The 57671-nt window shown below is 40.2% G+C and carries 39 protein-coding genes, 1 tRNA gene and 3 pseudogenes (2 of these 43 running past the window's edge); 13 read left to right on the top strand and 30 right to left on the bottom strand.

Features of this window, described 5'->3' with window-relative positions:
* Positions 1–593, bottom strand: partial view of an ATP phosphoribosyltransferase gene (gene hisG, locus ACX27_RS12380; RefSeq protein WP_062292662.1) — the 5' portion only. The gene continues 52 nt to the left of window position 1, outside the view; only the first 593 of its 645 coding nucleotides appear in the window; the start codon lies at positions 591–593; the stop codon falls past the left edge of the window.
* 76 nt (positions 594–669) lie between these two features.
* On the opposite strand from hisG, the gene rppA reads away from it, so the two are divergent.
* Complete coding sequence (gene rppA / locus ACX27_RS12375; RefSeq protein WP_062292659.1) at positions 670–1362, top strand: two-component system response regulator RppA; 693 nt, start codon at positions 670–672, stop codon at positions 1360–1362.
* A 216-nt stretch (positions 1363–1578) separates the two neighbouring features.
* Here the strand turns inward: rppA and xth are convergent, their stop codons facing one another.
* Complete coding sequence (xth, locus tag ACX27_RS12370) at positions 1579–2364, bottom strand: exodeoxyribonuclease III (RefSeq protein WP_062292656.1); 786 nt, start codon at positions 2362–2364, stop codon at positions 1579–1581.
* A gap of 460 nt (positions 2365–2824) precedes the next feature.
* On the opposite strand from xth, the pseudogene ACX27_RS12365 reads away from it, so the two are divergent.
* From ACX27_RS12365 to ACX27_RS12360, 3 genes and pseudogenes are all read left to right on the top strand, one after another.
* A pseudogene (locus ACX27_RS12365) lies at positions 2825–3323 on the top strand (glycosyltransferase family protein); the annotation flags it as partial.
* 167 nt (positions 3324–3490) lie between these two features.
* Positions 3491–3676 carry a hypothetical protein gene (locus ACX27_RS30875; protein ID WP_083468729.1) on the top strand — a complete coding sequence of 62 codons (186 nt, stop codon included), beginning with the start codon at positions 3491–3493 and terminating at the stop codon, positions 3674–3676.
* A gap of 434 nt (positions 3677–4110) precedes the next feature.
* The gene (locus ACX27_RS12360) at positions 4111–4701 is read left to right on the top strand and encodes a chromophore lyase CpcT/CpeT (protein ID WP_062292651.1); all 591 of its coding nucleotides are present in this window, start codon (positions 4111–4113) and stop codon (positions 4699–4701) included.
* A 56-nt stretch (positions 4702–4757) separates the two neighbouring features.
* Here ACX27_RS12360 and cpdA read toward each other — a convergent pair whose 3' ends face one another.
* The 4 genes from cpdA to tyrS form a co-directional block, all read right to left on the bottom strand.
* The gene (gene cpdA / locus ACX27_RS12355; RefSeq protein WP_062298310.1) at positions 4758–5555 is read right to left on the bottom strand and encodes a 3',5'-cyclic-AMP phosphodiesterase; all 798 of its coding nucleotides are present in this window, start codon (positions 5553–5555) and stop codon (positions 4758–4760) included.
* A gap of 473 nt (positions 5556–6028) precedes the next feature.
* On the bottom strand, positions 6029–6463 hold the full coding sequence (locus tag ACX27_RS12350; protein ID WP_235526608.1) for a hypothetical protein: 435 nt from the start codon (positions 6461–6463) through the stop codon (positions 6029–6031).
* 341 nt (positions 6464–6804) lie between these two features.
* On the bottom strand, positions 6805–7512 hold the full coding sequence (gene pyrF / locus ACX27_RS12345; RefSeq protein WP_200929969.1) for an orotidine-5'-phosphate decarboxylase: 708 nt from the start codon (positions 7510–7512) through the stop codon (positions 6805–6807).
* A 59-nt stretch (positions 7513–7571) separates the two neighbouring features.
* Positions 7572–8768, bottom strand: coding sequence for a tyrosine--tRNA ligase (tyrS, locus tag ACX27_RS12340; protein WP_062298308.1), 1197 nt, complete (start codon positions 8766–8768; stop codon positions 7572–7574).
* A gap of 174 nt (positions 8769–8942) precedes the next feature.
* Between tyrS and ACX27_RS12335 the strand changes: the two genes are divergently transcribed.
* Positions 8943–10865, top strand: coding sequence for a transglycosylase domain-containing protein (locus tag ACX27_RS12335; RefSeq protein ID WP_062292645.1), 1923 nt, complete (start codon positions 8943–8945; stop codon positions 10863–10865).
* A gap of 202 nt (positions 10866–11067) precedes the next feature.
* On the opposite strand, the gene ACX27_RS12330 is transcribed toward ACX27_RS12335, so the two are convergent.
* Positions 11068–11391 carry a DUF1825 family protein gene (locus tag ACX27_RS12330; RefSeq protein ID WP_062292641.1) on the bottom strand — a complete coding sequence of 108 codons (324 nt, stop codon included), beginning with the start codon at positions 11389–11391 and terminating at the stop codon, positions 11068–11070.
* Positions 11392–11575: 184 nt separating this feature from the next.
* Positions 11576–12424, bottom strand: a complete 849-nt coding sequence (gene ypfJ, locus ACX27_RS12325) for a KPN_02809 family neutral zinc metallopeptidase (protein WP_062298306.1) — start codon at positions 12422–12424, stop codon at positions 11576–11578.
* A 223-nt stretch (positions 12425–12647) separates the two neighbouring features.
* Here ypfJ and ACX27_RS12320 point away from each other — a divergent pair, with 223 nt between their 5' ends.
* Positions 12648–13163: a DUF937 domain-containing protein gene (locus ACX27_RS12320; protein ID WP_062292637.1), complete on the top strand. Its 516-nt coding sequence runs from the start codon at positions 12648–12650 to the stop codon at positions 13161–13163.
* 157 nt (positions 13164–13320) lie between these two features.
* Here the strand turns inward: ACX27_RS12320 and ACX27_RS12315 are convergent, their stop codons facing one another.
* From ACX27_RS12315 to ACX27_RS12295, 5 genes and pseudogenes are all read right to left on the bottom strand, one after another.
* The gene (locus tag ACX27_RS12315; protein ID WP_062292632.1) at positions 13321–14526 is read right to left on the bottom strand and encodes an aminotransferase class V-fold PLP-dependent enzyme; all 1206 of its coding nucleotides are present in this window, start codon (positions 14524–14526) and stop codon (positions 13321–13323) included.
* A 24-nt stretch (positions 14527–14550) separates the two neighbouring features.
* A tRNA-Asn gene (locus tag ACX27_RS12310) sits at positions 14551–14622 on the bottom strand.
* A gap of 145 nt (positions 14623–14767) precedes the next feature.
* Positions 14768–15318, bottom strand: a pseudogene (locus tag ACX27_RS12305) (NYN domain-containing protein).
* 320 nt (positions 15319–15638) lie between these two features.
* The gene (locus ACX27_RS12300; protein WP_062292629.1) at positions 15639–16316 is read right to left on the bottom strand and encodes an ABC transporter ATP-binding protein; all 678 of its coding nucleotides are present in this window, start codon (positions 16314–16316) and stop codon (positions 15639–15641) included.
* Positions 16317–16325: 9 nt separating this feature from the next.
* Positions 16326–16598: a UPF0367 protein family gene (locus ACX27_RS12295; RefSeq protein ID WP_062292626.1), complete on the bottom strand. Its 273-nt coding sequence runs from the start codon at positions 16596–16598 to the stop codon at positions 16326–16328.
* 320 nt (positions 16599–16918) lie between these two features.
* Between ACX27_RS12295 and ACX27_RS12290 the strand changes: the two genes are divergently transcribed.
* Both ACX27_RS12290 and ACX27_RS12285 read left to right on the top strand, forming a co-directional pair.
* Positions 16919–17287, top strand: coding sequence for a pentapeptide repeat-containing protein (locus ACX27_RS12290; RefSeq protein ID WP_062292622.1), 369 nt, complete (start codon positions 16919–16921; stop codon positions 17285–17287).
* Positions 17288–17837: 550 nt separating this feature from the next.
* Positions 17838–18071 carry a type II toxin-antitoxin system Phd/YefM family antitoxin gene (locus ACX27_RS12285; protein WP_062292618.1) on the top strand — a complete coding sequence of 78 codons (234 nt, stop codon included), beginning with the start codon at positions 17838–17840 and terminating at the stop codon, positions 18069–18071.
* Between the two features lie 257 nt (positions 18072–18328).
* On the opposite strand, the gene ACX27_RS12280 is transcribed toward ACX27_RS12285, so the two are convergent.
* The 3 genes from ACX27_RS12280 to ACX27_RS12270 form a co-directional block, all read right to left on the bottom strand.
* Positions 18329–19669: an NAD(P)/FAD-dependent oxidoreductase gene (locus ACX27_RS12280; RefSeq protein ID WP_062292615.1), complete on the bottom strand. Its 1341-nt coding sequence runs from the start codon at positions 19667–19669 to the stop codon at positions 18329–18331.
* A 240-nt stretch (positions 19670–19909) separates the two neighbouring features.
* A complete protein-coding gene (locus tag ACX27_RS12275; protein WP_062292612.1) occupies positions 19910–20563 on the bottom strand; it encodes a hypothetical protein in 654 nt (217 codons plus the stop codon).
* Positions 20564–20692: 129 nt separating this feature from the next.
* A complete protein-coding gene (locus ACX27_RS12270; RefSeq protein WP_083468727.1) occupies positions 20693–21568 on the bottom strand; it encodes a GNAT family N-acetyltransferase in 876 nt (291 codons plus the stop codon).
* 194 nt (positions 21569–21762) lie between these two features.
* Here ACX27_RS12270 and ACX27_RS12265 point away from each other — a divergent pair, with 194 nt between their 5' ends.
* On the top strand, positions 21763–22347 hold the full coding sequence (locus ACX27_RS12265) for an LURP-one-related family protein (protein ID WP_062292610.1): 585 nt from the start codon (positions 21763–21765) through the stop codon (positions 22345–22347).
* 135 nt (positions 22348–22482) lie between these two features.
* Here the strand turns inward: ACX27_RS12265 and ACX27_RS12260 are convergent, their stop codons facing one another.
* The gene (locus ACX27_RS12260; protein WP_062292607.1) at positions 22483–23427 is read right to left on the bottom strand and encodes an N-acetylmuramoyl-L-alanine amidase; all 945 of its coding nucleotides are present in this window, start codon (positions 23425–23427) and stop codon (positions 22483–22485) included.
* A gap of 561 nt (positions 23428–23988) precedes the next feature.
* Here ACX27_RS12260 and ACX27_RS12255 point away from each other — a divergent pair.
* Positions 23989–24282 (top strand): hypothetical protein, encoded by a 294-nt coding sequence (locus tag ACX27_RS12255; protein WP_062292603.1) that lies wholly within the window; start codon positions 23989–23991, stop codon positions 24280–24282.
* Between the two features lie 1277 nt (positions 24283–25559).
* On the opposite strand, the gene ACX27_RS31675 is transcribed toward ACX27_RS12255, so the two are convergent.
* Positions 25560–25892: a hypothetical protein gene (locus tag ACX27_RS31675; protein ID WP_144427448.1), complete on the bottom strand. Its 333-nt coding sequence runs from the start codon at positions 25890–25892 to the stop codon at positions 25560–25562.
* A 195-nt stretch (positions 25893–26087) separates the two neighbouring features.
* Between ACX27_RS31675 and nifB the strand changes: the two genes are divergently transcribed.
* Complete coding sequence (gene nifB / locus ACX27_RS12245) at positions 26088–27536, top strand: nitrogenase cofactor biosynthesis protein NifB (RefSeq protein WP_062292597.1); 1449 nt, start codon at positions 26088–26090, stop codon at positions 27534–27536.
* Between the two features lie 116 nt (positions 27537–27652).
* Positions 27653–28015 carry a DUF362 domain-containing protein gene (locus tag ACX27_RS12240; protein ID WP_062292593.1) on the top strand — a complete coding sequence of 121 codons (363 nt, stop codon included), beginning with the start codon at positions 27653–27655 and terminating at the stop codon, positions 28013–28015.
* 53 nt (positions 28016–28068) lie between these two features.
* On the opposite strand, the pseudogene ACX27_RS12235 reads toward ACX27_RS12240, so the two are convergent.
* The 6 genes and pseudogenes from ACX27_RS12235 to ACX27_RS12220 all read right to left on the bottom strand — a co-directional run bounded on the left by ACX27_RS12235 (position 28069) and on the right by ACX27_RS12220 (position 47840).
* Positions 28069–30098: pseudogene (locus tag ACX27_RS12235) on the bottom strand (ABC transporter ATP-binding protein/permease).
* Positions 30099–30255: 157 nt separating this feature from the next.
* A complete protein-coding gene (locus ACX27_RS30870) occupies positions 30256–30381 on the bottom strand; it encodes a type II toxin-antitoxin system PemK/MazF family toxin (protein ID WP_235526662.1) in 126 nt (41 codons plus the stop codon).
* A 76-nt stretch (positions 30382–30457) separates the two neighbouring features.
* On the bottom strand, positions 30458–31072 hold the full coding sequence (locus ACX27_RS33725) for an acyltransferase (RefSeq protein WP_062292590.1): 615 nt from the start codon (positions 31070–31072) through the stop codon (positions 30458–30460).
* A gap of 116 nt (positions 31073–31188) precedes the next feature.
* Entirely contained in the window at positions 31189–32571 is a 1383-nt protein-coding gene (locus ACX27_RS33720) for an SDR family oxidoreductase (RefSeq protein ID WP_235526607.1), read from the bottom strand.
* Between the two features lies 1 nt (position 32572).
* Complete coding sequence (locus tag ACX27_RS12225; RefSeq protein ID WP_235526606.1) at positions 32573–43630, bottom strand: non-ribosomal peptide synthetase; 11058 nt, start codon at positions 43628–43630, stop codon at positions 32573–32575.
* Between the two features lies 1 nt (position 43631).
* Positions 43632–47840 carry an SDR family NAD(P)-dependent oxidoreductase gene (locus ACX27_RS12220; RefSeq protein ID WP_062292587.1) on the bottom strand — a complete coding sequence of 1403 codons (4209 nt, stop codon included), beginning with the start codon at positions 47838–47840 and terminating at the stop codon, positions 43632–43634.
* 651 nt (positions 47841–48491) lie between these two features.
* On the opposite strand from ACX27_RS12220, the gene ACX27_RS12215 reads away from it, so the two are divergent.
* Positions 48492–49217 (top strand): alanine--tRNA ligase-related protein, encoded by a 726-nt coding sequence (locus ACX27_RS12215; RefSeq protein ID WP_062292584.1) that lies wholly within the window; start codon positions 48492–48494, stop codon positions 49215–49217.
* 124 nt (positions 49218–49341) lie between these two features.
* On the opposite strand, the gene ACX27_RS12210 is transcribed toward ACX27_RS12215, so the two are convergent.
* From ACX27_RS12210 to ACX27_RS12185, 6 genes are all read right to left on the bottom strand, one after another.
* Positions 49342–50121 carry a 2OG-Fe(II)-dependent halogenase WelO5 family protein gene (locus ACX27_RS12210; protein WP_062292581.1) on the bottom strand — a complete coding sequence of 260 codons (780 nt, stop codon included), beginning with the start codon at positions 50119–50121 and terminating at the stop codon, positions 49342–49344.
* Positions 50122–50346: 225 nt separating this feature from the next.
* Positions 50347–52356, bottom strand: coding sequence for an ABC transporter ATP-binding protein/permease (locus ACX27_RS12205; RefSeq protein WP_062298302.1), 2010 nt, complete (start codon positions 52354–52356; stop codon positions 50347–50349).
* A gap of 104 nt (positions 52357–52460) precedes the next feature.
* Positions 52461–53282: a pyrroline-5-carboxylate reductase gene (gene proC / locus ACX27_RS12200; RefSeq protein WP_062292577.1), complete on the bottom strand. Its 822-nt coding sequence runs from the start codon at positions 53280–53282 to the stop codon at positions 52461–52463.
* A gap of 35 nt (positions 53283–53317) precedes the next feature.
* The gene (locus ACX27_RS12195) at positions 53318–54424 is read right to left on the bottom strand and encodes a zinc-binding dehydrogenase (protein WP_062292574.1); all 1107 of its coding nucleotides are present in this window, start codon (positions 54422–54424) and stop codon (positions 53318–53320) included.
* Between the two features lie 74 nt (positions 54425–54498).
* A complete protein-coding gene (locus ACX27_RS12190) occupies positions 54499–55293 on the bottom strand; it encodes a 2OG-Fe(II)-dependent halogenase WelO5 family protein (RefSeq protein ID WP_062292570.1) in 795 nt (264 codons plus the stop codon).
* Positions 55294–55317: 24 nt separating this feature from the next.
* Positions 55318–57671: the end of a non-ribosomal peptide synthetase gene (locus ACX27_RS12185; RefSeq protein ID WP_083468899.1), read on the bottom strand. Its footprint extends 5050 nt past the window's final position; the window shows 2354 of its 7404 coding nt (coding positions 5051–7404); its start codon lies beyond the right edge, outside the window — the gene reads right to left on this strand; its stop codon occupies positions 55318–55320.

Below are 57671 nucleotides of genomic sequence, written 5' to 3'. Positions count from 1 at the left end.
TTACCTGTATTGATTCGGTAACTTAACGGATGTCCAATTAACCGCGCCGTACTGTGATACAAAGTCTCCAATTCAATTAAGCCATTTTCGCGCAAAGTCCGCCCTGTAGAAACCAAATCCACAATAGCTTCTGACATCCCTGTAATTGGGCCAAGTTCCACAGAACCAGACAACGGTACTATTTCCACTGGTAAATCTAAACTTTGAAAATATTCCCTAGCACAATTGACATACTTAGAGGCAATTCGGCTGTGCGGCGGAAAATCTAAAGGTGATTTGTAAGGACTAGCTGCTTTAACTGCCACCGACATGCGACAATAGCCAAATTGTAAATCAACCAAATGGGCTACCTGTGGCTGTTTTTCTCGCAATACATCATAACCAACAATCCCCAACTGTGCCTGACCATATTCTACATAGACAGGTACATCCTGTGCGCGTACCAACAAACCCTTAGCTTGTCCACTCGCATCAAGAATCTGAAGTTGGCGATTTCCAGAATCTAAAAAAGCACTAAAATCTAATCCCACAGATTGTAACAGGCGGATGCTATTTTTTAGTAGTTCCCCTTTCGGTAGTGCGACAGTCAACATTCTTTTTCTTGATATCCTTAGCGTGTAGACAGTTCATTTATTATTGAGAATATCTCGATTGCTTACCATAAGCAGCATGAGAATTTTATTAGTTGATGATGAAGCCGAATTAACAGACCCCTTAAGTCGCGTGTTAACTCGTGAAGGTTACACCGTAGATGCGGCTTATGATGGGGCTAATGGTAGTCATCTGGCCGCAGCCAGTCATTATGACTTACTAATTTTAGATTGGATGTTGCCAGGAAAAACTGGATTAGAAATTTGCCAAGAATTGCGACGACAAGGCAAAAATACACCTGTGTTGTTTCTTACCGCTAAAGACACCTTAGACGATCGCGTGCAAGGTTTAGACGCTGGTGCAGATGATTATTTAGTTAAACCCTTTGAATTACGGGAATTGTTAGCCAGAGTCCGGGCTTTACTGCGTCGTGGAAGTTCCCAAACCTATGAAACCACTCCCGGAAGATTAGTTGTTGCTGATTTAGAACTTGATTGCGACAACCAAGTAGCTTACCGCCAAGGGCGCATTATTGAACTATCCCAAAAAGAAAGTCAACTGTTGCAATACTTTATGGAACACACAGGACAGTTGCTAACTCACGCCCAAATTATGGAGCATCTCTGGCAAGATGAAGAACAGCCAAGTAGCAACGTCATCGCAGCATTAATTCGCCTGTTGCGCCGCAAGATTGAGGTAGGTAAAGAAACCACTTTGATTCATACAGTGTATGGTAAAGGCTATCGCTTTGGTAGTGCTTTTGTCGAGTAAAAGCGATCGCACTTTAATGATTAGTTTAGGCGATCATAAAATCAATAAATTTTCCCACCCACCTACTTTAGGAGTAAAAGATCCTCATCTATAGCTCATAGTACAACAAAGCAAAAGTAAAAAGGCAAAAGTAAACAGCAATAATAGTTATACTACAAGCCTTTTAGCAATTTCTTATGGTCTGTTTATTTACGCCGCACTGTACTAGCCCCTTTTTTACTCAAGTTCCACAATCACTGGTGTATGATCGCTGGGTTGGGGTAATGTTCTGGGATTCACGTCAATAATGCAACTTTTGGCACGCTCATACAACACTGGTGTGAGATAGTGATGATCAATCCGCCAGCCTAAGTTGCGGCGAAAGGCGGCTGTGCGATAATCCCACCAACTATAATGTCCGCCTTCCGTAGTAAACTTGCGGAAAGCATCAGCAAAGCCTAATTCCAGAATATCTCTCAAGGCTTGGCGTTCTGCTGGTGACGACATAATATGGTTATCTGCATTTACCTTGTCATGAATATCTATCGATTCCAGCGCAATATTAAAGTCACCGCAAATGCAAATGGCTGATTGTGACTTGAGCAGAAATTGTAAATACTCTCGTAACACAGTTAACCAGCGTAACTTAAATTCATATTTTTCACTGCCAATGGCAGAACCATTAGGTACATATAAATTCACAATCCGAATATCATCAATCACACCTGTAATTACGCGTTTCTGCTCATCCCATTCTGGTTCTAGGTGAGGCAATATAGCGGTGAATCCGGCAGAAACATCTTTGAGTGGTTGACGGGAGATGAGGGCAACACCGTTATAAGCTTTTTGTCCTGAGATGTAGAGATGATAGCCTAATTCGACAAAAGGCGATCGCGGGAAATCGGCATCTATGACTTTTGTTTCTTGCAAACAAAGCACATCCACAGGATTCTCACGTAACCAATAGATCACCTGTTCTAGACGAGTGCGAATTGAATTAACATTCCAAGTTACAATTTTCATTTAGTTATTTATCTAAATTAATGCCTAAGATTCCCAGATAACAAAATTTTAGTATTATTTAATCTTTATGTTAATGATCCTCGTAACTGCCGATTTTTAAACAGATTATTCTTCTAAGAAAATTGATCCCGGATGGGATTTTTAGTATTTATGGCTACAAAATCTAGCTTTTTGTAAGTTCTGCTACAAAATATTCAGACTAATTCTGATTCTCAAGGTAGATGAAAATCAAGGAAGGTGAGCTATATTTTAAAGGTGTAGACACTTAGTGGCTACAACCTGTAAATGGTCTTAAATTTAGCGGTAGACAAAGACGTTAGTGTTAACTAATGTTGCACTCTTGCAAGTCAGTTAAGTTAATTGAAATCTTAAAAGAGTCAGTAAAAATGCTTTGTCTTCGAGAAAAGATTTTAATAATCTTTATAGCAAGACTTTCTGACAGTCCGAACCAAAACAACTTATGACAATCGCTCAGGTAGCCCCCTTTATGGGAACGAGTTCCGCCTTCAAATTATGGAGGAATTGAACTGTTAATGAGTTGCTTGACCGATGAATTAATGCGCCTTGTCCATGAAGTAACTTTGTTTGCTTCTGGTGATTCACAAACTCTGGCTCGTTTAGTAGCAATTCATCCACAGGCATTACCCTTAGATAGTAATTTCCAAGAGTATGCAGTGTGTGAAATGTTGGAAAAGAGCCAAACTGATCAACAAGCTGCGGAATTCGGCATCATTCATTCTCATGTAGAAATTGGGGCATTACCTTTAGCGAGTTTGGTTACAACTCCCAGTGTGCAGAGTATGCACAGCAATTTTACAAAAGATAATGTTAACGTCTACAGTCACCACCAAAAGCAAGCTTACATCAGCATTAGTCACACTCAAAGGCAAATTAATTTAAATTATCTTGCCATAGTTGGTAACGGAATTTTGCTTGCAGATTATCCGTTAATGCCACAAAATTGAGCGTTACTCAAATGGTTGACAGCTACGAAACAGCCTAGAAAAAAATTATAAAAAATCGCATCAACCTCAATGGTTACATCCATACCGCTCAAGGGCGGCAATAATTTACAACCTTTTTACCTGCATTTAACATCAATCTTATTTTTAAGGAGGACATTGGAATGAGTATGCGAGCCAACACTTGCCCGTGTTGCGGTGGTTCCCTACTGCGTCATGTCCGTCATGGTGAACTATATTGGTTTTGCCTGTCGTGCCGACAAGAAGTACCGCTGTTAACAATTAATCGCTTAAATAATGGAGAAACCCGGAATACAGGAGTGCTGACTCAGCCAAAGATTAATACTTAAGTCTTGAGGGGTTAAGCACAAAGGTTTTTTAGGGAGACTGGGTGTAAGGGTATAGGGATGTACTTATTCAGAACCCTTACATCAAATCTCAACAGATAATCTTTGTGTTTAAAAACCTTGATTTTCTGTTAGGGACTTCCAGAAAATAAATTATCCAATTGCCGAGAGAAGACATAGAATATTTTCCCCCTGCTTTCTGCCCTTTGCCTACATAGTGATAGTATATTTTTTAAGCTGGGAGTCCCTGAGTCCGCCCAGTAGACTTTGTTTGTATGGCTGCGATTTCTAGTCGCTAGGGGTAGATGCAAGATGTGAGCATATCCATAGAATAAAATATGAATTTCTCTTCATAAAAATTCATACTTTAGACTTCACACTTCATACTTCATTAAAATACTCAAAGAGATTTTTAAGCAACCAAAGATAATCTATAAATGACAAGCTCTACAGATATTGCAACCTTAGCAAGATGGATGGCAGCTGATTTTAGTAACCAAGCCCAGGCTTTTGAAAATCCGCCATTTTATGCACATATTCGCGTGTGTATGCGTCCCTTACCTTTGGACTTGCTATCAGGGGTCAGTTTTTTTGTGGAACAAGCTTATGACTATATGTTGAATGACCCTTATCGTTTGCGGGTATTAAATTTGTTGAACGCAGGCGATCGCATCCACATCGAAAACTACACTGTTAAACAAGAAGAAAAATTCTACGGTGCATCTCGTGACTTAGAACGCCTCAAAACCCTGACAGCCGATGACTTAGAAAAGCTACCAGGCTGTAACATGCTAGTCGAGTGGACAGGTAACAGCTTTAAAGGTTATGTAGAACCAGGAAAAGGTTGTATTGTGTTCCGCAAAGGCCAAAAAACTTACCTAGACAGTGAATTTGAAATTGACGACGAGAAATTCATCAGCCTTGACAGAGGACGCGACTTAGAAACCGATGAACATATCTGGGGTTCCGTCGCTGGGCCATTTTACTTTGTGCGGTGGGCAAGTTTTGCAGATGAAGTTAAGTGCTGAGTGCTGAGTTGGGGGGACAAGGGAGACAAGATATTGACTTTTAACTTTTGACTTGTCTAGTATCCCGTTGCGGCTAACTCCAGTGGGTGAAAATAGGGAACTCTTTCTACTGAAGTTTCCCAGACACCACTGGGGTATAGTTTTAGCAGCCGAAATCCTGGAGCTTTTTCGTCAATAGCAAAAGTAGGACTATTGGAACGAAATTGAATACAAGTTGAGGGAGTTCCTAAATACCCGACGTTGCGGCGCTGGTGTTGGAATTGTTGATGAATATGACCGCATAAAACTAACTTAACTTGTGGGTGGCGGTCAATTACTGCAAAAAATTCTTCAGGATTTTGCAGACTACTGCTATCTAACCATACAGAATTTATCAAAAAAGGTGGATGATGTAACGCTATTAATGTGGGCTTATCGCCTAGTTTAGTTAATTCCGACTCTAGCCAACTGAGAGTATTAAAAGAAAGATGACCATGTACACACTCAGGTACAGTCGAGTTTAGTAAGATAAAATTCCAATTACCACGCTGGAAAGACTTGCGCCGCGAAATCATTTTCAGGTTAAGAATTTCATTCATTGCGATCGCACAGTCATGATTTCCTGGTAGCCAGTAAGTAGGTATTGCTAATTGATTGACTAAATTTTGCAGATGTTCATAAGACTCGGAAGTTCCATCCCCAGATAAATCTCCAGTCAACAATAGTAAATCAATTTCCGATTTTAACTCCTGCAATCGCTCCAACACTACCTTAAAAGACTCAATTGTAGGCATTCCCAGCAGTTGATGATTTTCTGAGGCAAACAGATGTATATCCGTTACCTGAGCAATTGATAGGGGAGGTATGTAATTTATCTTCACTGCTCACACTCTACTTGTATCTGTACCCTGATTTTCATTATCGGTAGAACACGCAACTTTCATTCAAGTAGCAAAACTAGCTTGATATTAAGTGCGTGACTAATAATTATTTTGGCAACTTACCTTTGAAATTCAAAGCTTCTGCTCAAAATCTGTTACTAGTCTTTAAGTAATTGTTATACTCAAGGCTGTACATAAAAATACAATTTTAAACAAAAATTTTTAGCATCTATCCTAAGATAGAAAAAAGCAGCAGGACTTACGCATATAGATTGGGTGTGGGGGTGAAAGGGTATATTCACATCTTGCACGCCTGCGACTTAAGTCGCACGCCAGATGCTACTCTGCGAGAAGCCGCGCAAAGCGCGTCTACAAGTCGGGGAACCCACCCAACGCACTGGCTCGGCTACACAGACAAAACCCAGATTTTTCATATCACTACGTAAGTTCTATCTTTAGATAAGCTCTTAGTTTCTTTCTGTCTCTCGCAGACTTCCCGCCCGACAGTCTCGCAACCAAGCTTTTATCCCTTGAGCAACTATACCATTGCTACTATCACGCGGTGGTGTTGGTGGTTGTTGATTTCTAGAAGCACCAGTTTGTGTCAACATCGTTACCAAATACCAGCCACTTTGATTTTTAGTCAAAAACAACCAATGGAATTCTTGTAATTCAATAGCTTTATTTTCTATATACTGCCGTTCTAAAGTAGTAAAAAATACCTGTTCAACTTTTGAATTAGTACTTTTCTGCTCATTGAGATCATCGTTAACAGGATTTAACGGTAGAGGTTGAAATTCTGGTCTACCAGCTAACAGCATATAGCTGAACAAATCACTACGTCTTGTTCGCCGACGAGCGCGTTGACTGGCACGATTAGTATAACTAGGTAAATCTTGCAAAAGTTTAGTAGTTAATGTTTCGAGATTTTTTTTCTCTGCAAACAGAGTTTACATTCATCTCTGTGGCTTGAGAGAATGCAGAGTTATCAATGGTATGGGCAATTATTAGACAGAACGTAGAAGCGATGAGGGGGAGTAGAGAATAGGGGTGTAGGGGTATAGGGGTGAAGGAAAAAGACTTTTTTCATACTTTTGTGTAAGTAAACCTTAAATTTCAGGATGCGTTATGTCAACGCCAAACACACTGAAAAAGATGGTGCGTTACGGCTAATTCTTACTGTCTTAAGTTCCAAAATCCTTGTATAGCCTTAAAACACCCTACTTTTATTAGCCACTAGCCCCTAGTTCAATTCCTCAGAAATTCGTTTCCAGGCTAACTCAGGATCAGGCGCAGCAGTGATAGGACGACCAATTACTAAATAGTTTGCACCAGCTTGCAGGGCTTGGGAAGGTGTGAGTGATCGCTTTTGATCTCCTTTATCAGCCCAAGTTGGACGCACCCCCGGACAAACCAGTAAAAACTCATCCCCGCTAGTTTGGCGCAATTGTGCCACTTCTTGGGGTGAACATACCGCCCCATCTAAGCCTGATTCTTTTGCCATCAATGCCATTTCTAGGGCAAATTCTGGCAACTCCAGGGGAATTTTTAAATCAAACGCCAACTGTCGCGCCGAAATACTCGTCAGCAGCGTAATAGCAATTAATTTTGGTGGTTGTACACCTGCTTGGGCTGCACCTGTTTGGGCTGCTTCGGTAGCGGCTTTGAGTGCATCTTTACCTGCTGTTGCATGAATTGTCAACAAATCTACCCCATAACGCGCCGAACTGCGACAAGCCCCAGCCACCGTATTAGGGATGTCGTGAAACTTTAAATCTAAAAAGATGCGCTTTTGCCGAGACTTTAAGATTTCTAAAATTTGCGGCCCAGTACTGGTAAACAACTCTAAACCAACCTTCCAGAAACTAACTGATTCTAGCTTGTCAATTAGAGCGATCGCACCCTCCAAATCTGGCACATCTAAAGCCACAATTATTTTGTCATTACCCATCATTTACTCCCACATCCCCCAATCCCCCTTGTCTACCTTGTCTCCCCACACCCCTAAATCTACAGAACTAAACGCACAAACTTATTCTTACCCACTTGCAACACTCGTCCGTGTAATTCACTAGGCTCATTGAAAGTGGTATCAACATCAGTAATGCGATCGCCATCTAGGCGTACACCACCTTCTTGAATTTTCCGCCGTCCTTCGCCTGTACTTTTACACAAGCCACAAGCACCCAGTATAAAAGCCAACTTTGCCGGAAATTGGGGTACACCAGCCAGAGAAAATTCCGGAACAGCACCTTCCTTCCCGCCACTTTTTGCTGCTTCTTTCGCTTCATTTGCAGCTTGTTCGCCGTGATATTGTTTAACTACTTCCCAAGCTAAAAGCATCTGGCGATCGCGCGGGTTTTCTGGCAATTTATCTAAAGGTAAATCTGTCAGTAGTTCAAAATACTGTGACAGCAAATTATCTGGAACCCCTTGTAACTTCTGATATTTCTGCCCTGGGTGTTCCGACAAACCGACATAATTGCCCAGAGACTTCGACATCTTCTGTACGCCATCTGTACCAATTAAAATCGGTAACAGCACACCAAATTGTGGCTTCTGTCCAAAATGACGTTGTAAATCCCGTCCCACCGCAATGTTAAACTTCTGGTCAGTTCCCCCAAGTTCTACATCAGCCTCAACAGCCACAGAATCATAGCCTTGCATCAACGGATAAAGGAACTCATGCAGGAAAATTGGATTCTCTTTTTTGTAACGTTCAGCAAATCCTTCCTTGGCTAACATCTGCCCCACCGTCATAGTAGACAGTAACTCTAAAATTTTTCCTAAATTAAGCTGGGAAAGCCATTCGGAGTTATATCGCACCTCTAACCGTCCTGGTGTGTCAAAATCCAAAATAGGACGCACTTGGTCTAAGTAAGTCTGGGCATTTTGCGCCACATCAGCCTCTGTTAGCTGGCGACGCACCTCAGATTTCCCAGTCGGATCACCAATGCGGGCTGTAAAATCACCAATAATCAGGACTGCCGTATGACCAGCATCTTGAAACGCTCGCAGTTTTCTAACTGGTATGCTATGACCAAAGTGAATATCAGCACCCGTGGGGTCGATTCCCAATTTCACCCTCAAAGGTCTGTTACTATTTGCTAGACGCTGTTCTAAACTTTCTATTTCGCTATTAATATCAGTCGGTTGGGGGAATACTTCTACTATTCCACGATGCAGCCAAGAAAAATCTTGCGCCATAATAGGAGATTCGCTATTAACTACACTTTTTATCTGAGAAGTTAGGTTGGTTACATTCACTGGCAACTTGTCCGTTTTTTCATCTGCCAAACTAATATAATTGCAAAAAATTAACCACCTTGCTGCATTTCGATGAATTACAGTTAAATTTACAAGTGAGGAAGTGAGATCACCGTGTCGTCTAGGACTCTTGAAAATAAGCAGCCACAACGTCGGCCTTCATCAGGTTTTGAGTTCTTGAAGGGCGTAGGTCAGATAACTGGCGGTACTTTGTTATCTATAACCATGCTGACAAGCTCTATTGTAGCTGGAGGGCTGGTTGGTTTAGCAATTAGTTTCCGCAATTTGCCCGATGTCAGACAACTGCGTAACTTTTTGCCTTCAGAAACAACTTATATTTATGACATTAAAGGTAAACTCCTGGCCAGCGTCCACGGAGAAGCTAACCGCGAAGTTGTACCTTTAGACAGAATTTCACCTAATTTAAAACGCGCAGTCCTCGCCAGTGAAGATAGCCATTTCTACTATCACCACGGGATTAATCCCACTGGCGTGGGGCGTGCGATTGTAGTTAACGCCGTAGCAGGTGGTGTGAAAGAAGGTGGTTCTACCATCACCATGCAGTTGGTGAAAAACTTATTTTTGTCGCAAAAACGCGCCATTACTCGGAAATTAGCCGAGGCTGTATTGGCAATTCGTTTAGAACAAATTCTCACCAAAGACCAAATTTTAGAAATGTACCTCAATCAAGTTTATTGGGGTCACAATAATTACGGTGTCCAAACAGCAGCACGCAGCTACTTTGATAAGTCAGCCGAAACCCTAACCTTGGGAGAGTCGGCGATGATGGCGGGTTTAATTCAAGCGCCAGAAGAATTTAGCCCGTTTGCTAGTATGAAGCTGGCAAAACAAAAGCAAAAAGAAGTACTAGGGCGGATGCTGGATTTGAAATGGATCACCCAGCAAGAATATGATGATGCCCTAAATCAAGAAATTAAACTTGGTAGAATCAGGTCTTTCCAAGGTAGCGCCTTACCCTATGTTTCTAACACTGTATCCCAGGAACTAGCTAAGAAGTTTGGGCGTGACGCATTACTCAAAGGCGGGATGCGCGTCCAAACTACAGTTGATGCCAAATTCCAAATGATGGCAGAAGATACTGTGAAGAAATGGCATCAAACTCTTTTAAGCCAAGGGTTGTATAAGAATCAAATTGCTTTGGTAGCGATTGATCCGCGTACCCATTTTATTAAAGCCTTGGTGGGTGGTGTAGATTCCAAGGTGAGTGAGTTTAACCGTGCAACTCAAGCTCAACGTCAACCAGGTTCTTCTTTTAAACCATTTGTTTACTACACAGCCTTTGCCACTGGGAAATATTCACCAGACTCAACAGTAGATGACTCGCCTGTGAGTTATCGAGATGGTAATGGTTGGTACTATCCACGGAATTATGACGGCTCATTTAGGGGGCCAATGCCGATTCGTACTGCTTTAGCTCAGTCTCGCAACATTCCTGTGATTAAGATTGGTAAAGCTGTTGGGATGTCTAAAGTTATCGAAACTTGTCGGACTTTAGGAATTATGAGTCCGATGGAACCTGTAACTTCTTTGCCTTTAGGTGCGATCGGTGTGACACCCCTAGAAATGGCAAGTGCTTACGCTACTTTTGCTAATTATGGATGGCAGTCTCCACCAACAATTATTGCTCGAATTACTGACAGTAGCGGAAATGTATTATTAGACAATACTCCTAAACCCCAGTTGGTTCTTGATCCTTGGGCTGCGGCTGCAATTATTAATACGATGGAGACAGTTGTTAACTCAGGAACTGGTAAAGCTGCTGCGCTTGATCGTCCGGTGGCTGGTAAAACAGGTACAACTTCATCAGAAAAAGATATTTGGTTTGTTGGAACCGTACCACAATTGACAACTGCTGTCTGGGTAGGTAGAGATGACAACAGGCAATTAGCCAGCAGTGCAACTGGTGGTGGGATGGTAGCTCCTATTTGGAGAGATTTCATGACCAAAGCCCTCAAAGGTGTACCAGTCGAGAATTTCAAACCGCCTTCCCAATTTCCCCGTCCAAAAGGAAACTAGCTTGAGAGTTTCGATTTTGTATTACTTTATGACTTATGCAAAAAACAAAAAATTAAGGATTTAGCGAAGGGTGAAGGGGTATAAGGGTGTAGGTGTTCAAAACCCTTACCTCAAAACCTCAAACCCTTACACCTATTCTTAACAGACAACCTTTGTGCGTCAGTCTTGTACTTATCAATCCAAAATCTAAAATCTCAACTTTTCAAGGTTGTTTTTCCAGTTCGGCTTTCATCCGTTCTAAAGTAAAGTTCATTTGATCAAACATCTGTTGAGGAGTGATGCCAAACTGACCAAGCTGAGTTTTTAATTGTTCTACGGTCATTTGTGCCATAAAATCCTCTGATAGCTCGAATCGCTTCATAAAGATGCGATAGCGATCCATCATGGCTTCCATTTGTTCAATAAACAGTTTTTTACCTTCGCGGTCAAACTTGCCATAACTGTTACCAAGTTTGATTAGGGCTTGGTAATCTTCAAAAAGCTCTTTTGCTTCTTGCTGCACTATCTCAGAATCAAAGAATCCCATGTTGCTTATCTTTAACTGAGTACTGACACTCAGCAGCTTATAGTGATGCTTATATTTTTATTCTAGTCTAGGGGATTCATAGAAAAAACAGACTTCGGTTGAAGTACGGTTTTTAACCTAGATTCCAACACTTGACTTTAGTAGCTTTCTATTATGATTTGATCGATGCGAAGTTTTGTAATTTCTAAGGATTGGCTGCTTTAAAAGTATTACATTGTTGTGGATCGCCTGATTGAATACCTCGCTGAAACCAACGTACCCGTTGGGCAGAACTGCCATGAGTAAAAGTTTCTGGGACTACATAACCCCTAGCTTGCTTTTGTAAGCGATCATCTCCAATACTACTAGCAGCATTTAAGGCTTCTTCCACATCACCAGTTTCGAGAATTTGGCGCGATCGCTGGGCGTGATTAGCCCAAACTCCTGCAAAACAATCTGCTTGGAGTTCTTGGCGCACAGATAATTGATTTGCTTCTACTTCATCGGCTCGTTGTTGTCGCGATCGCACTTGATCAGAAATTCCCAGCAAATTCTGGACATGATGCCCAACTTCATGGGCAATTACATAAGCTTGGGCAAAGTCTCCTGGTGCATTGTAGCGGTTTTTTAAATCGCGGTAAAAGCTCAAGTCAATATATACTTTTTGGTCTTGCGGGCAGTAAAATGGCCCCACTGCCGAACGCGCAAACCCACAGGCAGATTCGACTGCATCGGAATATAAAACTAACTTCGGATCAACATATCTTTCCCCACTTTGTTGAAATATCTCACTCCAAGTATCTTCTGTGTCAGCCAGCACTACGGAGACAAAATCAGCCATTTGGTCTTTGGCTGGTGTCTGTGGTAATTCTGTGGCTGGGCGATCGCTAGGCGAGTTATTCTGTTCTAAAATGACTCTGGGATCGCCACCCAACAGTGCCACAACCAGGGATAGCAGCAGTGCGCCAATCCCGCCTCCAACTACGGGTGCCGAAACGCGCATTCCCCGTCTATCTTCAACATTTGTACTCCGACGACCTAATTGCCAACGCATAATTGCTACTTGCCCCAATCACCAACAAAGCAAAATTTGCAGCAGGTAAGATAAAATCTATACCTACCTTTTAGCTAAACTGTCCTGATATTACTGATTTCATTTGTTAAGTTCTTCTACCTGCGGTTAAACCAGCCACAAACAACTGTAATTCTTCAGACAGGTTGTTAATCGGATACAGTTCAGTTAACCTGCACAAATATTAATCAGGGAGAAAAAATTTATGGGACTGTTTGACCAAATTCTCGGTGCTGTGACTAATCCCAATCAACAAGGCAGCTTGGGTCAACTGGGAGGGATTATCAACACTGTACAACAACTGAGCGATCGCACTGGTGCAGATGCCTCGACAATCCAATCTGTTTTGGGAATTGTGGGCAATTATGTACGCTCTTCTTTACAAGAAAAGCAAGCTACCAATGGCGAAGGTGAAGTCCAAACTTTAGTAAACCAATATGCCGGTACTTCTCCTAATCCCCAAGCGGTAGATTCGCTGTTTTCTTTTGGGATGCAACAGCAAGTAGCTGAGGCGGTTGCTCAACGTACTGGTTTAGATGCTGGGACTATTCAACAATTACTACCTTTAATAGTGCCAGTAGTGCTGAATTTTTTGCAATCAGGTGCAAATGCTCAATCTGGTAGTAATTCTGTGTTAAATACTTTTTTAGATGCAGATAGAGATGGTGATGTTGACATTGCTGATGCGATTCGGATGGCGAGTCAGTACCTCGGCAGATAATCAAGTTAATTAAAAATTAATTTTCTAATTTAATTAGCAAAATTTGGTTTTGCTTGTCAAGCTCAAAAAAGCAGGATAGGAGAAAAGAGAAAAGCAATATAGCTTTCTTTTCTCCTGTACTGCTTCATATCATCCCAGAAGCATCTCCCAACAAAAACTAATTTTGTTTCATACAATACTTTAGAGCTGTTGCTAAATATTCATACTGCTCTAAAGTATTGTAAATCTGTGCGGAAATCCTCATCAGTATTCCTGGTGATTCAGTCCAAGGAATCACTTGTACTTGAATACCAAATTGATCAAACAATTCATCATGTAGCCAAATATGACTTTGATTTGCCAAACTCACAGGCATTGGTACAACAGCCATTGAACCAATCATCTCTGCTGGACAAGGTGGTTGTATTTGTAGGGTTGTACAAAGTAACTGTCTAGCTTGGATAACTAGCTGATGGTTGCGCTGCATTAATTCTATCCAACCACCAGGTAACAGCGAACCCATAAAAGCGATCGCTTCTGGTACGCACATAAAAGCTGTGGGATCATCTGTACCTGTCCAGTCAAATTCCAACTGAAAGCGGCTTTTATCTGTGCGTGGTGAGTTAGCACCGTGGCTAATTGTCAAGGGATGAATTTCTGCTTGTTTATCCCGCTGCACATACAAAAATGCGGCTCCTTTGGGTGCAGAAAGCCATTTATGGCAGTTCCCACTATAGTAAGTCGCCCCAATTTCTTGCATATTTAAGGAAATCATTCCTGGTGCATGAGCGCCATCGACTAATGTCTCAACACCCCGTGCCTGTAATTCCTTGACTAGCTGCGCTATGGGGAAGATTAACCCTGTCTGACTAGTTATATGGTCTATTAATGCTAAACGAGTTTTAGGGGAAACTTTCTCTAATACGGCGGCAATTATTTGTTGTGGTGACTCTACAGGGAAAGGAATCTGCGCTACCACTACCCGCGCTCCAGTCCGACTAGCAATAAAATTTAAAGCATTGCGACAAGCGTTGTATTCATGGTTAGTCGTCAGGATTTCGTCATCGGGGGCAAAATGCAAAGAACGTAATACTGAATTTACGCCAGTTGTGGCATTCGGGACAAATACTAAATCTTGGATATCAGTATGAATAAAAGCTGCCAACTTGCTTCTAGCATTGTCTAATAGCGGTTCCCACTTTCTGCCAAAAAAATTTACCGGGTCTTGTTCCAACTGCGATCGCAAACTCTGCTGCACTGCCAATACCGCTTTTGGACAAGCACCATAAGAACCATGATTAAGAAAAACTACATCAGAGTCAAGTGACCAAAGCTCTTGGTGGGATGAAGATTGGAGTTTGAAACCTAACTCTTCACACTTCATACTTTACCCTTCATAGTTTTAAAACTCCCCAGACTGGATTCGAACCAGTGACCAATCGATTAACAGTCGATCGCTCTACCGCTGAGCTACTGAGGAACGCTGTCGCTCACAATTTCTAATATTAGCGTAATCACTAAGAAATGGCAAGTACTTTCGCTAAATTTTTCTCAAGTCTAATTTTGTCCAATATTGTCAGCACAAACCCTTCCTGAAGGAAGATTAGAGACTTATGGATGTTGAGTTACTGTAATCCCATACGCAATGCAGCCAACTTCTGTCGTGCTTTATCATCAATGGCACTAGCTAAAAATCTACTGTTAGATTTTTTGCGAGTTTGATATTTTTGACGGACTCGGCAAACTGTGGTTTCGACAGCACTACAAAGTTGTTGTGCTGATAACCATTCTGCCCCGTATCCTTGTACTACTAATTGTTGCGCTCTGTCTGAGGTAGCCACAATCATCCGCGAAATTCGAGATGCAGTTATCTGCGATCGCAAGGATGCACAAATTTTTTCGATGTAAGTATCTGCCGTTTGCCCAAAATCAGTGTAGTGAACAGAAACCAACTCTGTAATCACTTCTTTATTGCTAGAGGCGTTATGATATTGAGCATCGAAAACGATTTGAGTTTCGTAACCATGAAAAGCACTGTAACCGATCATGCTTCGACCAGTTCCCAACGTGATGCTTCTAAACCAGCACTATCACGGGTTTTTTTCAGACAAGGCCAAGCGCCAATTATGTTGTAACCGTCCACCAATAGAACGGCTGGGACTGAGGAACGGGGCATGGTTTTTAATCACAATTTTCTAGAGTTAACACAATCCATTCATAACTTTTATAGTAATTGAAGCATTCGCTGTAACACTATGTTACAAAAGACTAAATAATGCGAAGAGATTGCAAAATTTAGCTCCAAAAAGTTGTCAATTTCAGAAGTCAGTTACCAGAAAAGAAAATTGTCTCAATCAATTTATAGGGAAAAAACCCTTTATTTGCAAGCATTTTGTCTACCTTTTGGTTGCTATACTAATTGCCTACAAAAGTAAACGCGCCTTGAATGAGGCGCGTTAGAGATGTTAAAAATTATTGATGAATTAGGTTGAGCATTTAAGGTGATTCATCATTCACTTTCATCAATCGTTGTTTGAGGCGTTGAGGTTCACCCCAATCAACTAAAGAACCTTTATCGAGTAAAAAAGCCCCGTCACAGTAATTCAACTCATCAAGGCGGTGAGTTACCCACAAGGCTGTAATACCGCGACTTTTGACTAGGCGTTGGACACCAGCCACTAAATCCAGTTGGCTATCAGGGTCGAGTAAAGCTGTGGGTTCATCTAATAATAGGATTTCACAGTGACGAGCGATCGCACCAGCAATAGCGACACGCTGTTTTTGTCCCCCACTCAAAGCATATATCGGGCGTAATTGCAGTTGCAGCAAATTCACTGCCCCTAAAGCTTCTTCAACCCTTGCTCTCACCATAGCAGGCGGCAATTTTTCTTCCACCAGTCCAAAAGCCACATCTGCACCCACAGTTGGCATGACTAATTGATGATCAGGATTTTGGAACACAAAACCGACAGGGGGTAAAACGCCAACTTCACCAGACTGAGGCTGTAACAGCCCTGCCAAGAGTCGGAGTAGAGTTGATTTGCCACTACCATTAGTACCCAAAAGCATCCAAAATTCACCTTTGGGTACTGCTAGAGAACAAGACTTGATAGCCGCTTCACCACTAGGCCAACTGAAATTTAAGTCTTTGACTTGAATGCCCACTTCCGCCATTACTACACCTTACTCACCTGCTAAGGCAAAAAAGCCGGGTGGTCTACCGCTAGCAGTGCTAACACCATCTTTCTGAATAATTTGTACCCCAGAAATTTCACTAGCACGAACAGCGATTTTTTTCTCTGTCTTTCCTTCACACTTGAGTTCCACAATATCAGGATTGCCAGAGCGCATTGCTGCCAAAATGAGTTGATAGACAGCCTCAGCGTCTTCTGTTGACTTACGTTGAACTGATATGGGGAAAGCGGTGTTTCTTACACTTATGTCAATGGTAAACATTTAGGATTAATCAAACATATCTGTGGACTCATTTTAGCGTCCAAGAAAGAGGGAGTGGGGAATCGGGAGTAGTGAGTGGGGAAAAATGTTTTTTTTCATTCATAGTAGGCGGCACACTGCCTATCGCCGGTACTACATGAGAGTTTTTGAAAAAGTCCAAAAATCTCCTCAAACCCTACTCCCGACTACCTAATCCCCATTTACTCTTCCCCAAAAGATTAAATTTTACTTAGAATCCACTGGAAAAATTAACGATTTTTACCTAGAATTATTAGAGTCAGTAAAAAATTGTAAATTGGATTGACAATCCAGTTAATTTTTTGTGGGCAAATCTTCAAGGGGCGAATCTTTACGAGGCGAATCTTTTCGAGGCGAATCTTGAAGGGGCGATTCTTCAATGGGCGAATCTTTGCAGGGCGAATCTTGAACGGGCGAATCTTGAACGGGCGAATCTTCGAGGGGCGAATCTTGAACGGGCGAATCTTGAAGGGGCAAATCTTGAACGGGCGAATCTTCGAGGGGCGAATCTTGAACGGGCGAATCTTGAAGGGGCGAATCTTGAACGAGCGAATCTTGAACGGGCGAATCTTGAACGGGCGATTGTGGAATGGCCAAAACTTTTACCAGCAAACTTTGAGAATGAAGACATCACAGACTTCGATGACGATGATTCAAACTCTAATGAATAACCTGCATCAGAAGTAGGTTGGGTGGCGCGGTAGCAGAACCCAACATCATCAAAGTAGGCTCGGTGCATTAACAATGTGAGACAACACATTAACAACGTGACTTAATACATTCACAATGCGAGGCAACACATTAACAACGTGACTTAGTACATTCACAATGTGAGGCGACTCATTAACAATGTAACTTGGTACATTCACAATGCAAAGCGACACTATAACATTGCTGATTAAACAACTAGTACAGCGCAGCGTAAATTAACACTTGCATAAAATAAAATATCTAAATTTTCGAGAGAGCATATTTTTTTCCCTGCTCCCTGCCTACACAGTGAGAGTATATCCTTTTAGTTGTAATCCCTTACTCCCCTTGCTGCTTAACAGCTTTCCGCGCTAATTTAACATAGGTTTTCACCATTTCCGGGCGCATTTGTAAATCATCAGCGATCGCTGTTTGGGTGAAATTGGGGGGTGCGATCGCTTAACTTCTTTAATTTGTAAGATTACATATCTTATACTAATTAATAGTAGCCTTAATTTCTCATAAAATAAAATGAAACTAGCAAATATTAATGAAGCAGAAAATAATCTTTCTCAATTAATCGAATATGCTTTACAGGGTGAGGAAGTAATTATTAGTCAAGCTGGTAAGACTTTAGTCAAGTTGGTTCGTTATTCTCCTGCTGCTACTCCCAGAACTCCAGGTTTTTGGGCTGAAAAGGTAACAATGTCTGATGATTTTGATGTGACACCCAATGAAATCATTAATGCTTTTATGGGTGAATAATGAATTATTTATTAGATACACATACATTATTTTTGAAGGTGTGCGATCGCTGTTTGGATGTCCTGAGAATTTGGGAATGTGGGAGTGAAGTGGAGAAAGCGATCGCAGTAGTATTTTAGACAAGAAAAGCGTTTGGTAGGAGTTTAAGGTGAATAGAGAAAGAACCTTATGGTTTGATCAACAATTGCAAGAAGTTTATACTGCAACTGGTTCCGACTTTCTTACCCCCACCAAAGAACTTGTTCAACAAACCCGACTTACGCATCTAGTAAAGGACTGCTATTTTTAACAGTTGTTGGTGCTTCTGTAAACGCTTCTCGGCCTGTAATTAATCTAGAGCGACGATTTCGAGTGATATAGTTCCAAGCCCATTGAAAGACTACGAGTAATTTAGTGTCAAACTCAATTAAGAAATAGATATGGACTATTAGCCAAAATACCCAAGCTGGGAAACCTGTAAGTTGCAGAAAGCCTAAATCGACAACAGCTAAATTCTGCCCAATCATTGCCAAACTACCGACATCGTTGTAATGGAATTGTGGCAAAGTCGAACCTCTCAAGCGTCGTCTAATCAGTTTAGCTACATATTCTCCTTGTTGTTTGGCGACTGGTGCAACACCAGGTAAGGGTTTGCCATCTTGATGGGAAAAGTTAGCTAAATCTCCAATCACGAAAATGTTTTTGTAATCTCTAACAGTCAAGTCTGGTTCTACAACTACACGTCCAGCATGATCAAGTTCTACATCTGTACGTTCTGCTAAAATTGTCCCCATTGTCGAACCTTTCACACCTGCTGCCCATAAGATAGTTTTGGAGTGAATGGAGCTAATTTCACCGTTTTGCTTGAAAGTAACAATGTCATTTTCAATGTCGGTGACTCTGGTTTTAGTGTTAATCACCACACCTAACTTTCTCAAAGATGCGGTTGCTTCTTCTGACAAATCTGGTGAAATGTGGGGGAGAATGCGATCGCCACCTTGCAATAGTAAAATTTTGGTTTCGGATGTATCGATATTGCGAAAGTCTTCTTTGAGAGTTTTGTATGCCAACTCCGCGATCGCACCCGCTAATTCTACACCTGTAGGGCCACCACCCACAATCACAAAGGTCAACCAAGCACTACGCTTTTCAGGATCAGTTTCTTTTTCGGCGGCTTCAAATGCACCAAATATCCGGCGGCGCATTTCGATAGCATCTTCCACAGTTTTTAAACCAGGAGCCAAGTCTTTCCAGTGTTCTTTACCAAAATAAGAATGATTTGCACCCGTCGCCACAATTAAAGTATCGTAGGGTATTACTTGATTACCCATCATCACTTTTTGGGCTTTTGGATCAATATCACTGACTTCTCCCAACAATACGTGTGTATTCTTACTTTTGCTGAATACAGCTCGTAATGGAGAGGAAATATCACCAGGTGATAGCGTACCTGTAGCAACTTGATATAACAGTGGTTGAAATAAATGGAAGTTACGTTTATCAATGAGAGTAACGTTTACATTAGCGTTAGCCAGATATTTTGCTGTATATAATCCCCCAAAGCCACCACCTACAATTACTACCTGATGTTGGGTATTCTTCTCACCTGTGACAACCATAATAATATTTCCTTGTGTTAAGAGCGTTGTAATTTTTCTTAACAAAGATGTAACAGCATTATCATTAGGTTGCCGCTTATTTATAACTATTTAAAAAATCATAAAAGTAGTCAAAACTACAACAGAAGCCAGAAGTCAGAATGAGAATTGCCAAGGCACTAACCTTGGCGTTTTCAAATTAATTATTTTTATATCTCTTGTAGCTTGGACATATTGTCCAAGCTAATATTGAACATGGCATTACTTATCTTCCAGTAGTTGGTTAACTTGTTGTCCGCGACGACTAGTTTTAATTTCATAGCGGCGGGTTAAGTTGTCTTGGTAATTGATATCTCTAGCCGCAGCAGCATTAACAAAAGCATCGCAATTTTTACCTTGAACTACAGTTGATGAACTACTGCTATTTTCTTCGGTGCGGTTGGTGCGGCTATCACGAGATTCACTATTATTTTGACTACCTTGACTAGCACCACTACCGCTAACCCCAATTCCAAAAATGCTGACACCACCACCACCACCATCATTATGACTACGAGAAGAACTGGAACGAGTGCTAGTAGAAGTTGCTAAAGCAATTTTGCTGGAATTATTGCGGGTGTTGTTACCCAAGCCAACATCACTACACAAAGCGCGGGGGTCATTGGCGAGAGTGTTGTGGTCAACCCAAGATTGATGGTCGCCTAAGCCTTGAATTTCACTATTACCTACTGGATTGCTGGGTGTACTGGGTGTAGATTTATTCACATTTACATTACCAACAGCCCCAGGAATCACATTAGCAGGGCGGAATATTCCAGACGGTTTGACATCAAAGGGGCCAGCAAAAGCGGGGAATGTAGTGGTCAAAAGTGCAGTAGCGGTCAATAAAGAACTAGTGAGATGACGGAATTTCATAATCTGGTCTCCTAATGTTTTAGTTTTTGTTTCTGGGGTTTAATCCCTTCACTAACTCAATAGGTTGACCTAGATTTTTTTATGCAGCCTCTTGGCAGATTTCTGAAAAATTCCTCCCATCCATGATCATTAACAACGTCCCGAACGCGGTAGCATAAACTTCTGTCCTTCAGCCGCAAACTCGCCACGAACCATCAGCACGCCATCGTCTAGTTTATGGGGAAAAGCCTCAGTCTTTTCTATATCCAGCAGTTCTGGGCTAAAGTAGATAAACACTTCTTCGATGGTTTGGGGAATGCGGGACAGAATTTCTGTTAAGGGATAGATTTGTGATGCAACTAAATCAAAAATATGCAGTTGGTTGTTTTCTCTGCTCATGCAGCTAATTAAATCTAAATCTGCTGCATAATATAAACTTCTGCCACCTTCGTTAAAGCAGAATAAAGGTTTTTCTTTAACAATTCCAATGATATGAGAAACAGGCGATCGCACTTCTAACAATCTGTGCAATAATTCTATCTCTTGATCATCAGCAATATCTAAAACTCGAAAGCCGTTGCTGCCAGCTTGTACCCTACACTTGGTTTTAAATAAGTATTCTGGAATAATGCGAAAGCCAAAGGGCGTGTAGAATTCGGGATTGGATGTAGTTAAGACAAGAGTTTTATATAATTGGTCGCAATATTTTAATACCTCTGTCATTACTTCACGGTAATAGCCGCGTCTTTGAAATTCTGGATGGGTAGCAACAGCATGAATTCCTCCCACTGTCAGAGTCTGACTCATGATTTGCATTGGAATTTCCAATACCCCTACATGACTAATTGCTATGTCGTTCTGAAACTTGATAAATGGTGTGGAAGCACTTTCCCACGATACACCTAATCGCTGAATTTGTTCTGCTCCATCTCTAATACCAGGAAACACAATTTCTAGTAAGTCAAATAACTTGTCACTAATATCTGAGTTTTCAGCAAATGAGCGTTTAAAAAGATATTGACTCATAAGTACCTATACGGAATTAATTACACAAACTCTTTTCCTGTTCCCTACCTCCCCGCAGAAGTTTAGTATCAGTTTTCCTCCTGCCTTCAAAGATAAATTAATGTCTCAGTTTGTATATATTAGTTACAAAAACATTGGTTATTTACTGCTTTTGGGATTAATAGAGCAATCAACCTTGTTGCTTCTACTAAATTATGCAGTATCCTTTGGAACTTACATTTAAATTTTGGGCATTAGCACCGCAAATCTCTATTGTTAACGCTCAGGGTAATTTAGTTTTCTACGTTAAACAGAAACTTTTTAAGCTCAAAGAAGCGATAACAATTTTTGCTGATGCTGAACAAACTAACCCTCAATACTACATCAAAGCCGATCGCATTATTGATTTCTCGGCTCGTTATGAATTTAGCGACACTAACGGTACAAATATCGGTGCGGTCAAGCGTCGCGGTTTAAAATCTATTTGGCGAGCGCGTTATGACATTTTTGATGGCGAAAATACTTATTTAACTATCCAAGAAAAAAATCCTTGGGTGAAGGTTGCAGATGCTTTATTTGCAGAAATTCCCGTTGTGGGTATGTTTACGGGTTTCGTGTTCAACCCTATCTATTTAGTGAGTCGGGCAGATGGTACGGTGGTGATGCGGTTGGAGAAAATTCCAACTTTCTTGTCGCGGAAATTTATTATTAAAGCTGTTGATCAAGTTAGCGATCGCGAAGAACAACAAATTTTGTTAAGTTTAATTATGATGCTGTTATTAGAAAAAAATCGTGGCTAAATTTCTCCAGGCAAAATATTTTCTAGGACTGACGCATAAAAACGAAAAATCAAGGATTAGAGATATAAGGGTGTAAGGGTTTGAGATACATACACCCTTACACTTATTTATTTTGCCTGACTTTATTGCTAATAATTAGCCAATTAATTTTTGCCAAGTATTTGGCCCAACAATTCCATCAGCAGTTAAACCATTTTGCTGCTGATATTTTTTCATTGCTGCTTCTGTTTGTGGCCCATAAACCCCATCATTTTCCACACCAACCCGGTATTGTAAGTATCTCACAACTGTTCCACCAGCATGGTTTGGGCGGATGATGCGTTTAGCCAAAATCAAATTAATTGCATTCCATGTAGATGTGTTAGCAACACCTGATGGTGATATGGCAACAATTTTTTGAAAATTTTCTACAGCAGAACTAGTAATTTCGCCCAATATATTATCTTCTACTAGTGGCTTACCATTTTTATCGGTGATTTTTAACCGATTTAAAGCTTTTTGTAATCTGAGGGTTGTTGTATCAACATTCTGTTCTTCATCTGGTACAGGCGGAACTGGAGTAGTTGGTACTTGACCAGTCAAGCCTTTGACAATAGCATTAGCCATTGTTTCTGAGTTAAACAGATTAATATCTTTTTGGGAATCGATAAAGCAACCTTCAACTAAAATCGCGGGCATATTTGTATTTCTAATTACAAATAAGTGGGAACCACTCTTAACACCCCTGTTAAAAAATCCTAATTTGACAATTTCATCTAGCACAGGCTTTGCTATTTTTCTACTCGTTTCACTACCTGCAAAAACTTCTGTACCGTTGGCTTGACCGTTAAAGGAATTAAAATGTATGGAAACAAAGATGTCTACTCGGTTAGCATTGGCTTTATTTACTCTTTGAGAAAGGGAATCTTTTACCGAGGAACTTGGCCGGTCTGGCCTACAAGATATAACCTCATGTCCCAATGCTTTGAGTTTTGCTATAACTTTATTACCTACTTCTAGTGTTAAATTATCTTCTATTTTGATGCCTCTAGCACCTGTATCTGGTGGAGAGTTATGTCCGATATCGATTCCAAATTTCATGCGCTGTTCCTTGTTTTTATTTGATACTAATTTAAGGCTTGAAAGCTTAAAAATCTGCTTGCAAGCAATCTATGATTTCCCTAAATATACTATTTATAATAAAATTCTACTTATGCCATTTTTATTTTAACAAACACTAATTGTTATTTACTTTATTTATTAACATAAACGGAATTATAATAATTTGTTTATTTTTTAACGAGAAAAAAATACATCCTCCATTTCACGTCAATAATATGGTGCAGTCAGGCTCATTCATTTGATTTGAGAACAGCTGGAACTCAACCTCCGCATCTGGTTGCAGCAAAACAAGTTAAGAATAGCATGTGAGCTAGACTGCTTTTTCAGATATTTAAGTTCACTTTATAACTCAAATCATGAGGGCTATCTTAGCTTATGCCACATGAACGGCAAAAATTAGTAAATAATTAATGATTTTGTGCTGATGAAGGTGCGATCGCCGCTAAAATGCCTACTGACAATTATTGTGCTAACGCTTGTTGGAAATATGACTTACAGCATTTCAACCGATGAGAGTGGATTTTCCAGAAATTGCGCCAGATGAAATATTTTGTCCTGATATTGCTACTTATACTCTCTAATTTCTACATCTTTCCCGCTTATGCTTCTGTATGCCGTAATTACAATGGTCATCAGATTTGCATTCTCAGCATTAACCGCAGCGCCAAAAATTATTGGGAATATCGGGTAGTTCTTAGCGTAGATGGTGAAAAAACACCTCTTGAAGTGTACAACTGCCGTCAAAAAGTCAAAATTCAGTCAGATGGGACTGTTGTACCATTGGAAAATCAAGACCTTGGCCAGTTCATCTGTAAATTTTTCAAAAAACCCTGACTTTTCTCAAAGTTATTTTCTCTGGGTGGCAAACACACAAACAATGATAAACACCGTAAACGCCACATAACCCAAAACAGTTACCCATTCTTCCCAGCTACCCAATGTTTCGTTCATCTGTTTTCACAACCAGACTCTCCTTTTAAATCCTAAAGGCTGGGGTTGTCAGTTGTGCATGAGTATTGTCCAAAATATTAGGACTGAGCAAAATCAAGGGTGTACGGGTATAGGGGTGTATGTATCCAAAACCCTTACACATGCCAGTTTGCTCAAGTCGGGAAACCCCCAAGACCGCGCTGCCTTATCACGCAACTGGCTCCCCTTCACCCAGTCTCCACAGACAAACTTTATGGGTAAGTCCAAAATAGTTAGACAAATTCCCAAAAAAATTTTTCCTGGGTTTCCGGAATTTATCTTGGTGCAGTGGTATTACCTATCAGTACAGCGATTTATACAGAAACTCTATATGTAAATTTGGGGAATATAGCCCCACTGCCTTTCTCAAAAGCCCGGCCATTATGGCTGGGCTTTTGAGTGTATGAGGCTGGATGTAAGGTGTATGTTCAAATCTTGCACCAAGCAATTAATGACAGAAGACCTTTACTGGAGCTTTTTTTGGCTTGCCAAACATCCTCTTATGGCAATGTTTAGTAATTTGTAGCGATCGCCCCCAGTTTGTGCCGTAATTAACTTTTGATGCTATCTGTTAAATATGCTTCTATTTGCATATCAAAATATTTTACTTTTTATATAAAAAAATTAATTTTTGCAAATAATATTCATTAACTTTGACTCGAACAAGAACCGTAAAGCCTAACAATATCATACTTTCCAGTGCGATTTAATTTCATTAAACTGACAAAAATTAAGAAAATGTAAATTACATTTTTCCCTAAAAAAAAATGATATGTTGTATACAGAATTGAATTTCGCACGTATCTGGAGTAGTACCAACAAATCTACTCCAGTTTTTCCCCTAAATCCTTGAGCCGTCGCGGTTTTAAGCAGAATTTAAGGGGTAGTTGAGTACAACTTTTTGTATCTCGAAATTAGCAGCAAATCGCTTAAAAGTCTTGCTGAGATTACGTTATAGCTGAGTACAAAGAAATCCTAAACCCCACTCTAAAAATACAAGAACCCTGACCTAAAAATACTAGAACCTCTACCCAAAAATAAAATTTATAAACTTTTTTATAGCTCTCTATTTAGGTTTGCAGATTTGAGTACAAACCTAATAAATCCAATAAATTCTATCCAAAAATAACCATCAGCCCTGCTCAAAAACGGCTGCTATAAATCATATATCGCCAATCACCAATGGCTCGAAACAAAACAGAGAGCCAAAAGTGAGTGGAGGGATGAGATAGCACCATGCCTCGGTGAATCGAAGTCACGGCTATACACACCAACTCTACCCACAACCTTAAAGTTGACACACACCAGCCGAAACACAAGGATTCATAGCCTGCCATCATCAGCGAAGTTGCCCACCAAGTGGCTTTGCTACAACCAAAGGATGCACTCTTGCGGGCAGTGTGATAGCCAAGCCAGTGCGTTGGGGAGACAGTGCGTTGCGGTGAACCACTTGCGGTGGACGGGTTTCCCGGCATAAGCAAAGTGGTGTTAGCGCAGCGTTAGCGACGCAGGAGCGTCACCCGAAGGGAGGTTCCCTCCGTTGTAGCAACTGTCGTCGGCGAAGCCGACTTGAAGCAACTGGCGCGTGACTTCCATTCTACTAGGGCAAATAAAATAGCAACGGCATCTCCCACAGTGGCAGCTTAGTCCACCGACATTTGCGAAATTCAATGACACCACAGGTTACAGGCTCCTCCGTTACTGAATCGACACCTACCCAAGCAAAATCTGGTGGTTGCGGATGCGACAGCAAAAGCAGCGCCACCGTGGAAATGGACGAAAAGCTCCAAGAACGCATTGCTAAACATCCCTGCTACAGCGAAGAAGCTCACCACCATTACGCGAGAATGCACGTTGCAGTTGCACCTGCTTGCAACATTCAATGCAACTATTGCAACCGCAAATATGACTGCGCCAACGAAAGCCGTCCTGGTGTAGTGAGCGAGTTACTTACACCGGAAGAAGCAGCACACAAAGCGTTGGTTATCGCTGGCAAGATTCCTCAAATGACAGTTTTGGGAATTGCTGGCCCTGGCGACCCTCTAGCCAACCCAGACAAAACATTCCGTACCTTTGAATTGATTGCAGACAAAGCACCAGATATCAAGCTTTGTTTATCAACCAATGGTTTGATGTTAACTGAATACATCGATCGCATTAAACAATTAAATATAGATCACGTTACTATCACCCTAAATACCATCGACCCAGAAATCGGCGCGCAGATTTACTCATGGGTTCACTATAAGCGCAGACGTTACAGAGGTATTGAAGGAGCCAGAATTCTGCTCGAAAAGCAGTTAGAAGGCTTACAAGCTCTGAGAGAAGCCGACATTCTGTGCAAGGTCAACTCCGTGATGATTCCCGGAATCAACGACCAACACTTAGTGGAAGTCAATAAGGCAATTCGTGAGCGTGGTGCATTCTTGCACAACATCATGCCTTTGATTTCTGCACCAGAACACGGTACACACTTCGGCTTAACAGGTCAACGCGGCCCCTCACAAAAAGAACTCAAATCAGTTCAAGACCAGTGCGCCGGCAACATGAAAATGATGCGCCACTGCCGTCAATGCCGTGCAGATGCTATTGGTTTGTTAGGTGAAGACCGCAGCCAAGAATTCACTAAAGAGAATTTCTTGGAAATGGCTCCAGAATACGACCTCACCAAGCGCCAAGAAGTTCACGAAGGTATTGAGAAATTTAGAGAAGAAATCAAAGCAGCCAAAGAAAAGGCAAAAGCCGGCAAACAGCAAATTGCCAACAATCCTAAAATCTTAGTTGCAGTTGCAACCAAAGGCGGCGGATTGGTTAACCAACACTTCGGTCATGTCAAAGAATTCCAAGTTTACGAAGTCGATGGCAACGAAGTTCGCTTTATCAGTCACCGCAAGATTGATCAATATTGTCAAGGTGGATACGGTGAAGCCGCCACCGCAGAGAATATTATGAAGACAATTGCAGATTGTAAAGCAGTATTGGTTTCTAAGATTGGCAACTGTCCCAAAGAAAAATTGCACGAAGCTGGCATACAGACCGTTGAAGCTTACGACGTAATCGAGAAAGTTGCTTTAGAGTTTTACGAACAATACGTCAAAGAATTAGGGAACAAGAAGTAAAAAGTAAAAAGTAAAAAGGTAAAAGACTATATTTATTTTGCCTTTTACCTTTTACCTTTTGCCTTTACCTTTCAACTTCACACTTCACACTTCTCTCATTCGCAAGGAGAATAATCATGGCTTATAAGATTACCAGCCAATGTATTTCTTGCAATCTCTGTGAGTCTGTATGTCCCACCGGAGCAATTAAAGTAGAAGGCACACGCCACTGGATTGATTCGGAACTTTGCACAGACTGTGTTGGCACAATTCACACAGTACCTCAATGTAAAGCTGGTTGCCCAACCTGTGATGGTTGCGTTAAAGAAACAAACGATTATTGGGAAAGCTGGTTTGCTAAATATAACCGCGTTATAGGGAAATTAACAAAAAAACAAGATTATTGGGAACGTTGGTTTGACTGTTATTCTCAGAAGTTAACGCTATCAAATAATAAAAAGGCTGATTCTACAAGGGTTATATCAGAATGTAGGGTGTGAGTGAGCAAAACCCTTACTGCCACACCCTTACACCCAAAAAGTATGAGTATTCGCTAAACTCTGACCCATTTCAATACGTTGGGGTCTTTGTTGTAGCGGTAGGTAATGCCGTCTTTAGCAGTGATAGACTTTCCTTGGCTTGCTCTGCTTCTGATGGTGCCAAGTGAATAGTCTGTTAATGTCTGCATTTCTTTGTGAGAAAACCCTTCAATTGTGTTTGTTACTCCCCTGTTTTTTGGTTGAATTTGTAATGGATGATTAGGAATATCATCTTCTATAGTGATTTGAACATTTTCTTCAGGAGGATTAGTAACTATTGCTTTTTGTCGCTGATAATCTTCCACGCTCACAAGTTGCCAAGTAGAATTTTCTGAGAGTTCTAGCACCCATTGATGATATTGAAATAGACTCTCTCGATGTCCGACACTAATAAAAGTTGTTTTTGTCTCATGTAATTGTTGATATAAAAGCCCTTCATTAGTTAAATCTAAGGCACTTGTTGCTTCGTCTAATATAGTGAAGCGAGGATGAGTAATTAATAGTCGTGCAAATGCTAGGCGTTGTTGTTCTCCTAGCGATAATATATTTTCCCAAGGAACTTCTGTATCAAAGCCTTCGACTCGATTTAGCACATTTTGTAGGTTAACTTGTTGCAAAACTGTTCTCAGTTGTGCATCGGTCATTTGAAGATTGGTATTAGGATAAAGTAACTGTTCGCGTAAAGTTCCCAAAATTATGTAAGGACGTTGGGGTAAGAATAAAGCTTCTTCTAGAGGTGGTCGGACTAAACGACCAGTTCCTGCATTCCATAAACCTGCGATCGCTCTCAATAAAGAGCTTTTTCCTCGACCACTCGGCCCTATAATTAATAAGCCTTCTCCTCGCTGAACAGACAGTGACAAATCTTTGACAATCACTTGCTCATAGTTGGGTGTTTGTAAGGTGACATTCTCAAACGTGAGATGAGTATCTTCTATTGTTTTGATGGTACTGACATTTTCTAGTTGTTTAGCTACTTCTTCTAAAGCATTTGAAAACTCAGTTAAACGCTCAACATAACTATAAAACCTTCCAGAAACTCCAAATTCATTTATTAATTCCGCTACAGAATTAGAAAAAAGATACGCGGATAAAGAGGCTTGGCTGATTTCTCCAAAACTTAATTGATTTGCAATATATAAAGGCCCAAGTATTAAAAAGGGAAATATTTCAATTACAGCCTGATATCCTCTATTATAAATATCTTGATTTCTTTCCCAATTAATCTTGTGTTTAGCATCTTTGATCAGATTGCTAAATCTTCTTCCAATGATATTTAATTCTTGATTCTCTCCCCGGAAAAAAGCTATGGATTCAGCATGATTACGAACATGAGTCAGACAATAGTTATAGTCAGCCTTCGATGCAAGCTCTTTTTGATTAATCTTATTTAATGCTTGAGTCAAGAAAACGGCAATCAAATTGCCTATAATTGTATAAACAAGTAAAATAATTGCAACTTCTTGTGAAATTGACCAAATAATTAAAATAAAAGCTACCATTTCCAGTATTTTTTCGAGGAAAGTAGCTGAAAAACTGAGAGCATTACTGGCGATAGGTTCAATTTCTTGAGATAGACGTTGGTCTGGATTATCAATATCTGATTTAAAATTGATTTTATAATAAGCTTGATTGCTCAAATATTTTGATAAAGTGTAGTTATTTAGCCATTGATACCAATCAATTGCTATTTGTTTTCTCACAAATTTAGAAAATCCTACCAAGATTGTTACAAAGACTAGAGCTATGCTATAAAGCCAGACAGCATCAAAAAAATTTAGCAATATTTTTTTTCTGTAATGATGACATCGACTAAATAGCGATTTAGGAAGTTGGTAAAAACATTTACACTTACAAGAGCAATGATTAAGAAGATTAAGAGAATGAGCATCCCCCAAGCACGAATCACTTCTGAAAATGCTCTTTCCCCTGGCTTTGTTGGATACCAGTAAGGGCCTGTAATCGTTTTGATATTTTCCCAAAATTGAGAAAAATCTGAAAAATAATTTGTTGAGGATTGAGATTGAATAACTTGGGTTGGCATATTTGAGAAATAAATTAATTTTCTGAGAATTAAATTTAATAGTTATCAAAATCACACTGAGTAGAGTTGCTTGTTTAAGTCATATTACTTAATTGCTGAGTGCAACTTAAAGCAGTTATCACCGCATTAGAAACAATAGTTCGCATACCGCTTTTTTCTAACTCGTAAAGACCAGCAGCATCTCTTTTGGTGAGATGACTACACAAGGGTATGTTTTTTGAATTTCACTACCGATGGTCAGATTAAGATTGACTAAAAAAATATTAAATCTATTCACTATCATTGCCATTCTTTATCGTCCCATTCTGTGGTGTTACTGTCATCTAAATTTAATAGGCGCTCGCTATTCTGAATCATTGTTAATTGAGTAATTTTTTAATAACTTTAGCCGGATTACCCACAACGACGGTGAAGGCTTCCACATCTTTAGTGACAACAGAACTAGCACCAATAATAGCTCCTTTGCCGATAGTAACTCCCTTAAGAATAGCTGCATTAAATCCAATCCAAACATGATCTTCTATGATCACTGGAGCTGATTTTACGTCTAGCTCTTTAGCATCTTTAATCAGATTATCTTGAATGACGACTTCAACAAATTCTTTGTGTCTTAAAGCATGATTTAATGAATGGGCATCTGTATCATAAATGGTAACATTATCTGAGATTACCACTTCATTACCAATTTTGATAGAGTTAGCTGATCTAATTCGCGTTCCCTCACCAATATAGCAATCTTCACCTATTTCTATTTTCCCACCATAGGAGAATACAGCCAATTCACCCAAAATTAGTCCATTTTTACCGATTGTGATTAAGCTTTTATCATTCATCCAATTATCACAATTTCCTAGAAATTTCACAGAACTATCAAAAGTTGCACTATTGGATAATTGTTTGAATTTTTCTAGTTTTTGATGCTTCTCCAAAAAATTTGAAATTAGTAAATATAATTGGTGGTTTAGATTTAACATTAAGACCACCTAGTTAGCTGAATAATTAACATTGATGTTTCCATTCACTTAATATCCCCAGCGAGTGGTAATTTGAGTAGGTTGATGGAGGCGATCGCATTGGCATTTTTGCCAGGTTAGTTTGCCTTATTACCAAGTGCAATTTGCTCTGTTACTAATTGGTCATCTATAAAACCGCTACTGATGAAGTAGGAGATGTAAGTTTTAAGTAAATTTTGGTCTAACAGAGGATACATAATATCAGTATTTACTAGTCCATTCATAGTATTTTGATAGTCAATTTTTGGTTCTTGACCGCTTTTTATCGTAGTTTTTGTAATGATATGAGACAAAAAGTCTAAATTATCTGTGTCAGATATTTTACTATGACGTGAAATTTCTGAATGCCATTGCTCTAAAGAAATTAGTTGCAAAGGATATCCTAAAGAGCGAATTAAGTTAAACAAATGCTTGACTGGAGTAGAGTCAGGATTAACTAAATGAAATGCTTTTCCTAAAGATTCTTTCTGATGTGACAGATGAACAATCATCTTGCTCACATAGTCTACAGGAGTCAAATTATCTTCCATGTCAATATCTGGAGCCATTTTCATTTGTATGCAACCTTTCACTAGCCTGCAAAATAAATCATCTGTGTTACTAATCCCAGTTTGGCTGTGTCCTGTTATCCTTGATGCTCGATAAATAGAAACAGGAAGTCCTAAGTCGCGGGCTTGCATAACTAATTTTTCTGCTACCCACTTGCTTTGGATATAGCCATTGTCAAGGGTTTGATATTGGTCAAGGGGGTCTGATTCAAGAATTAATCCAGCTTCATTTTGAGACGATGCTGCTAAAACAGATGTTGTGGAGATAAAGTGCAAAGGTTTGACTTTAGTTTCACTAGCTAATCGGATGATTTCTTGAGTTCCAAGTACATTAGCTGCTTTTAAAACAGAGTAAGGATAGATAACATTGATCCAAGCACCACAGTGATAGATCACATCTATCTGACTAGCTAAGTGTTGAAATTGTGATGTAGAAAGGCCTAAATAGTTTTTCGTTAAATCTCCGACTACAGGAATGATGCGATCGCTCTTTATTCCTTCCCAGAGTTGGTAGAATTTAAGTTTACTTTGCAACCTCTGCTGTGCTTGTTCAACATTGGTAGCGCGAATCAAGCAATAAATATCAGCCTCAGTTTGTTGTAGGAGTTCATGCAGTAAATGACTTCCCAAAAAACCTGTTACTCCCGTTAAAAAAATCCGCTTGGGTTGGTTTATGAATTCAAAAGATGTGGTTGGGATACGAATGCTAGAATCTAAGACTGCTTCTGCTTTTAAATCGTTGATAGTTGCAGTGTTAATTGTCTTAGTCTGGTTTATTTGTAAGCTATCGACTTTTTCTGCCAGTTCTGAAACTGTAGGGTTCTCAAATAGATAACGTAGGGGTAACTCTAGTTGTACAGTCTCTCTCAACAGAGACATCACCTGGATAGCACGTAAAGAATTTCCCCCCATATCAAAAAAAGTTGTTGTGAATGCCTAGCTGTATTGTTCCTAAAACACTGCTCCAAATATCTGCTATTAGTTTTTGTGTTGGCGTATGGGGTAAAACAAAGTTGCTTAGGTCAATGTCTTGCTGTGGAGCGGGTAGTGCGCGACGGTCAACTTTTCCATTAGCATTGAGTGGCAAAGTCTCCAGCATCACGAAAGCTGTTGGGATCATGTAGTTTGGCAGCTTTTGTTTCAAGAAGCTTTGTAAGTCATTTTGGTCTAAAGCTGGGTTACTAGAGACAATATATGCAACTAACTGCTTATGACCTGGTTGGTCTTCTCTTAGCATTACCGCCTGGGTAATGACATCAGGATGTTGAACCAATAGACTTTCAATTTCCCCAAGTGCAACGCGAAAACCTCGGATTTTCACTACATCATCAATTCGACCGATAAACTCGATGTTACCGTCGGGAAGATAACGTGCTAAATCCCCTGTTTTATATAAAAGTGCTGAGTGCTGAGTGCTGAGTGCTGATGAATTTTTCCCCTGCTCCCTGCCTCTTTGAAAGGGGTTGAGAATAAATTTGTCTTCTGTCAACTCAGGACGGTTGAGATAACCCCGTGCTAAACGCACACCACCGATGTATAATTCGCCTTTAACTCCAATCGGTACTGGTTGGAGATTACTGTCGAGGATGTAAATTGCTGTATTAGCGACAGGACGACCGATGGGAACTGTATTGGTTTTTTCTAATTGAAAATTCTGTACATCATAGACTACGGCTGTAACTGATGCTTCGGTGGGGCCGTAAGCATTGAGACAAGTGACACGTTCGCCTACCAATTGCTGCCACATTGTCACTGTTTCTGGCAGAACTGTATCCCCACCCACAGTTAATAAGCGTAGACTTTGCGGCACGGTGGCATAGGATTGAGATACTGCTACCATCCATTCATGCCAGTAGGCTGGAGTGAGAGTCAAGACACTCAACTTTTGTTGTTCAATAAATTGGGAAAAACTGGCAAAGGAAGAAAACATTTGCGCTGGTCTTAATACTACTGTTCCACCTTTAAACCAAGTGGGGAAGATTTCTTCTACTGCGACATCAAAGCCAAAAGCGGCAAATTGTAAAACGCGTTGGCTTTGCCCGCCGTAGGCATCGCTACTTGTCAAACCAAATGCTTCACTAATGGCACTACAATGATTAACCAAAGCTGCATGAGTCAACATCACGCCTTTGGGTTTGCCAGTAGACCCAGAAGTATACAATACACAAGCCAAGTTTTCGGATTGTACTTGAGTCACCGAATTTTCTTGATCTTGAGAATTGAGTATTTCAAACTCTTTGTCTAAGACAATGACTTTCACGCCTTCAACTGACAAGGAATTGAGTAATTTATCCTGTGTAATCAGCACAGAAATTTGCGAGTCTTCTGATATATAAGCTAATCGCTGCTGGGGATAATCTATGTCTAGAGGAACGTAACCGCCACCGGCTTTGAGGACGGCTAACAATGCCACAGTCATAGATAAAGAACGCTCTAAATAAATCCCGACCAAAACCTCTGGCCCCACACCTAGAGATTGTAGATAATGTGCTAATTGATTCGCTTGGATGTTTAACTCTTGATAAGTTAGTTGTTGTTTATCAAACACCACTGCTACAGCATCGGGTGTCAGTTCTGCCTGCTGCTCAAATAATTGATGCAGACATTTATCCCCAGGATAATCAGCCTGAGTATCATTCCACTCAACCAGTAACTTTTGTCGCTCAACTGCTGTTAGTATTGGCAATTGATCAATTCGCTCTTGGGGATTAGCGACAACTGCTTCCAGCAAAGTCACAAAATGACCAATCATCCGTTCGATGGTGCTGTGGTCAAACAAATCAGTGTTGTACTCCCACACTCCCACCAGTCCGTTAGGAGTGTTCTGCATGAATAAGGTCATATCAAATGCAGCTGTCACACTTTTGAGTGGTACTGAACTAACAGTTAACCCGTTTAAATCCAACTCAGACACAGGTGCATTTTGCAGGTTAAACATTACTTGGAACAGTGGTGTATGGGATAAATCCCGTTCTGGTTGTAATGCTTCCACCAGCATTTCAAACGGTAAGTGTTGATGAGCATAAGCTCCGAGAGCCATTTCTCGCACACGAAAGAGTAATTCACTAAAGCGCGGATTACCTGCAACGTTAGTACGCATTACTAAGGTATTGACAAAAAAGCCAATTAACCCTTCTATTTCAGAGCGATCGCGGTTAGCAATAGGAGAACCCACCAAAATATCTGATTGTCCTGTGTAGCGGTAAAGCAAGGTATTGTATGCTGCCAAAAGCGTCATAAATAAGGTGACACCTTGCTCCTGGCTCAGTTTTACCAATTTATCAGTTAACTCAACTGACAATGCAAACTCATGATGTGCGCCAGCCACAGTCTGCACAGCATGTCTTGGTCGGTCAGTTGGTAATGACAATACATCAGGTGCATCTTTTAGTTGCTGTTGCCAGTAACTCAGTTGGCTTTCTAGTACCACCCCTTGCAACCAGTTTCTTTGCCAAATCGCAAAATCTGCGTACTGAATCGACAGTGGTGCTAAAGGTGACGGTTGACCTTGAGAATAAGCATTATATAGTTGTGTGAGTTCTTGGACAAAAACACCCATTGACCAACCATCAGAGACAATATGGTGCATACACACTAACAAGACTTGTTCTGTCTCGTTCAGTAATAGTAATGTCACTCTAATTAATGCTTCTTTTGCCAGGTCAAATCGTTCAATAATTTGTTTTTGCGCTAATTCCTCTACGGTTCTTTCCTGCTCAATTGTCGATAAATTTTGCAAATCAACAATTGATAGTATTCCCCGTTCCCCATAACCTGTTTCCTGTTCCCCAATAATTTGTGTTGGTTTTCCATCAACAGTGATGAAATTGGTACGTAAAGCTTCGTGGCGATGAGTAATTTCTTGTAAGCTTTGTTCTAACGCTGCAATCTGGAGTTTCCCTACTAGACGCAAAGCAGTAGGTATATTGTATAAGACACTGTTCGACTCGAATTGGTCTAAGAACCACAAACGCTGTTGAGCAAAAGACATTGGTAAGTCTGAATTTTCTGCTCTCCTGAAGATAGGCGGTGCAGAGAGTTTTATACTGTGTTGCTGTAACTGGCCAATTATCTGGGCTAATTCGGCAACTGTAGGGGCAGTAAACAACTCATACAATGGTAGTTCTACATTGAAAATGTTGCGGATGCGGGAAACCAATTGTGTTGCTAGTAGTGAGTGTCCCCCCAGTTCAAAGAAGTTATCATTAATACCTACTTGCTCTACTTTCAAGACTTGCGCCCAAATTTGCACTAACAGTTCTTCAATTGGGGTGCGTGGAGCGACATATTGATCTGAGTTAGTGCTTAGTAAATCCGGTGCAGGTAAAGCACGGCGGTCTACTTTACCGCTAGGAGTTAGTGGTAAGGACTCCATAATCACAAAAGCACTAGGAACCATGTACTCTGGCAACTTGGCTTTCAAGAATTGCCGCAGTTCGTTAACTGTGGGTGTACAGTCCTGATGTGCTACCAAATATGCAACTAAGCGTTTATCTCCAGGGGTATCTTCACGGGCAATGACACAACACCCCTCCACATTTTCATACTGGCTCAGTGCTGCTTCCACCTCACCCAATTCAATACGGAAACCACGTATTTTTACTTGTGAGTCAATGCGCCCTAAGTATTCAATATTGCCATCTGGTAAATAGCGAGCTAAGTCCCCAGTTTTATATAATCTACTCCCTTCTGCCTTCTGCCCCCTGCCTTCTGCCTTCTCAAACGGATTATTGATAAATCTTTCCTGTGTTAACTCTGGACGGTTGAGGTAGCCTCTAGCCAACGCAACACCACCGATGTACAACTCTCCAGGTACACTGACGGGGACAGGCTGTAAATTTTTATCTAAGATATGAATCTGTGTATTGGCAACTGGCTTTCCAATCGCAGGCAGTAGCGGCCATGTCTCTACGGTGTTAGGCAGGGTAAAAGTGACGACCACATGACTTTCTGATGGCCCATAATGATTGTGCAGAGTACAATCGCCTAGTTTGCTGAACCATTGAGAAATCGCAGGAGTAATCTGCAACTGTTCGCCAGCAGTAATGATTTCTCGAAGATGACTAGCAAATTTTTCACTACCAACGGCTACTTCAGCTAGTTGCTGTAAGGCGACAAAGGGAACAAAAAGTCTCTCCACACCTTTTTCTTGCAGAAATCCTAATAAAGCTAAGGCATCACGGCGCAATTCCTCTGTAATCAACAGCAATGTGCCTCCAGAAAACCAAGTGGAGAACATTTCTTGAAAGGACACATCAAAGCTGATGGGAGCAAATTGTAGCGTTTTTGTCCCACTAGAAAGTTTTGTATTTTGCAGTTGCCACAGCATCAGGTTGCACAAGGGAAGTTGAGTCATCGCCACTCCCTTCGGTTTACCTGTAGAGCCAGAGGTATAAATTACATAAGCCAAGTCATTGGCTTGTACACCAGAGATGAGATTGTCCTGGCTCGCCTGGGAAATCACTTGAGCGTCAGTATCCAAACAGACAAGCTGTGCTTGATGCTGGGGCAGTCTGGCCAGGAGTGATTGCTGAGTTAGCAACACTGAAACTTGAGCATCTTCTAACATGAAAGCCAAACGCTCTGTAGGATACTCTGGGTCAAGTGGCAGATATGCACCACCAGCTTTCAGAATACCTAACAGTCCGACAACCATTTCTATAGAACGCTCAACACAAATACCCACCAACACATCGGGTTTTACGCCCAAAGACTTGAGGTAGTGCGCCAAAGAGTTAGCACGACAATTCAACTCATAATAGGTCAGTTGTTGATTCCCAAACTCCACAGCTACAGCATTGGGTGTACGCTGTACCTGCTCCTCAAACAACTGATGGATACATTTATGGTGGGGATAGTCTACCTGAGTATCATTCCATTTATCTAATAACTGCTGCTCCCCTGGCGTTAGCAGTGGCAATTGGGAAATTCGCTGTTTGGGGTGGGCAACAATTCCACAGAGCAATGTTTGGAAATGTTCTAAAATTAGAGCGATCGCAGCATCATCAAATCGGCTAGTATCATAGCTAATCCTCACCAGCATTTCCTGACCAGGAATCACCATGACTGTTAGAGGATAATTAGTTTGCTCAATGGCGTGAAAATTGTCTATCGAAAAACCATAATTTTTTTCCTGCCCTGCCTCATCAACTGGATAATTATCGAAGACAACAAGACTCTCAAACAAAGGTGTTCCTCTAGGGACATCACTCAGACCTTGAATATCTACCAATGAGCTATATGAATATTGCTCAGACTCAATTTGTTGTGCCTGCAAATCCTTCAACAACGCCAACACTTCAGTCTCAGCAGCAACCTGAACTCGCACTGGCAAGGTGTTGATAAATAGTCCCACCATCGACTCTACACTAATCAAAGATGACGGACGACAGGACACAGTAGCACCAAAAACTACATTTGTTTCTTGACTGTAGCGACACAGCAGTAATGCCCAAGTTCCTTGCACCAAATTATTCATCGTCAGTTGATGCTGTCGCGCAAAAGTCTGTAGCGCGGCTGTCGCTTCTGGTGTCAGTTGGATTTTTTGTTCGCTGTAACTAGAATCTAACTGTTTGCGCTTTGACGATGCTTTATCAACTATTAAAGGAGTAGGTGCGGTGAAACCTTGGAGTTTTTGTCTCCAAAACTTTTTAGCTTGGGCTAAATCTTGTTGCTGTAACCAAGCAATATAGTTGCGGTAGCTTTGGGCTGGTTGAAGCGTCTTAGTTTCACCTTGAGAAATTGCTTGATAAAAATACAACAGGTCTTTGAAAATCAAAGGCCCTGACCAACCATCAAGCAATAAGTGATGGAAATTCCAAACAAATTGATAACTATCTGCACCTAATTGAATGAGGCTGAGGTGCATCAATGGTGCTTGCGAAAGTTGGAAACCCTGTTGTCGCTGGGACTGCAATAAAAATTCTAATTTTTGCTGTTGCTCTTGTACAGATAGCTGCTGCCAATCATAAATATGTACTTTAACATCAACTTGTCGATACACTACTTGCAGTGGTTGGTCTAATTGCTCCCAAATAAAAGCAGTCCGCAAAATTGAATGTCGTGCTACCACTTGCTGCCAAGCTTGCTCAAAGGCTAGTAGGTTCAACTGACCACTCAAGGTATAAATCAACTGTTCAAAATATACCTGATTCTCAGGATTGTACAAACTCTCAAACAACAACCCCTCTTGCATCGGCGCGAGTGGGTAAATATCTTCAATATTTCGCCAATTAGTTTTACCTAAACCTATCAAAATTTGGTCTAGTTCAGCCTGTTTGAGCTTGACTAACGGAAAATCTGAAGGTGTGTAACCGCCACTCTCCGGTGAGGAACAATGAGCAATGAGGCTCTGCAATGTCTTGACAAATTCTTGTGCCAGATTTTCGATTGTGGTGTGCTGGTGGAGATTTGTGCTGTAAGTCCACTCTATTCGCAGCTGTTCTCCAGCAATAATACTGTCAATCTCTAGCAGATAAGCGCGGTTGTTCTGTAAACCGTGCATTTTCCCCGCCGACTCGGTAGCTGGCTGCATCCAAGAAGTTGTATTAACAAGTTGATCAAATTGACCCAAATAGTTAAAACTGATTTGGCCTTGCGGTAGTGCCTGTAGTTGGGTAGCAATTTCTGTATCTTGACTTAGATAGCGCAATAAGCAGTAACCAATTCCTTTATTGGGAATAGCCCGCAGTTGTTCTTTGACAGATTTTAAAGTATCTGCTGGATTGTCTGTTGCTCGGAGTTCTACAACTACAGGGAAGATAGTTGTAAACCAACCGACGGTACGTGATACATCTACACCATCAACAATATCTTCCCGTCCATGACCTTCTAAGTTGAACAGCACACTCTCAGAGTTAGTCCATCTGCTCAAAACCAACGCCAAGGCAGTCAGTAGTACATCGTTAATCTGAGTGTTGTAAGCTTTTGGTACATCGTGCAGTAAAGCATGAGTTTCAGCCTCACTTAAAGACAATAATATTGTGTTAGCTGCGGCAACAGTGTTTGCCCCTTTTATATAGTCAACTGGGATGGGTGGAACTGCGGCGCGAGATTCATTCAGCCAATAAGCCACTTCCGATTTGAGGGCTTGTGATTGTGCATATTCGGTTAGTTTAAAAGACCAATCTTGGAAAGAAGTTGTTTTAGCAGGAAGGGCAATGGCTTTGCCTTGAGCAAGTTGCTGGTAAGCTGTTTGCAAATCTTCTAATAAAATCCGCCAAGAAACACCATCAACTGCTAAGTGGTGGATAATGATGAGTAATCGCGCTCTTTTGTCAATACCTAGATAGAAAAAGGCGACTTGCACTAGATTTTCTAAGAGATTTAAACTCGCCTGTGATAAATTCCCTTGAGCTTCAATGGCAGCTTGTTGTTCACTTTCGGGAAGTGCCGATAAGTCTATGTAAGAGAAAGCAACGCTATCATTGGGTGCAGAGTAAATTTGCTGCCAAGTAGAGTTAGACTGTTTAAAACGTAAGCGCAGAGCATCGTGATGTACTAGCAATTGCTTGAAGGCTTGCTCCAATAGCTCTAACTTGAGGTCAGATGGTACTGAGAGCAAAAATGCTTGATTGAAGTGATGCAACTGGGAGAGATTTTGCTCAAAGAACCAATGTTGAATGGGGGTTAGAGGTAATGTGCCTGTGGCTAATTCTTGTTTGACCTCGATCGCCTTTATTGTACCTGCTACTGCTGCTAACTGTGCGATCGCCTGATGTGCAAATAATTGCTTGAGAGTCAGTTGCAGCCCTGCTTGCTTGGCTTTTGCCAGAATTTGGATACTGAGAATGGAATCTCCACCGAGTTCAAAGAAGTTATCGTAAATACCTACTTGTTTGACTCTCAGCACTTCTGCCCATATCTGCGTTAATATTTCTTCAGTCTGATTGCGTGGGGCGACAAAACTTACTTCTAGTCCCTCACGAGAGTCTGGTGCTGGCAAAGCGCGACGGTCTACTTTGCCGTTGGGAGTCAGAGGTAAAGACTCTAGCATCACAAAAGCATGAGGTATCATGTATTGTGGCAGTTGGCTAGAGAGGAACGCTCTCAACTGGCTGATTGTAGGTGAATGCTGTTTTCCGACTACGTAGGCGACTAGGCGTTTCTCACCGGGATTATCTTCACGGGCAATGACAGAACATATCTGCACACTTTCATGTTGGCTCAGTGCAGCTTCGATTTCTCCCAATTCAATGCGGAAGCCCCGAATTTTTACTTGATTATCAATCCGTCCTAAGTATTCGATATTACCATTTGCTAAATAACGTCCTAAGTCCCCGGTTTTGTAGAGACGACCCGCACCAAGGGGATTTTTGATGAATTTTTCCTGAGTTAGTTCGGGACGGTTGAGGTAGCCTCTGGCTAACCCAATACCGCCAATGTGTAATTCTCCTGGTACACCCACAGGTACGGGTTGCAAATACTCGTCTAAAATGTAGACTTGGACGTTAGCGATCGCTTTACCAATAGTTATTTTCTCATTGTCATTGCATTTAGCGATCGTGGCACAAACACTAGCTTCTGTTGGGCCGTAGGCGTTGAAGAAATTTCTCCCCACAGACCATTGCTTGATTAATTCCGCAGGACAAGCTTCTCCAGCGACAATGATTGTTTGCAGTGCTGGCAGTTCTTCCACTGGCATTACTGCTAACGCCGATGGTGGTAGGGTGATATGGGTAATGCCATAATTGCGTAATTGATCAAGTAATTGCTTCCCTGGCATCAGAGAATCTTTCGTTCCCAAGTAAAGCGTTGCACCAGACCCCAAAGCCATCAAAATTTCTGATATACAAGCATCAAAACTAAAGGAGGCAAACTGAAGAACGCGACTATCACAATGTACGCCAAAAGTTTCAATTTGAGCTTGAGCTAGGTTGCAGAATCCTTTATGCTCAACCATGACACCTTTCGGTCTACCTGTTGAACCGGAAGTATAAATAAGATTAGCTAAATTAAAAGCTGTGACTCCACTGGCTGGGTTATCTTGACTGTTTTGAGAAATTTGTTCCCAGACTCCATCTAAACAGATAAGCTGTGCTTGATGCTGCGGGAGTCTGTCAAGAAGTCGCTCCTGAGTCAACAGTATCGAAACTTGAGAATCTTCTAACATGAAGCTCAAGCGGTCTTGGGGATACTCTGAGTCAAGCGGTAGGTATGCACCACCAGCTTTCAGAATACCAAGTAGAGCGATCGCCATGTCTAAGGAACGCTCTACACAAATACCCACCAACACATCTGGTTTTACACCCAATGAGCGCAAGTAATGAGCTAACTGGTTAGCACGACAATTCAATTGATGATAAGTAAGTTTTTGATTCTCAAACACCACAGCCACAGCATCAGGGGTTTTCTCAACCTGCTCCTCAAATAACTGATGGATGCACTTATCAACAGGATAGTCTACTTGAGTATCATTCCACTCGACTAACAAGTGATGTCGTTCTGAGGGGGTTAATAAAGGTAATTCCCCAACTTTCTGATGAGGGTCTGTAACTATTGCTGCTAACAAAGTCTGAAAATGACTTATCATCCTTGCAATTGTCTCTGTCGCAAACAAATCGCTGTTATATTCCCACGACCCAATTAATCCCTGTTGTGTCTGCCACATCGAGAGGCTTAAATCAAACTTAGACGTACCACGCTTTACCATCTCTGGGGTCAGACTAACGCCAGGTAACTCTAAAGTATCGAGGGAGAAATTTTCGAGAACAAACAACACCTGAAACAGAGGGTTATAGCCAAGAGAACGTTCCGGCTGTAGTGCTTCTACCACCTGCTCAAATGGGATGTCCTGGTTGGCATGGGCATCCCAGACTACAGAACGGACTTTTTCGAGTAACTGGGAGAAGGTAGGATTTCCTACAACCTGAGTACGCAGCACCAAGGTATTGACAAAAAAGCCAATTAGTGGATTAGTTTGTTGGCGATCGCGGTTAGCAAAAGGAGAACCAATACAAAGGTCATCCTGACCACTGTAACGATGCAGGAAAACAGCAAAAGCTGTCAGCAGGGTCATAAACAAAGTAACACCTGACTTTTGGCTGAAGGCTACCAGTTGAGAGGTTAAATCTGCATCAATGTGAAATTCGGTGGTAGCACCAGCGAAAGTCTGCTCTGGAGGACGAGGAGAATCTGTTGGTAACTCCAACAAAGGCGGTGCGCCTGCTAACTGTTGTTTCCAGTAATTAAGTTGTTTTTCTTGAACCTCTTGAGTTAACCATTGGCGTTGCCAGAGAGCAAAATCAGCATATTGTATCGTTAACTCTGGTAAGGGACTCGCTTTTCCTTGTGTAAAAGCTGGATAGAGTGCTGCTAATTCTTTAAAGAATATCCCCATTGACCAACCATCCATAATGATGTGGTGCATGGTTAATATCAACAAATGAGATTCTGGTTCTTGTCGCAGTAGAGTGACTCTAACTAAAGGATCTGTCTCCAAGTCAAAGGGCTGGCTAACTTCCTGAGTGACTATCTGTTTTACTGAAGCTTCTGTTAAGTCCTGCACATCTATCACAGGTATGGTGATAGTCAAATTAGGTCTGATAACCTGAGTGGGGACACCTTCTACTGTAGGAAAGTTAGTCCGTAAGACTTCATGACGACGAATAATTTCGTTGATACTCTGTTCTAAAGCTGTGACAGAGAGCTTACCAACAATTCGCAGTTGGAAACTTTCATTGTAAAATGAGCTTTCTCCATCCAATTGATAAAGAAACCATATCCTCTGCTGGGCAAAAGATAAAGGCAAATCTTTATCTCTAGAAACTGGAACTAGAGGGACAAAAGTTAATTGTGTAGCTGTTTGAGCTTCTTGCAGAAAAGCCAAGATTTCTGTTTTTCGTTCCTGAAGTTCCTGCTTTATTTCTGCTGTCATTGCTCCTTTAGGAGCGCGATAGCGTAACTGATTCTCTTCAATCCAAATTTTGATATCTAAAGTATTTAATAAAGATAAAAATTCCAATACTGACATTTTATAAATAATCCTCTTCGTATTCTTGTTCGAGAGTTTTAATAAAAGTATTTTTGTTTTGAGTTAATATTTGAATTGCTTCAATAGCTTGAGCTAAACCAGCAATAGTAGGCGTTTGAAACAAACGCTGAAGAGACAGTTCTAGAGAGAAATCTTCGCGTAACCGCGCAATTACTTGACCAGCTAGCAAGGAATTTCCTCCTAACTCGAAAAAGTTATCATAAATGCCTAAAAGTGGCACTTTCAGAACTTGCTGCCAACATTGAGCAATTTTGTACTCTATCTCGTTGCGTGGTTCTATTCTTTCCTTAATTTCCTGAGAGTTAATTTTCCTCATTAGGCTGGTGCGGTCAATTTCGCCATTTTCCAGACAAGGCATTTCGTTCAGTTGTACTAAGTTGCAAGTGCAAGAAGTACCAAAGCGGTCTTGTACTTGCAAATCTAGTAATTTAACCTCGTTATTACTGGCAGTGAAATAAGCTGTTAACTTCTGTAAGTTAAAGAATTGAGATTGCCAACGTTGAATGTTTTGGTTACTACCATCCAAACCTATCAATAGATTTGTTTGCTGATGTTGTAAGCCAGTCAGCATTGAAGATATTGCTTGAGAGGAAGACATGATATAGAAACCTTTAGCGCGGATCAGATTTTTCATCTGATATCCTTGACTCATCCCTGTATCATCCCACATACTCCAACTGAAACAATAACTTGCTAATTCACTGTGGGTATTTTGGTAATGAGAAAAGCAGTCCAAAAAACTATTAGCAGCAGCATAAGCACCCACAGCCGTGCTACCAAAAAAACCGTGTGCTGAAGAAAAGTTAATAAAAATACTGCCGTGATTGTCTTTGATTAATTGATGCAGCGTCCATGATCCCAAAACCTTGGGATACAGTATAGATATTAAGCTTTCTTGGGTTTCATCAACTACAAGTTGCTCATGAAAAGCACCAGCTAAATGAAGTATTCCATCCAGATTTTTACCCCATTTGCTTTGTACTTCTGCAACTATTATTTGCAGATGTTGTAAATCACAAATATCAACAGCTTCGTAAATTACTTCTCCTCCCAAAGGCTCTAATTCTTGATAGATTTTTATGCTTTTTTCTAGAGTTAGAGGAGTTCTGCCAACTAACAGTAATTTAGCTTGGTGATGTTGCAGTAAATATCGCGCAATCTCAATCCCAATACCACCCAGTCCTCCAGTGATTAAATAAGTTCCACCTTGTTTGAAGCTAATTGAGGATTTAGGTTGGCTTGTAAAATCAACTTGTTCTAAACGAGGAATAAAACGCTGCCCATTTCTATAAGCTACCTCTCGTTCCTTAGAAGAAACTTGTATCTCTTGTAAAATAAAAGCTCCGTTTGTTTCCACTTTAGCGACGGGCAAATCAATGTGGCGACAGTTCAACCAAGGTAATTCTTGAGGAATCGTTTTCAGTAGCCCTAATACTGCTGATTTCTCGTAAGCTATGGAATCATCTACAGAGATAGACTGAGTATTAGAAGAAATAAATAGTAATTGAACCCCATGATTAGCACCCTGAACTTTGGCTAAAGCTTGAGTCAAGAACAATAAACTGTATATCCCATGTTCTTGTGCTTGTTCAAGAGCATCACTGCTTTTGACTTCGCCAATATACTGTTCATAAGTCCATAAATGTAGAATCTGCCCAATGATAATATTATCTGCTGCTAGGGATTCTAATAATAGTTGGTAATCTTTGGCTTGTCCTGGGGTAATCGTGTAATGTGAACGATTGATTTTGCGGAAATCTTCTCTGGGTGAAACAGTTATGTATGGCAGGTTATTTTCGGACAATATTTGACATAAATATTGACCCAATCCGCAAGAATCTAGAAACACTAAAGTGGAATTAGTAACATTTAGATTAGAATTAAAAGCAATGGAAGATTTAGGTTGCCATACTTGACGGTAAAACCAGTTGGGAATGGTATTACTGTTACCAAGTAAGATATCAATGGGTTTAATGATTGATTTGAACTCGCCTGAATTGAAGCGTTGGCTGAGTTGCGATCGCTGAATTTTCCCAATCGCAGTTTTTGGAATAATTTCTTTATTTACTGGAATTAAATAATCTGGATTTATCCCTACTTTGTTGACAACAGCAGTCCGAATTTCCTTAAGCAGAGTAACTAAACTGGCATCATCAGCAACAGCAGTATTGAAGAATATGGCTAGTTTATCTATATTAATTCCTGCTTGTCTGACTGCACAAGCAGCTGTATAGGAAACTTCTACTCCTTCGAGTTCTTCAACGGCGGCCTCGATTTCGTGACAGTAGTAATTGAGTCCATTGATGATAATGACATCTTTTTGCCTTCCAGTAATCGTTAAACGCCCTTGATTGAGAAATCCTAAATCTCCTGTATTAAACCAACCATCGGTGGTGAAAACTTCTTGGTTTGCTTGGAGATTTTGATAGTAACCACTGGTAACAGATGCACCTTTTACTTGTAAACGACCGATTGTACCTTCTGTAACTACCTGTTCATTTTCATCAACAATCCGCAACCAAGCACCAGCAATTGGTAAACCTAATTCGACAAATAAACTATCATCCGATGAAGTTTCTAGAGCAAAGCTGTCAGAGTAAGTAATACCAGAAGAAGTTTCGCTCATTCCAAAGGCTGGATGAATTGCATCGGTTGGCAAACCATAAGGGCGAAGCAGCTTTAAAAAACTCCTGGCTATCTTAGTAACAATGGGTTCTCCTGCGTTGATAATAAAACGCATTGATGATAAATCCCAGTGTTTTTTCTTAATATCAGAAGCGCGATTCCGCAGGTCGCCAAAGGCATCGCAAATCAGAGAAAAGGCAAAGTTAGGGGCCCAACTAATCGTTGCTTGATGATTGTCAATTAAATCTAGCCACTTGAATGAATTCTGCACAATCAAGTCAGTTGGTACATGGATTTGTTGGCAACCTAAACTCACAGCCATAATACTTAGAGATACCAATGCACCGACATGATCCAAAGGCATCCAGTTTAAAACGCTTTCTTCGCTTGAGAAATGACTCATTAAAATTAAGCCAGTTGTCATACTCAATATATTGTGATGATTAAGCATCACACACTTGGGTATTCCAGTGCTTCCAGAGGTCAAAAGCAAAATCGCTAAATCTTCTGGCTGACTTTGATGTAATTGCAAATCTGGTTCGCACTCACGCAACTTTTTAACAGTTGCAATTTGAAAGTTTTGTAAGTTTAACAGCTTGAAAAAACTATCAATATTCAAAGATAAAGAAACACTTGTAAGTACTAGGGGTTTCCCCAACATCTGCCAAGTATTTTGTAATTTACTGGCGGTACTATTGCCTAGTTCGTATGTTGGGGCAATAGATACTGGTACAGGAACAAAGCCCCCTAGCATGCAAGCCCAAAAACCGCTCAGGAAATCTTGATTATCTTCTAGTTGAAAAATTACTTTATCTTGTGGCTGGAGTCCTAGCTTTCTTAATCCAGCTAAAATTCTTTGAGCATCCTGCCATAATTGGCGATAAGATTGAACTCTCTCACTACCATCAGATTGAATGTAAATAATACCTTTAGTTGAAGTTTTAGCAGCTCGTTGCAATACTTGGGCTAAAGTTTTGGGAGCATCTTCGGAGCATTGTAGTGCTTCGCCATGACTAATAGCTAACTTCTTTGATGGGAACGGATTCTTTTCTATCTTCTGACTAGGTGTAGTGGCTTCTACCTCTTGTTGGCTATTTGTAGAAGTAATCTGTATATCACCTAGCAAATCCTCCAAATGCACAGGAGGAATACTTGTAACTCTTGGTTCGGCAACCACCGCAACACGTTCAATTTCGGACAATGACTCTAATTGCCCTTCTATGAGGCGCACTAAGTCAGAGTCAATAACTTCTAAGTTGGCTAGAGTTTCTTCATCTACCAAACCTGTATCTGTTATGGGTATGGTGGATATTGGTACGAATGCTGTGGGTATTAATTCGCTAGGCAGAATTGTTTGCAGGTGAGACAACAATTGTTCAGGTGCGAATACATTTGATGGAACTATATAGGCTACTATTTCCTGTTTTCGCGTTTGGGTTTGTCTTTCTCTTACTACACAATCATCTACAGTCAAACTCGACCGAATAGCAACTTCTACTTTTTGATTCGTCAAAATCTTATTATTTGAAGTTGCTAAAATTTGACTATGATTATTTAACTGCATTAGCTTTTATATCCTTATTAGATTATTTTTGTTCATAAATTAAATTGTTTTTAGTTTTAAATTATTATATTGATTTATTTATTGTTTTTTAATTTTATCCAGCAGATAGATGATCTCAGCTTTATCAATAAAATGCAATAGTAGTTAAGACAGTTAAGAAGATAATTAACTTAGGTTAGATGGACAGTTAAGACATTTAACCTATTTAATAAGACAGTTAAGACAGTTAAGACAGTTAAGAGTATGGAAAGAACATTTATAAAATTAGGATTTACATACAAATATTAGCCGTTGAAACTGGGTATAGGGATGTAAAGATTTTGCTTAGTCACACCTCCAAACCCAAAAAAATCAAAACTTTGTATATGATGGGTTTAAATTCGTTTAACCCAACTTATACATTTGTCGCATTCTTTTATTGAATTGGTATAAGACATAATAAATTGGGTGAGGGCTTACGCCCACAAGCCCTTACTGTTACACAGATTTCGTTAAACTCCCATCAATTGTGCGATCGCTACACCAATGACAAAAAATTATATAATTTTGCGGTCTATTAAATGTAATATTATCAAATCACTGAAAAATTAATTTTTCGTAGTTTATTATATTCTTTGAAATAACCATCATCAAACTCAAATTGAGAGATTTATGTCCACAGTACTTGCTTATCTTGAAGATACTTATAAATTTACTGATAAGGCTCATGTTGAGTATATTGCCAATGATGAACGGGGTAATTATTGTGTATTAGATAGCACTATATTTTATCCGCAAGGTGGTGGTCAGCCTTCAGACGTAGGCACTATTGAAGCTAAAGGAATTAAAATTCCTATCACTTTCGTAAGTTTTGTAGATGGGGATGTTCGTCATTATGGAGACTTTTCATCTGTATCTTTAGAAAAAGGTGAAGAGGTAACTTTATATGTTGATGAAGCCCGTCGGATACAAAATGCTAAGGCTCATACGGCTGGACATCTTATGTACACTATCGTCGAATCCCTTGATCAAAATCTAATTGCATTTAAAGGGTATCATTTTCCCGATGGTTCCTATGTAGAGTTTCAAGGAAGCCCCTCATTTGAAAATTCCGAAACATTTATTGCTGAAGTGAATACAAAAATTAGTGCAGCTTTAAATCAAGTTACTAGTGTAGAAGCTTCACTAATTACACCAGAAGAATTAGCAGCGCGTTGGTCTAATATACCCAGTAATTTACCTCCTGGGAAACCTTTGAGAGTTGTGACAATTGGCAATCTTCATCCAACTCCATGTGGAGGAACTCATTTAAAATCACTTAATGAATTAAAAGGTGTAATAATTACTAAAGCCAAACGTCAAAAAGGAAATCTCAAAATTAGCTATAAATTTGAGTAATTTCATATTTCCTTTGTTTAGAACAATTACGCCTTGTTGTTAATTTCTGAAATCATACTCCAACAATAATGACATAACTTATTTGATGTAGCGCAGTGTTTCAGTCTACACTACATCAAATAAGTTACGACCAAAACACTAAATCACCTCCTGGCATTTTTCCAATAAAAGAGCTAATTGTTATACGCTCTCCAATGCCTGGTAAGACTTCATGAAAATTACGGCTATTAAAGATAACTAAATCTCCTGTGATTGGAATATTCTGCTTTACTTCTGAGTTAGCTACTAAGGAAGAATTGTAGCCATACGAACCAGGAATTTTATATTTTTCATCGTCAGGCTGCCACTGGCGGTTGTAGACCTTGCAAATACCACCTTGGCTAGGTGCTTTTATATATAGATTCCAGACTAGCTGTGAGCTAATATTTCCTATTCTCCAATCTGGAGCATCTAACTGGGCAAAGTCTATATGGAGCAAGGCAATATTAATCTGGCGGATCAATCCTGCAAAATAATATCCATAATTTTCATTTTCGTAAGCAATTTCTATTTTACTTGATACATTTTGACGCAAAATAGTTGCTAAACGTTTTAGTGGATCAAAAGCTAAAGAAGTAACTTTATTATAAGTTTGACTAGCTTTTTTAACTGCATCGAAATATCCCGATTTATCTCTATTTCTATATTCAAATTGGGTAGTTCCAATTCTACCGATTGGCGGTTCTACATTTCTATAGAAATCAAACCCAACTTTTTCAATAGCTAAAGCTAATTTGTGGCATTCTTCAATTGAAGAAAATTTAGAAATCCGAATTGATGGAATCTCGTTTCTCAGTAATGCTTGCAAATTTTCTGAGTTCATTTCGCAATCATTTAATGTTTGCCACTGGGTTGTTTTTAGCATATAATTTCTCCTTCATATCTTGTAAATTAAGTTGCGTTAAAAATAAAAAGTGCTAGAAATCTTTAATAACTTTTTTATGTGTCAAAAAAATTGTGTTAATAGCAGTTGAAAAGAATAGGAGAGCGTAGTATTTTCAACCGCACGATTACAATTTCATAAAATAAGTTGAATATTGAACTGTTTGGCAAAAGAAGATTGATTTTTAATACTCATGGGTAGTAGCTACTAAACTCTCACCCATTTCAACACTTTGGGATCTTTGTCATATCGATAGGTAACACCGTCTCTAGTAGTGATAGAATCCCCTTTGCTGGCCTTACTTCTGACAGTTTTAATGGAATAGTATGTTAATTCGCTCATTTCTTTATGAGAAAGTTCTTCATTTGTAGCTTTTTGAGTTAAGACAGCTAACTGATTTTGAGATTCATCATTAGACGATATTTGAGTATTTGCTGGAGAATTAGAAACTAGATTTTTTTGCTTTCGGTAATCTTGAACAGTCACCAATTGCCAGCTAGAATCTTGCGAAAGTTCCAAAACCCATTGATGATAATCAAATAAGCTTTCTCGATGTCCAACACTAATAAATGTTGTTTTTGTCTCTTTTAATTGTTGATATAAACTTCCTTCGTTTTTCAAATCCAAGGCACTTGTTGCTTCATCTAATATGGTGAATCTTGGATGAGTTATTAACAGGCGTGCGAAAGCTAGGCGTTGTTGTTCTCCAAGCGATAATATGTTCTCCCAAGGAACTTCAGTATCAAAGCCTTCAACTCGACTGAGCAAGTTTTGCAGATTTACTTGTTGCAAAACTGCTTTGAGTTCTGCATCTTTCATTTGTTGATTAGTTTTAGGGTAGAGTAACTGTTCGCGCAAAGTTCCCAGAATAATATAAGGACGTTGGGGTAAGAATAAGAGTTCTTCTAGGGGAGGTCGTACCAAACGACCAGTTCCCGCATTCCACAAACCAGCGATCGCTCTTAGTAGAGAACTTTTACCTCTACCACTAGGGCCGACAATTAATAAGCCTTCTCCAGCTTGAACAGAAACAGACAAATTTTCGACAATTACCTGTTCATAGTTGGGTGTTTGCAGAGTGACATTCTCAAAAGCAAATTGCTTTTCTTCTATTGTTTTAATCGTACTAACATTTTCCGGTTGTTTACTTACTGCTTCTAAAGCATTTGAAAATTCCGATAAACGCTCAACGTAACTAGAAAATCGCCCAGAAACACCCAATTCACGAATTAATTCTTCTAACGCGGCTGCAAACTGATAGCCAGCGGTAGTGGCTTGTCCAACTTGTCCAAAATCAATTTCACCTTTAATGTATAAAGGTGAGAGTACTAAGAGCATACCAAGTTCGATAGCACCTCGATATCCTCTGTTAAAAATTGCCTGATTTCTCTCCCAACCAATCTTAAGTTGAATAGTTTTAATTAGGCTCAGGAATCGACGTTCAATTATCTTTAATTCTTGTTGTTCTCCTTGATAAAAAGCTATAGACTCAGCATGATTTCGCACATGAGTTAGAGCATAACTATAATCGCCTTTAGCTTCGAGTTCTGCCTGATTAATTTTAATAAATTCTTGATTTAAGTAACCACCAATAAAATTACAGATAATTGTATAAATAATGATAACAATAGCTATCTGTTGGGAAATTGACCAGATAATTACTAAAAAAGTCATCATTTCCAATGCTTTTTCTAGGAAAGTAGCTGAAAAGTTGATAGCACTACTCGTAATCGGTTCAATTTCTTGGGATAAGCGTTGATCTGGGTTATCAATGTCGGCTTTAAAATTTATTTTGTAATAAGCACGATTTCTCAAATATTTATTTAAAATATTATTTTCCAGCCATTGATACCAATGCAGAGAAATTTGCCTTCTGAGAAATTTATTAAATCCTATCAAAAGCGTTATTGAAACAATACCAACAGCATAAATTGAGATAGTAGAAGTAAATTTAGCAGCATCTTTCTCTTGAATAATGACATCTATTAGGTAGCGATGAATAAATGTATTACCAGCATTTACACCTACATATACAATTATTACTAATAAGAGTAAAAGAAGCATTCCCCATGCGCGAATTACCTCAGAAAATGCTCTTTCACCTGGCTTTGTGGGATACCAATACGGGCCAGCGATCGCTTTGACATTTTCCCAAAATTGAAAAAAGTCTGAAAAAGGATTTGTTGCAGGTTTAGATTGAAGAACTTGGGCTGTCATATTTGAAATAAAATTTAAAAATTTGAGAATTAAATTACTAGTTTTTAGTGTTGAATTATTAGTCATAATGACCGACTAACAAATCCTATTCACAACTACTTTTTTTAAAACATACTGCCTAGTTGTTGAGTGCGGCTCAAAGCTGTAAGCACTGCATTAGCAATCACAGTTCGCATCCCACCTTTTTCTAACTCGTAAAGGCCAGCAGCAGTCACTCCCCCAGGACTCGTTACCTTGTTGCGTAAGACTGCGGGATGTTCGTTAGTCTGAAACATCAGGTCTATACTGCCAGCAATTGTATGTAATGTTAATTCTTGGGCTTGTATGCGAGTTAAACCCATCTGCACGCCAGCATCAATCATCGCTTCGATATACAGATATATAAACCCAGTCCCAGCACTACTCAAAGCTGTTGACATATCAAGGTAATGTTCATTTTGGGTAACAAACTCTTTACCTAATGCTTGTAAAATGACTTGTGTCTGAGATCGCTGTACCTCAGTCACACTTGATGATGCGCTCCATACGGTAGTTCCATGACCAACTTGCACAGCAATATTTGGCATGGTGCGAACAACAGCAGCATGATTTAACCCTTCACACAAAGATGCAATACCAACTCCACCGATAATACTAATTACTAAAACATCAGGTGAAATTTTACCTTTCAACATAGCCATAACAGAGGCTAACACCTGCGGCTTTACAGCTAACACCACAATAGATGCACCCTGTATAGCTTCTATGTTGGAGGTTGTAGTACGTACTCCATATTCTCTCTCTAAATGAAGGCATCGCGGAGAAAGTGGGTCGCTAACAACAATTAGTTCAGGTTTTTGCACAACCTTCGTTGATAACAATCTACTAATTATCATTTCGCCCATCGTTCCACCGCCGATAAAGGCTATTTGTAAATCTCCCAGCATATCTTCTTCCTAAGTCATTTAATATGTTTTTAACTTCAAGATAAATTAGGCTGAATTACAGCTTTTAATACAGAGCCTTGCTCTACATCTGCTAGGGCTTGATTAATTTCTTCTAAAGTATACGAACGGCTAATTATACTTTCCCAAGCAATATTTTTTCTGGAATCAGTATGACGCTTGAGTAATTCAATCATTCTGTAAAAATGGCTGAAATCAATTCCCCAAGTTCCGCGAATATCTATATGTTTTAAATTAATTTCTAAGTGTGGATTAATCAGAATTTCACCTGTGTTTGTGTAATGCCCAACAATCACATAACGACCGCCATTTCTCGTTATATTCAAGCCTTCTTTAACAGCAATAGGAACGCCTGTGGCTTCAATTGTCACATCAGCACCATGTCCGTTTGTCAATTCCAAAACTCGCTCTAGATGTTCTCGTGGCTTATCAGCATTAATTACCAGTGTTTCATCTACACCAAAGGATTTAGCAACTGCTAATCGACTCTCAAATTTATCAATCACAATCACTTTACCTGCACCTGAGAGCAAAGCCAGAATTGCTGCACTCAAACCCACAGGGCCGCAACCTTGCACTACTACAACATCACCAATTTGAATCTGCGCTCTATCAATAGCGTGTAGTGCAGTGGGTAAAGCACATCCTCCTGCGATGAATTGCTTTGGCGAGACTTCTTCAGGTAAAGTGAGAACCTTTACACCTGGTTTAAGGTAAATTAGTTGAGACCAACCACCCAACAACCCCTCGTTGGCTGAGTAGGTGACACCATAAACCTTACGTTGGGGACAGCGCGTGGAGGCTTTGGCGACTAGACAATACCAGCAGTTGTAACAAGTTTCGTGAACATCTAGAAAAGTGGCGATCGCTCCAGGCTGAATTAATTTACCATTGACATCGCTAACCTGTCCCCCTGTTTCCACCACACGACCTACTGAAAAGTGACCAGGGATAATCGGGTAGGGGACTCCCTCTAAATGTCCACGCAGTAGATGTACATCAGTTCCACAAACCTCACTATATAAGGTTTCAATAATGATTCCACCCTTTTCTAGAATTGGGTCTGATAATTGTTGCACTGTAACTGGTTTATTAGGTGCAGTCATCACAGCTGCTAAGGGCATGAATCATTACCTCTGTTTTCCAAATTGCTGTTGATGTAGAGACGTTATATGTAAAGTCTCTACAGAATTTTGATTTAAGACCAGAAAATAATTTCACCGTTAGGAAGTAAGCCAATCATGGAAGTGAAAGCTACACGTTGTCCATTCATCGGCTCAACATAGTGAAAGTTGCTGGTATTGAACAGCAAGACATCGCCGACATAAGGTTGGAAAGCGATCGCATCTTTATCGGCAATGACTGTATCACTGTAGCCGTAGGAATCGAGCTTATATTGCTCATCTTCTGGTGTCCAACGGCGATCGTAAATACAGGTTTTACCACTATCGTTATCAGACAATTTCAAGTACAAAGTCCAGGAAAGTTGAGTGGTAATTGTGCAAACTTCCCATCCAGATTGCTCCAATGGGGCAAAATCAATATGAAGTTGAGTACCATTTTCAATTTTTCTGATCAATCCTGCATAATAGCTACCGTATTCTGGTTCAGAAGCAATTCGCACCTTCGCGCCACACTCTCTAAATTTCTCCATGATGCGCTCCAAGGGATTAAAGGAAGCGGCAAAAATAGAGTCTCTTAATTTAGATGCTCTTTCTACTTCTTGAAAATAATTTGCTTTACTAACGCTGTTGTATTCAAATACTGTGATGCCAACTTTTTCAATTTTAGGAGTGACATCTTCATAAGCGTTAAAAACGAGGGATTGAGATTGAGCATATAACTTCTCACATTCTTCGGGTGTGGCAAAGTCTTTAATCCGAATCAGAGGAATGCGGTGTTCAATCAGCTTTCTTAAAGATTCTGCTGTTAAAGGATACTCTTGGTTTTTTTCCCACAGCGTCGATTTAATTTGGTTAGATGCAGCAGTCATAATACACTTCCTTACCTTTAAATTTCAATTCCTACTAATCTTCAACAAAGCCATGTTTGCTTGTGCTTTCTGAATGCAAACTTTCAAGCGTTCAGCTAAAATCTGAACGTGAGGTTCAGCCATCATCGTGACATGATTGCCTGGAACAAAATGGGTATCTACTGGTTCGCAAGAATACTTCTCCCAGCCCATAACTGAATCCTGTGAAATATCAGAAAGCTTACTATTCAAGCGTTCTGGAGGAGTCTCGCTGGCACGTAGAAGAGTAATTTGTCCGGGATAGGTATGTTGTGGTTCATATTTAATGAGAGATAGAGAGTTTGCTTTTAAAGCTTGCACGATGTTTTTTAGCTGTGTAATTTCAGCATTAGGAGGCAACATATTTACCGTTTTGAAATGCTGTAAAACTCGTTTTAGTTGTTCCTCTACAGATAGCGATCGCAGGGTATCGTAAGAAATATCTATATTCGTTGATAAGGAAACTTCTACTGTTTTGATCGCCTCAATCAACCACCTAGCATGATCCCAATCAAGCCGTTCAATCCTTGTTTGCTTGTCTTTAGTGGTTGGTGCTGGCATATCAATCATGGCAAGTAGCGCAACTTGATGTCCTTGATGAACCAACTGAGTCGCCATTTCAAAAGCCACTATACTTCCTAAAGAATGACCTCCTAAAAAGTATGGCCCTTGCGGTTGAACAGTCTGCATTGCTTGAATGTAATGACTAGCCATCTCCTTAATTCGAGTGGCTGGCTCTAATCCATCTAAATTGTTGGCTTGAAAACTGTATAAAGGTTGGTCTTCTCCTAAGTAACGCCCTAAATGATACAAGTAGAAAGGCTTGCCACCAGCACCGGGAAGGCAGAAGAAAGGTAACTTGGAACCGTTTGGTTGAATCGGAACTAGACAAGACGAATTTGCATCATCCGAGTCTATTTGCAAAATTGTCGCCAACTGTTCAATAGTTGGATTTTGAAAGAGGCTGGTTAAACTTATATTTTTACCAAACTGCTGCTTAATTTGAGCCATTAAGTAAGGAGCTAAAAGCGAATGCCCACCCAGGTCAAAAAAGTTATCTTGTACTCCCACTTTGTCAACTTTGAGAATTTTTGACCAAATTTGTACTAGTTGCAGTTCTAATTGGTTACGGGGTTCGACAAATGTGTCTAAGTTATTAACATTAGAAGGTGTTGGTAAAGCGCGGCGGTCTACTTTGCCGTTGGGTGTTAATGGCAACTTATCTAAGAAGACAAAACTAGAAGGAACCATGTACTGTGGCAACTTCGTAGAGAGGAAACGGCGAATTTCACGGATAGTAGGCGTTGCTTCTTGAGTGGGGATGATGTAAGCCACTAAGCTTTCTTCAGGTGCAGTTACGATAGTCTGATGCACAGATGGGTGTTGTGCTAATACTGCCTCAATTTCTCCCAATTCAATACGTACACCGCGAATCTTGATTTGATGATCTTGGCGACCGAGAATTTCGAGAGTGCCATTGGGAAGGTAGCGACCGCGATCGCCTGTATAGTACAGTAAATCTCCAGCATCATTGCCAAAATGGTTGCTAACAAACCGAGAGCGCATTTCTTGGGCGGCGTTAATGTAGCCCAAACTGCGGAATGGAGTCCGTAAAACAATCTCGCCTGGTTCCCCAATACCGCACAGTTGCTGATTTGCACCCAAAACTAGAGCTTGAGTTTCTGGAAGTGTTCTTCCGACTGGCTGTATTCCTGGTGCAGGTTCGCTGGGTACTTGATAATAGCACTTCGCCAAAGTTGTCTCTGTCGGCCCATACAGATTAACGATTTCACCTGCTTGAGGAAAAGCATCTCGCCATTGCAATACAAGCGTCTCCTTTAACGGTTCTCCGGCTAAGAATAACCAGCGTAAGTTATGCAGAGAAACTTCTGAGGGAACATTAGCTAACCATGATTGCGCCAAGGAGGGAACTGTATGAAGAACAGAAATCTGTTCACGTTCCAAGTAATGCAGAATTTTTTGCGGCTCTAATTTATCCTCTGGTGCTGGCAGACATAAGGTTGCACCACTGGTTAAAGGTAAAAATATATCTCTCAGGACGACATCAAAGGAAAGCCCTGTTAATTGAGCAATGCGGTCTTTTTGATTAATTCCAAAGGTCTGACGCTGCCAGCTAATAAAATGTGCTAACCCTTTATGACACCCCAATACGCCTTTAGGAACGCCAGTAGTACCAGAAGTAAAGAAAATATAAGCTGCATTATCACCAGATATTTCCGGTAAGGGTATTGTCTGACTGCTTTCTAAAGAACTGATGGCTAATCCTGTATCTTTATTTACATAGATAACAGTTAAAGACTGCCAGATTTCTTGTTCTTCTTGTTGCTGATTGTCGATGT

The organism is Nostoc piscinale CENA21 (assembly GCF_001298445.1).
Lineage (GTDB): Bacteria > Cyanobacteriota > Cyanobacteriia > Cyanobacteriales > Nostocaceae > Nostoc_B > Nostoc_B piscinale_A.
The sequence above is the reverse complement of the archived record's forward strand: the minus strand, read 5'-3'. Positions and strand labels throughout refer to the sequence as shown.

Excerpts from the sequence above, each read along its gene's own strand:
- ACX27_RS12360 (WP_062292651.1), top strand. The coding sequence starts at position 4,111 with ATGACAAGCTCTACAGATATTGCAACCTTAGCAAGATGGATGGCAGCT.
- ACX27_RS12240 (WP_062292593.1), top strand. The coding sequence starts at position 27,653 with ATGGCTTATAAGATTACCAGCCAATGTATTTCTTGCAATCTCTGTGAG.
- ACX27_RS33725 (WP_062292590.1), bottom strand. The coding sequence starts at position 31,072 with ATGTTAAATCTAAACCACCAATTATATTTACTAATTTCAAATTTTTTG.
- ACX27_RS33720 (WP_235526607.1), bottom strand. The coding sequence starts at position 32,571 with ATGGGGGGAAATTCTTTACGTGCTATCCAGGTGATGTCTCTGTTGAGA.
- ACX27_RS12320 (WP_062292637.1), top strand. The coding sequence starts at position 12,648 with ATGGGACTGTTTGACCAAATTCTCGGTGCTGTGACTAATCCCAATCAA.
- ACX27_RS12280 (WP_062292615.1), bottom strand. The coding sequence starts at position 19,669 with ATGGTTGTCACAGGTGAGAAGAATACCCAACATCAGGTAGTAATTGTA.
- ACX27_RS12330 (WP_062292641.1), bottom strand. The coding sequence starts at position 11,391 with ATGGGATTCTTTGATTCTGAGATAGTGCAGCAAGAAGCAAAAGAGCTT.
- tyrS (WP_062298308.1), bottom strand. The coding sequence starts at position 8,768 with ATGGCGCAAGATTTTTCTTGGCTGCATCGTGGAATAGTAGAAGTATTC.
- ACX27_RS12195 (WP_062292574.1), bottom strand. The coding sequence starts at position 54,424 with ATGCCCTTAGCAGCTGTGATGACTGCACCTAATAAACCAGTTACAGTG.
- ACX27_RS12270 (WP_083468727.1), bottom strand. The coding sequence starts at position 21,568 with ATGAGTCAATATCTTTTTAAACGCTCATTTGCTGAAAACTCAGATATT.
- ACX27_RS12210 (WP_062292581.1), bottom strand. The coding sequence starts at position 50,121 with ATGCTAAAAACAACCCAGTGGCAAACATTAAATGATTGCGAAATGAAC.
- ACX27_RS30870 (WP_235526662.1), bottom strand. The coding sequence starts at position 30,381 with ATGATAGTGAATAGATTTAATATTTTTTTAGTCAATCTTAATCTGACC.
- ACX27_RS12285 (WP_062292618.1), top strand. The coding sequence starts at position 17,838 with ATGAAACTAGCAAATATTAATGAAGCAGAAAATAATCTTTCTCAATTA.
- ACX27_RS12205 (WP_062298302.1), bottom strand. The coding sequence starts at position 52,356 with ATGACAGCCCAAGTTCTTCAATCTAAACCTGCAACAAATCCTTTTTCA.
- ACX27_RS12225 (WP_235526606.1), bottom strand. The coding sequence starts at position 43,630 with ATGTCAGTATTGGAATTTTTATCTTTATTAAATACTTTAGATATCAAA.
- ACX27_RS12215 (WP_062292584.1), top strand. The coding sequence starts at position 48,492 with ATGTCCACAGTACTTGCTTATCTTGAAGATACTTATAAATTTACTGAT.
- ACX27_RS30875 (WP_083468729.1), top strand. The coding sequence starts at position 3,491 with ATGAGTATGCGAGCCAACACTTGCCCGTGTTGCGGTGGTTCCCTACTG.
- ACX27_RS12295 (WP_062292626.1), bottom strand. The coding sequence starts at position 16,598 with ATGTTTACCATTGACATAAGTGTAAGAAACACCGCTTTCCCCATATCA.
- ACX27_RS12255 (WP_062292603.1), top strand. The coding sequence starts at position 23,989 with ATGAAATATTTTGTCCTGATATTGCTACTTATACTCTCTAATTTCTAC.
- ACX27_RS12190 (WP_062292570.1), bottom strand. The coding sequence starts at position 55,293 with ATGACTGCTGCATCTAACCAAATTAAATCGACGCTGTGGGAAAAAAAC.
- ACX27_RS31675 (WP_144427448.1), bottom strand. The coding sequence starts at position 25,892 with ATGCCGGGAAACCCGTCCACCGCAAGTGGTTCACCGCAACGCACTGTC.
- ACX27_RS12220 (WP_062292587.1), bottom strand. The coding sequence starts at position 47,840 with ATGCAGTTAAATAATCATAGTCAAATTTTAGCAACTTCAAATAATAAG.
- ypfJ (WP_062298306.1), bottom strand. The coding sequence starts at position 12,424 with ATGCGTTGGCAATTAGGTCGTCGGAGTACAAATGTTGAAGATAGACGG.
- ACX27_RS12300 (WP_062292629.1), bottom strand. The coding sequence starts at position 16,316 with ATGGCGGAAGTGGGCATTCAAGTCAAAGACTTAAATTTCAGTTGGCCT.
- ACX27_RS12275 (WP_062292612.1), bottom strand. The coding sequence starts at position 20,563 with ATGAAATTCCGTCATCTCACTAGTTCTTTATTGACCGCTACTGCACTT.
- ACX27_RS12260 (WP_062292607.1), bottom strand. The coding sequence starts at position 23,427 with ATGAAATTTGGAATCGATATCGGACATAACTCTCCACCAGATACAGGT.
- ACX27_RS12265 (WP_062292610.1), top strand. The coding sequence starts at position 21,763 with ATGCAGTATCCTTTGGAACTTACATTTAAATTTTGGGCATTAGCACCG.
- rppA (WP_062292659.1), top strand. The coding sequence starts at position 670 with ATGAGAATTTTATTAGTTGATGATGAAGCCGAATTAACAGACCCCTTA.
- ACX27_RS12315 (WP_062292632.1), bottom strand. The coding sequence starts at position 14,526 with ATGAAGTGTGAAGAGTTAGGTTTCAAACTCCAATCTTCATCCCACCAA.
- xth (WP_062292656.1), bottom strand. The coding sequence starts at position 2,364 with ATGAAAATTGTAACTTGGAATGTTAATTCAATTCGCACTCGTCTAGAA.
- nifB (WP_062292597.1), top strand. The coding sequence starts at position 26,088 with ATGACACCACAGGTTACAGGCTCCTCCGTTACTGAATCGACACCTACC.
- pyrF (WP_200929969.1), bottom strand. The coding sequence starts at position 7,512 with ATGGGTAATGACAAAATAATTGTGGCTTTAGATGTGCCAGATTTGGAG.
- proC (WP_062292577.1), bottom strand. The coding sequence starts at position 53,282 with ATGCTGGGAGATTTACAAATAGCCTTTATCGGCGGTGGAACGATGGGC.